General features: G+C 72.7%; 56 protein-coding genes and 1 pseudogene (2 of these 57 only partly in view). 43 read left to right on the forward strand and 14 right to left on the reverse strand.

All coding sequences use genetic code 11. The features are described 5' to 3' along the window. The 4 genes from ACFYPR_RS09340 to ACFYPR_RS09355 form a co-directional block, all read left to right on the forward strand. A protein-coding gene (locus tag ACFYPR_RS09340) for an NAD(P)H-dependent glycerol-3-phosphate dehydrogenase (protein ID WP_355066990.1) crosses the window boundary here: on the forward strand, positions 1-440 show its end. It extends 568 nt beyond the left edge of the window; 440 of the gene's 1,008 nt are visible here — the last part of the coding sequence; its start codon lies beyond the left edge, outside the window; its stop codon occupies positions 438-440. 7 nt (positions 441-447) lie between these two features. Further along, positions 448-1,566, forward strand: coding sequence for a cystathionine gamma-lyase (locus tag ACFYPR_RS09345; protein WP_355066989.1), 1,119 nt, complete (start codon positions 448-450; stop codon positions 1,564-1,566). A gap of 5 nt (positions 1,567-1,571) precedes the next feature. Further along, the gene (locus tag ACFYPR_RS09350) at positions 1,572-2,360 is read left to right on the forward strand and encodes a putative protein N(5)-glutamine methyltransferase (protein WP_387259306.1); all 789 of its coding nucleotides are present in this window, start codon (positions 1,572-1,574) and stop codon (positions 2,358-2,360) included. 288 nt (positions 2,361-2,648) lie between these two features. Next, on the forward strand, positions 2,649-3,698 hold the full coding sequence (locus ACFYPR_RS09355) for an ROK family protein (protein WP_354860082.1): 1,050 nt from the start codon (positions 2,649-2,651) through the stop codon (positions 3,696-3,698). Positions 3,699-3,821: 123 nt separating this feature from the next. Here the strand turns inward: ACFYPR_RS09355 and ACFYPR_RS09360 are convergent, their stop codons facing one another. Together ACFYPR_RS09360 and ACFYPR_RS09365 are read right to left on the reverse strand one after the other, a co-directional pair. Further along, a complete protein-coding gene (locus ACFYPR_RS09360) occupies positions 3,822-4,022 on the reverse strand; it encodes a DUF397 domain-containing protein (protein ID WP_355066986.1) in 201 nt (66 codons plus the stop codon). Positions 4,023-4,027: 5 nt separating this feature from the next. Next, a complete protein-coding gene (locus tag ACFYPR_RS09365) occupies positions 4,028-4,873 on the reverse strand; it encodes a helix-turn-helix transcriptional regulator (protein ID WP_354860077.1) in 846 nt (281 codons plus the stop codon). A 274-nt stretch (positions 4,874-5,147) separates the two neighbouring features. On the opposite strand from ACFYPR_RS09365, the gene ACFYPR_RS09370 reads away from it, so the two are divergent. Together ACFYPR_RS09370 and ACFYPR_RS09375 are read left to right on the forward strand one after the other, a co-directional pair. Further along, complete coding sequence (locus tag ACFYPR_RS09370) at positions 5,148-5,366, forward strand: hypothetical protein (protein WP_354860075.1); 219 nt, start codon at positions 5,148-5,150, stop codon at positions 5,364-5,366. Between the two features lie 172 nt (positions 5,367-5,538). Further along, complete coding sequence (locus ACFYPR_RS09375; RefSeq protein ID WP_354860072.1) at positions 5,539-6,639, forward strand: D-alanine--D-alanine ligase family protein; 1,101 nt, start codon at positions 5,539-5,541, stop codon at positions 6,637-6,639. Between the two features lie 49 nt (positions 6,640-6,688). Here the strand turns inward: ACFYPR_RS09375 and ACFYPR_RS09380 are convergent, their stop codons facing one another. Together ACFYPR_RS09380 and ACFYPR_RS09385 are read right to left on the reverse strand one after the other, a co-directional pair. Further along, a complete protein-coding gene (locus ACFYPR_RS09380) occupies positions 6,689-7,393 on the reverse strand; it encodes a DUF3515 family protein (protein ID WP_387259308.1) in 705 nt (234 codons plus the stop codon). Positions 7,394-7,402: 9 nt separating this feature from the next. After that, complete coding sequence (locus ACFYPR_RS09385) at positions 7,403-7,636, reverse strand: Lrp/AsnC ligand binding domain-containing protein (protein WP_007456453.1); 234 nt, start codon at positions 7,634-7,636, stop codon at positions 7,403-7,405. A gap of 207 nt (positions 7,637-7,843) precedes the next feature. Here ACFYPR_RS09385 and ACFYPR_RS09390 point away from each other — a divergent pair, with 207 nt between their 5' ends. Both ACFYPR_RS09390 and ACFYPR_RS09395 read left to right on the forward strand, forming a co-directional pair. After that, complete coding sequence (locus ACFYPR_RS09390; RefSeq protein ID WP_387259382.1) at positions 7,844-8,722, forward strand: thiamine-phosphate kinase; 879 nt, start codon at positions 7,844-7,846, stop codon at positions 8,720-8,722. 29 nt (positions 8,723-8,751) lie between these two features. After that, complete coding sequence (locus ACFYPR_RS09395; RefSeq protein WP_387259311.1) at positions 8,752-9,213, forward strand: GNAT family N-acetyltransferase; 462 nt, start codon at positions 8,752-8,754, stop codon at positions 9,211-9,213. Positions 9,214-9,307: 94 nt separating this feature from the next. Here ACFYPR_RS09395 and rpmB read toward each other — a convergent pair whose 3' ends face one another. Then, positions 9,308-9,499 carry a 50S ribosomal protein L28 gene (rpmB, locus tag ACFYPR_RS09400; protein WP_007456456.1) on the reverse strand — a complete coding sequence of 64 codons (192 nt, stop codon included), beginning with the start codon at positions 9,497-9,499 and terminating at the stop codon, positions 9,308-9,310. Between the two features lie 275 nt (positions 9,500-9,774). Between rpmB and ACFYPR_RS09405 the strand changes: the two genes are divergently transcribed. Next, on the forward strand, positions 9,775-11,388 hold the full coding sequence (locus ACFYPR_RS09405; protein ID WP_354860062.1) for a DAK2 domain-containing protein: 1,614 nt from the start codon (positions 9,775-9,777) through the stop codon (positions 11,386-11,388). Beyond that, complete coding sequence (gene recG / locus ACFYPR_RS09410; RefSeq protein WP_354860060.1) at positions 11,385-13,583, forward strand: ATP-dependent DNA helicase RecG; 2,199 nt, start codon at positions 11,385-11,387, stop codon at positions 13,581-13,583. Before ACFYPR_RS09405 ends, recG begins: the two co-directional genes overlap by 4 nt. Before the next feature lie 149 nt (positions 13,584-13,732). Here recG and ACFYPR_RS09415 read toward each other — a convergent pair whose 3' ends face one another. After that, positions 13,733-15,253: a cell wall anchor protein gene (locus tag ACFYPR_RS09415; RefSeq protein ID WP_354860058.1), complete on the reverse strand. Its 1,521-nt coding sequence runs from the start codon at positions 15,251-15,253 to the stop codon at positions 13,733-13,735. Between the two features lie 305 nt (positions 15,254-15,558). On the opposite strand from ACFYPR_RS09415, the gene rsmD reads away from it, so the two are divergent. The 9 genes and pseudogenes from rsmD (at position 15,559) to ACFYPR_RS09460 (ending at position 23,547) form a co-directional block, all read left to right on the forward strand. Then, a complete protein-coding gene (rsmD, locus tag ACFYPR_RS09420) occupies positions 15,559-16,122 on the forward strand; it encodes a 16S rRNA (guanine(966)-N(2))-methyltransferase RsmD (protein WP_387259314.1) in 564 nt (187 codons plus the stop codon). Further along, positions 16,119-16,607: a pantetheine-phosphate adenylyltransferase gene (gene coaD, locus ACFYPR_RS09425; protein WP_354860053.1), complete on the forward strand. Its 489-nt coding sequence runs from the start codon at positions 16,119-16,121 to the stop codon at positions 16,605-16,607. The genes rsmD and coaD overlap by 4 nt, the downstream gene beginning before the upstream one ends. A 243-nt stretch (positions 16,608-16,850) precedes the next feature. Then, positions 16,851-17,348, forward strand: coding sequence for a hypothetical protein (locus ACFYPR_RS09430; RefSeq protein WP_234590503.1), 498 nt, complete (start codon positions 16,851-16,853; stop codon positions 17,346-17,348). Between the two features lie 110 nt (positions 17,349-17,458). Further along, positions 17,459-18,022: a DUF177 domain-containing protein gene (locus tag ACFYPR_RS09435; protein WP_139587729.1), complete on the forward strand. Its 564-nt coding sequence runs from the start codon at positions 17,459-17,461 to the stop codon at positions 18,020-18,022. Positions 18,023-18,027: 5 nt separating this feature from the next. Continuing rightward, the gene (gene rpmF, locus ACFYPR_RS09440; protein WP_030335284.1) at positions 18,028-18,201 is read left to right on the forward strand and encodes a 50S ribosomal protein L32; all 174 of its coding nucleotides are present in this window, start codon (positions 18,028-18,030) and stop codon (positions 18,199-18,201) included. Positions 18,202-18,315: 114 nt separating this feature from the next. Next, complete coding sequence (locus ACFYPR_RS09445; protein WP_354863221.1) at positions 18,316-19,302, forward strand: phosphate acyltransferase PlsX; 987 nt, start codon at positions 18,316-18,318, stop codon at positions 19,300-19,302. Then, a pseudogene (gene rnc / locus ACFYPR_RS09450) lies at positions 19,299-20,015 on the forward strand (ribonuclease III); the annotation flags it as partial. The gene ACFYPR_RS09445 and the pseudogene rnc, both read left to right, overlap by 4 nt. 232 nt (positions 20,016-20,247) lie before the next feature. Continuing rightward, the gene (mutM, locus tag ACFYPR_RS09455) at positions 20,248-21,105 is read left to right on the forward strand and encodes a bifunctional DNA-formamidopyrimidine glycosylase/DNA-(apurinic or apyrimidinic site) lyase (RefSeq protein ID WP_354863220.1); all 858 of its coding nucleotides are present in this window, start codon (positions 20,248-20,250) and stop codon (positions 21,103-21,105) included. Between the two features lie 222 nt (positions 21,106-21,327). Then, positions 21,328-23,547 (forward strand): MMPL family transporter, encoded by a 2,220-nt coding sequence (locus ACFYPR_RS09460; protein WP_387259317.1) that lies wholly within the window; start codon positions 21,328-21,330, stop codon positions 23,545-23,547. 87 nt (positions 23,548-23,634) lie between these two features. Here the strand turns inward: ACFYPR_RS09460 and ACFYPR_RS09465 are convergent, their stop codons facing one another. Both ACFYPR_RS09465 and ACFYPR_RS09470 read right to left on the reverse strand, forming a co-directional pair. Further along, positions 23,635-24,477 (reverse strand): endo alpha-1,4 polygalactosaminidase, encoded by an 843-nt coding sequence (locus tag ACFYPR_RS09465; RefSeq protein WP_387179178.1) that lies wholly within the window; start codon positions 24,475-24,477, stop codon positions 23,635-23,637. 116 nt (positions 24,478-24,593) lie between these two features. Further along, positions 24,594-25,640: a CAP domain-containing protein gene (locus ACFYPR_RS09470; RefSeq protein WP_387179374.1), complete on the reverse strand. Its 1,047-nt coding sequence runs from the start codon at positions 25,638-25,640 to the stop codon at positions 24,594-24,596. Positions 25,641-26,034: 394 nt separating this feature from the next. On the opposite strand from ACFYPR_RS09470, the gene ACFYPR_RS09475 reads away from it, so the two are divergent. The 3 genes from ACFYPR_RS09475 to ACFYPR_RS09485 all read left to right on the forward strand — a co-directional run bounded on the left by ACFYPR_RS09475 (position 26,035) and on the right by ACFYPR_RS09485 (position 30,835). Continuing rightward, positions 26,035-26,229: a hypothetical protein gene (locus ACFYPR_RS09475; protein ID WP_007456482.1), complete on the forward strand. Its 195-nt coding sequence runs from the start codon at positions 26,035-26,037 to the stop codon at positions 26,227-26,229. A gap of 371 nt (positions 26,230-26,600) precedes the next feature. Then, positions 26,601-30,215 (forward strand): chromosome segregation protein SMC, encoded by a 3,615-nt coding sequence (smc, locus tag ACFYPR_RS09480; RefSeq protein ID WP_387259320.1) that lies wholly within the window; start codon positions 26,601-26,603, stop codon positions 30,213-30,215. Then, positions 30,215-30,835 (forward strand): HAD-IA family hydrolase, encoded by a 621-nt coding sequence (locus tag ACFYPR_RS09485; protein WP_354856425.1) that lies wholly within the window; start codon positions 30,215-30,217, stop codon positions 30,833-30,835. Before smc ends, ACFYPR_RS09485 begins: the two co-directional genes overlap by 1 nt. A 180-nt stretch (positions 30,836-31,015) precedes the next feature. Here the strand turns inward: ACFYPR_RS09485 and ACFYPR_RS09490 are convergent, their stop codons facing one another. The 5 genes from ACFYPR_RS09490 to ACFYPR_RS09510 all read right to left on the reverse strand — a co-directional run bounded on the left by ACFYPR_RS09490 (position 31,016) and on the right by ACFYPR_RS09510 (position 36,015). Next, positions 31,016-31,537, reverse strand: a complete 522-nt coding sequence (locus tag ACFYPR_RS09490) for a DinB family protein (RefSeq protein ID WP_354856423.1) — start codon at positions 31,535-31,537, stop codon at positions 31,016-31,018. Between the two features lie 44 nt (positions 31,538-31,581). Beyond that, entirely contained in the window at positions 31,582-32,076 is a 495-nt protein-coding gene (locus ACFYPR_RS09495) for a universal stress protein (protein WP_354856421.1), read from the reverse strand. 9 nt (positions 32,077-32,085) lie between these two features. Beyond that, complete coding sequence (locus ACFYPR_RS09500; RefSeq protein ID WP_355067835.1) at positions 32,086-33,690, reverse strand: MDR family MFS transporter; 1,605 nt, start codon at positions 33,688-33,690, stop codon at positions 32,086-32,088. Between the two features lie 145 nt (positions 33,691-33,835). Then, positions 33,836-34,276, reverse strand: coding sequence for a MarR family transcriptional regulator (locus ACFYPR_RS09505; protein WP_354856417.1), 441 nt, complete (start codon positions 34,274-34,276; stop codon positions 33,836-33,838). 26 nt (positions 34,277-34,302) lie between these two features. Beyond that, positions 34,303-36,015 carry an alkaline phosphatase D family protein gene (locus tag ACFYPR_RS09510; protein WP_387179187.1) on the reverse strand — a complete coding sequence of 571 codons (1,713 nt, stop codon included), beginning with the start codon at positions 36,013-36,015 and terminating at the stop codon, positions 34,303-34,305. An 82-nt stretch (positions 36,016-36,097) separates the two neighbouring features. Between ACFYPR_RS09510 and ftsY the strand changes: the two genes are divergently transcribed. The 10 genes from ftsY to ACFYPR_RS09560 all read left to right on the forward strand — a co-directional run bounded on the left by ftsY (position 36,098) and on the right by ACFYPR_RS09560 (position 47,820). Then, positions 36,098-37,288, forward strand: a complete 1,191-nt coding sequence (ftsY, locus tag ACFYPR_RS09515; protein WP_355067839.1) for a signal recognition particle-docking protein FtsY — start codon at positions 36,098-36,100, stop codon at positions 37,286-37,288. Positions 37,289-37,294: 6 nt separating this feature from the next. Further along, complete coding sequence (locus tag ACFYPR_RS09520) at positions 37,295-38,158, forward strand: aminoglycoside phosphotransferase family protein (RefSeq protein WP_234590129.1); 864 nt, start codon at positions 37,295-37,297, stop codon at positions 38,156-38,158. Between the two features lie 263 nt (positions 38,159-38,421). After that, positions 38,422-39,834: an ammonium transporter gene (locus ACFYPR_RS09525; RefSeq protein ID WP_354856412.1), complete on the forward strand. Its 1,413-nt coding sequence runs from the start codon at positions 38,422-38,424 to the stop codon at positions 39,832-39,834. Positions 39,835-39,859: 25 nt separating this feature from the next. Next, positions 39,860-40,198, forward strand: coding sequence for a P-II family nitrogen regulator (locus ACFYPR_RS09530; protein ID WP_007456507.1), 339 nt, complete (start codon positions 39,860-39,862; stop codon positions 40,196-40,198). Between the two features lie 16 nt (positions 40,199-40,214). Then, entirely contained in the window at positions 40,215-42,491 is a 2,277-nt protein-coding gene (locus ACFYPR_RS09535) for a [protein-PII] uridylyltransferase (protein ID WP_355133357.1), read from the forward strand. Positions 42,492-42,575: 84 nt separating this feature from the next. After that, positions 42,576-43,742: a sensor histidine kinase gene (locus ACFYPR_RS09540; protein WP_355067842.1), complete on the forward strand. Its 1,167-nt coding sequence runs from the start codon at positions 42,576-42,578 to the stop codon at positions 43,740-43,742. Continuing rightward, positions 43,739-44,395 (forward strand): response regulator transcription factor, encoded by a 657-nt coding sequence (locus ACFYPR_RS09545; RefSeq protein ID WP_234590136.1) that lies wholly within the window; start codon positions 43,739-43,741, stop codon positions 44,393-44,395. Before ACFYPR_RS09540 ends, ACFYPR_RS09545 begins: the two co-directional genes overlap by 4 nt. Before the next feature lie 126 nt (positions 44,396-44,521). Beyond that, positions 44,522-46,075, forward strand: coding sequence for a signal recognition particle protein (ffh, locus tag ACFYPR_RS09550; protein WP_354856405.1), 1,554 nt, complete (start codon positions 44,522-44,524; stop codon positions 46,073-46,075). Positions 46,076-46,143: 68 nt separating this feature from the next. Continuing rightward, on the forward strand, positions 46,144-46,722 hold the full coding sequence (locus ACFYPR_RS09555) for a Uma2 family endonuclease (protein WP_387259324.1): 579 nt from the start codon (positions 46,144-46,146) through the stop codon (positions 46,720-46,722). 18 nt (positions 46,723-46,740) lie between these two features. Further along, entirely contained in the window at positions 46,741-47,820 is a 1,080-nt protein-coding gene (locus ACFYPR_RS09560; protein ID WP_387259327.1) for an amidohydrolase family protein, read from the forward strand. Between the two features lie 439 nt (positions 47,821-48,259). Here ACFYPR_RS09560 and ACFYPR_RS09565 read toward each other — a convergent pair whose 3' ends face one another. Continuing rightward, positions 48,260-48,865: a TetR family transcriptional regulator gene (locus ACFYPR_RS09565; RefSeq protein WP_363941517.1), complete on the reverse strand. Its 606-nt coding sequence runs from the start codon at positions 48,863-48,865 to the stop codon at positions 48,260-48,262. A gap of 255 nt (positions 48,866-49,120) precedes the next feature. On the opposite strand from ACFYPR_RS09565, the gene proS reads away from it, so the two are divergent. The 11 genes from proS to ACFYPR_RS09620 all read left to right on the forward strand — a co-directional run. Then, positions 49,121-50,527, forward strand: a complete 1,407-nt coding sequence (gene proS, locus ACFYPR_RS09570; protein ID WP_387259329.1) for a proline--tRNA ligase — start codon at positions 49,121-49,123, stop codon at positions 50,525-50,527. A gap of 1 nt (position 50,528) precedes the next feature. Continuing rightward, complete coding sequence (locus ACFYPR_RS09575; RefSeq protein ID WP_354856397.1) at positions 50,529-51,185, forward strand: DUF402 domain-containing protein; 657 nt, start codon at positions 50,529-50,531, stop codon at positions 51,183-51,185. A 230-nt stretch (positions 51,186-51,415) separates the two neighbouring features. Further along, the gene (rpsP, locus tag ACFYPR_RS09580) at positions 51,416-51,931 is read left to right on the forward strand and encodes a 30S ribosomal protein S16 (RefSeq protein WP_354856395.1); all 516 of its coding nucleotides are present in this window, start codon (positions 51,416-51,418) and stop codon (positions 51,929-51,931) included. Position 51,932: 1 nt separating this feature from the next. Beyond that, positions 51,933-52,166: an RNA-binding protein gene (locus tag ACFYPR_RS09585; RefSeq protein WP_013284588.1), complete on the forward strand. Its 234-nt coding sequence runs from the start codon at positions 51,933-51,935 to the stop codon at positions 52,164-52,166. Then, positions 52,166-52,720, forward strand: coding sequence for a ribosome maturation factor RimM (gene rimM, locus ACFYPR_RS09590; RefSeq protein ID WP_354856392.1), 555 nt, complete (start codon positions 52,166-52,168; stop codon positions 52,718-52,720). The genes ACFYPR_RS09585 and rimM overlap by 1 nt, the downstream gene beginning before the upstream one ends. A 10-nt stretch (positions 52,721-52,730) precedes the next feature. Continuing rightward, positions 52,731-53,504 (forward strand): tRNA (guanosine(37)-N1)-methyltransferase TrmD, encoded by a 774-nt coding sequence (gene trmD / locus ACFYPR_RS09595; protein ID WP_355067856.1) that lies wholly within the window; start codon positions 52,731-52,733, stop codon positions 53,502-53,504. A 143-nt stretch (positions 53,505-53,647) separates the two neighbouring features. Beyond that, a complete protein-coding gene (gene rplS, locus ACFYPR_RS09600; protein WP_354856388.1) occupies positions 53,648-54,004 on the forward strand; it encodes a 50S ribosomal protein L19 in 357 nt (118 codons plus the stop codon). Between the two features lie 181 nt (positions 54,005-54,185). Further along, positions 54,186-55,055 (forward strand): signal peptidase I, encoded by an 870-nt coding sequence (lepB, locus tag ACFYPR_RS09605; RefSeq protein ID WP_354856386.1) that lies wholly within the window; start codon positions 54,186-54,188, stop codon positions 55,053-55,055. A gap of 10 nt (positions 55,056-55,065) precedes the next feature. Beyond that, a complete protein-coding gene (lepB, locus tag ACFYPR_RS09610) occupies positions 55,066-55,701 on the forward strand; it encodes a signal peptidase I (RefSeq protein WP_354856385.1) in 636 nt (211 codons plus the stop codon). Between the two features lie 13 nt (positions 55,702-55,714). Further along, positions 55,715-56,224, forward strand: a complete 510-nt coding sequence (locus ACFYPR_RS09615; RefSeq protein ID WP_387259331.1) for an NUDIX hydrolase — start codon at positions 55,715-55,717, stop codon at positions 56,222-56,224. Continuing rightward, positions 56,218-56,327 carry the 5' end (the start) of a ribonuclease HII gene (locus tag ACFYPR_RS09620; protein WP_354856383.1) on the forward strand. 703 nt of this gene lie beyond the right edge of the window, so 110 of the gene's 813 nt are visible here — the first part of the coding sequence; its start codon is at positions 56,218-56,220; the stop codon falls past the right edge of the window. The genes ACFYPR_RS09615 and ACFYPR_RS09620 overlap by 7 nt, the downstream gene beginning before the upstream one ends.

A 56,327-nucleotide genomic window follows, 5' to 3' on the forward strand; every position in this document is an offset into this window, starting at 1 on the left:
CGGTCAAGAACGTGATCGCGCTGTCGTACGGCATCGCCACCGCGATGGGCTTCGGCGACAACACCCGGGCCATGTTGATGACCCGAGGGCTGGCCGAGACGGCCCGCCTGGGTGTGGCCCTCGGGGCGGACCCGATCACCTTCGCCGGCCTGGCGGGCATGGGCGACCTCGTCGCGTCCTGCTCGTCCCCGCTGGCCCGCAACCGCACCTTCGGCGAGCACCTGGGCCGGGGCGAGACGCTGGAGCAGGCCCAGGCCGCGACCCGACAGACCGCCGAGGGCGTCAAGAGCTGCCTCGCGATCCGCGATCTGGCGCGGGCGCACGGGGTGGAGATGCCGATCACCGAGCAGGTCGAACGGATCTGTCACGAGGGGATGGACCCGCGGCTCGCCGTGGACACCCTGATGAGCCGGACCGCCAAGCCCGAGTCGTACGAGTGAGGAACCGATGAGCGAACTGGGAGACGGCACCCGCTGCGTGCGCGCCGGCCTGCCCGAGCCGGCGCCGGGTGATGCGTTCCTGCCGGGTCCGGTCTTCGCCGCGCCGTACCACCTCGACCCGTGGCAGGGGCCGGACGCGTCGCCGAACGGCTACGGCCGCCCCGACAACCCGACCCGGCGGCTGTTGGAGGCCGCCGTGGGCGAGTTAGAGGGCGGTGACTGCCGGGTCTTCGCCAGCGGTCAGGCCGCCATCACCGGGACGCTGCTCACCCTGCTGCGCCCGGGGGACACCGTGGTGCTGCCCTCCGACGGCTACTTCCCCGTCCGGGCGTTCGCCACCGCCGTGCTGGAGACGATCGGCGTACGGGTGCTCTTCGTGCCGACCGTGGGGCCGTACCCGTCCTTCGAGGGCGTCCGGCTGGTGCTGGTGGAGACCCCGGCCAACCCGGGTCTGGACGTGGTCGACGTGGCCGCCCTGGCGGAGCGGGCACATGCCGCCGGCGCCCTGCTCGCGGTCGACAACACCACCGCCACCCCGCTCGGGCAGCGCCCGCTGGACCTCGGCGCCGACCTGGTGGTGGCCTCCGGCACGAAGGCGCTCACCGGCCACTCCGACCTGCTGCTGGGCTACCTGGCCAGCCGGTCCGCCGAGGTGATCGAGGCGGTGACGCTCTGGCGTACCGGCACCGGTTCGATTCCGGGAGCGTTCGACGCCTGGTTGGCGCACCGGTCGCTGGCGACCCTCGACCTGCGGCTGGCCCGGCAGAGCGCGAACGCCGCAGCCGTCGCCGACCTGCTGGCGGGCCGGCCGGACGTGACCGGTCTGCGCTGGCCGGGGCTGCCGGACGATCCCGCCTACGCGGTGGCCTCGGCGCAGATGCGCCGGATGCCCGGGGTGCTCTCGTTCGACCTGGGCGACGCCGACCGGGTGGCCCGCTTCGTCGAGGCCGCCCGGCTGGTGGCGGCGGCCACCTCGTTCGGCGGTCTGCACACCACGGCGGACCGGCGGGCGCAGTGGGGGGACGACACCGCCCCCGGCTTCGTCCGGCTCTCCTGCGGTGTGGAGGACACTCCCGACCTGGTGGCCGACATCGCCGCCGCCCTGGACGCCGCCGGTCCGGTCTGAGCTTCGTGGCAGAGCCGTCCTTCACCGACCGCACCACCCTCGTCGGCCGGCTGCGCGCCGCCGGTTGCGTCTACGCCGAGGACGAGGCGGAGCTGCTGCTGGCCGCCGCAGACTCCCCGGCGACGCTGGCCGACCTGACCGCCCGGCGCGTCGCCGGCGAGCCGCTGGAGTACCTGCTCGGCTGGGCCGAGTTCTGCGGTCTGCGGATCGCCGTCGACGCGGGCGTCTTCGTGCCGCGCGGTCGGACGGCCCTGCTGGTCGAGGCCGCCGTCGAGCTGACCGGCCCGGCGCCGGCCGTGGTCGACCTCTGCTGCGGCTCCGGGGCCACCACTGTCGCGCTGGCCCGCCGGCTCGCGCCGCGCTGGCTGGCCGCCGCCGACATCGACCCGGCCGCCGTGGCCTGCGCCCGCCGCAACCTCGCCGGGCTACCCGCCGAGGTGTACGAGGGTGACCTGTTCGCTCCGCTGCCGGCGCACTGGCGGGGGCGGCTCGACCTGGTGGTGGCCAACGCCCCGTACGTGCCGACCGAGGCGGTGGCGCTGATGCCGCCGGAGGCGCGGCTGCACGAGGCGCCGGTTGCGCTCGACGGCGGGCCGGACGGGCTCACCGTGCTGCGCCGGGTGGGCGTCGACGCGGCGCACTGGCTGGTGCCCGGTGGGCACCTGGTGGTCGAGGCTGGCGAGACGCAGACCGACGCGCTGTGCGCGGCGTTCCACGCAGCCGGACTGTCGCCGACCGTACGACACGACGAGGACCTGGACGCCACTGCGGTAATCGTCCGCCGCCCAGGCTGATCCGCCCCCCCATCAGCGCTGCGGCGGAGATGCCTGGTCGACCGACCCACTTGTTCGCGTCCTTTGCTCTGCTTCAACCGGCGCAACACTCGCGGCCGATTGGTGTTGCGCGGAGTGAAGCAGAGCAAAGGACGCGCGACAGCAGTCCGGGGCACCGGGGACAGTAACTCCGGATGTCACCGGAGCTCGGCTGGTACCCCCAACCCCAGTTTCAGTGGGCGGGCGTGGCGGGGGAGCGGGGTTGGCACTAGCCTCGGCTCACACTCATGAGGGCGGGAGGCGGTTGCGGTGGGCAGCGCAGGTGTGCCGGTGGTCGTCGGCCTGGACAACGGCGGCACCAGCAACAACGCCACAGTCCTGACGGTGGACGGCCGGTTCCTGGTGGACGGGCTGCTGGAGATCCCGAGCGAGGTGCGCGCCGGCCCGGACGCGGCGATCGAAGCGCTGGCCCGGGCGCTGGACGGGGCTCTGGCGCAGACCGGCGTGCCTCGTGACCTGGTCCGGGCGGTCGGGTTGGACACGCCCGGCCCGGCCAGCGCCACCGGCGTCATTTCGTCGCGCGGCTCGACCAACTTCTCCCAGCCTGCCTGGCGTGGCTTCGACGTGCGGGGCGCGCTCCAGCGACGGCTCGGCCTGCCGGTGATCTACCACAACGACGGCAACGCCGCCGCGCTCTACGCCCACCACGTGTATTTCGGCGACGAGGCGATGGCGCGATCGTCGGTCTCGGCGATCGTCGGCACGGGCCTCGGTGGCGGGGTGGTGGAGAGCGGCAAGGTGATCGCCGGCGCCGCCGGCATGGCCGGCGAGCTGGGTCACGTGCACATCCCGCTGAACGGGCTGCTCGGCCCGGGGCAGCCGGAGCCCACCTGCGCCTGCGGCTTCACCGGCGACGTCGAGAGCGTCGCCTCGCTGACCGGCATCGAGCGCAACCTGCTGCCGTACTGGCTGACCCGCCACCCCGACCACCCGCTGGCCGCCGAGCCGGCGGCGCGGGCGGCGAAGCTCGTGCGGGGCTACGGCGAGCGGGGTGACGCGCTGGCCCGGGATCTCTTCACCCAGCAGGCGATGGCGCTGGGCCGCCTGTTCACCGTGGCGGCCAACTTCACCGATCCCCACGCGTACTTCGTGGGGGGCGGGGTGGTGGAGGCGGCGCCGGAGTTCCGCGACTGGTTCCTGGCGACGGTCCGCGAGCACACCGTCCTCCGGGAGGAGCAGGCCGCGGTGGCCACCTTCGCGCTGGTTCCGGACCGTGACATGGCCGGCGCCAGGGGTGTGGCGATCGCCGCCCTGGAGGCGCTGCGCGCCGTGCCGGAGCCCCGCCCGCTGGTCGCCTGAGTTCTCTCCCGCTCGTCGGCCGTGCCCGCCTTGCCGGAGCGTCCCCTTCCCCGCCCGCGCCCCGCTTGACCGGCGGTGACAGCCCGGTCAGCGGGGCGCGGGGGCGGGGTGGTCGCGCTCCGGTCAGCCGCGCGGCGGGGCCTGGGCGAAGGCGGTCCAGGCCGCCGGGGGGAACAGCAGGGCCGGACCGGCCGGGTCCTTGGAGTCGCGGACGGCCACCAGCTGGGGGATCGTGGCCACCTCCACGCAGGCGCCCTCATCGCCGCTGCGGCTGCTCTTGCGCCACGCCGCCGTGGCCAACGCCGCTGTGATCGTCGGTGTCATCGGTCCTACCGTCCCTTCAGGACTGACAGGAGCATCGCCCGGCTGTCCGCCGGGCTGAGCGCCACGCTGCGCAGATGCTCCATGATCTTGGTGCAGGTACGCGTCTCGCCCGCGCGGTCGAGGATCATCTGACCGGCGACCGTCTCCACCGACGCGATGATGGGGTCCTCCGGGTCGGCGAACTCCAGGATGTGCAGCGAGCCCCGGGTGCCCCGGTGGTAACCGGCGGAGAGCGGGATCACCTGGACGGTGATGTTCGGCAGTTCGGCCATCTTGACGAGGTGCCGTAGCTGGCCGTTCATCACCGACTGGTCACCGACCGGGCGCAGCAGCGCGCCCTCGTCGATGATCGCGTCGAGGATGGGTGGGGTGTCGGCGGTGAGCCGCACCTGGCGGTCGAGTCGGACCTTGACCCGCTGCTCCACCAGCTCGTCGCCGAGGGTGTGCGGGCCGCCGCGCATCACGCCGCGGATGTAGTCCGCGGTCTGCAGCAGGCCGGGCACCACCGAGGGCTCGAAGTTGGCGATGGCGGTGGCCTCCGCCTCCAGGGCGATGAAGTCGATGGTGCGTGGGTCGAGCAGGTACGAGTACGACACCCACCAGCCCGGCTTGCGGGCGTCCTTGGCGAGCTGCACCGCGGCGGCCACCTCCTCGGAACCCACTCCGTACGAGGTGAGCAGGGCGCGCACGGTGGCCGGGTTGATCAGCGTCTGGGCGTTCTCGTAGCGGGAGAGGGTGCTGCGGGTGCTGTTGATCTCATCCGCGGCGGTCTCCAGCGTCAGCCCGGCGGCTTCCCGGTATTGACGCAGGGCGATGCCGAGTCGGCGGGCGCGGGCGGTCTTCGGGGCCATGCATCGATGGTCGCACACATTTATGGGAACGGGTACATGAGAGAAGGTGGATGAGAGTTGCATTCATGGCTGTAGACGTGTCAATCTGTCATCGCGTCCTCACCGCCGGTTGTCGTGGCGACGGTGGTGGTGAGCGACCGGAGGGGATAGGGCGCGCGGCGATCGGGTTTCTCCCCCGTACCCGATCGTCGCGTGCCGTCCGTTGCAGCCCGCCGGAAGGAGACGACGTGCATACCGGTTCGAAGTCTCTCGCCCCGCAGCGCGAGGGTCGGCGATGACCCGCTTTCTGGTCGTTCTCACCGACGTGCGTCCCGTCGAGGGCATCGACCGCAACGAACGCGTCGCTCCCGAGCGCCGCCGCCAGGTGGTCGGCGCCAGCAGCAGGGAGGCCGCCGACCGGATCGCCGGAGCCTTCATGGCGCTGGGCATGGTGCGGGCCGGGCGGCAGCGGGTGAAGGTGATCGCGGTCGGCCGCCGGCACGCCGGGGACTGACCGGCCTCGAACATTCCGTCACGCACCGTATATGCTCTGTTGACCGATTGCCGTGTCGCTTCGGGGCTCGCCGGGTATCGCCGCGCCTGATCGCCACGCACAGTAAGGTCAACCGGGTGAGCGCCACCGGCGAGCACGACCAGCCGCAGTCGCGTACGAAGAGGTGACCGGAGTGACCACCCCAGGCAAGACCCGCGTGGCGATCGTCTTCGGCGGCCGCAGCCCGGAACACGGCATCTCCTGCGTCAGCGCCGGCAGCGTGTTCGCCGCACTCGACCCGGACGAGTACGAGGTGGTGCCGGTGGGCATCACCCGCGCCGGCCAGTGGGTGCTGACCAGCGGGGACCCCGCCCAGCTCGCCATCAACGCCCGCCAGCTCCCGGAGATCACCGCCGAGTCCGGCGAGGACATCGTGCTGCGCGCCGACCCGACCGGGAACGGGCTGATGGTGCTCGACCCGACCGAGGGCCCCCGGGCGCTGGCCGACGTGGACGTGGTCTTCCCGGTCCTGCACGGCACGTACGGCGAGGACGGCACCATCCAGGGCATGCTGGAGATGGCCGGCATCCCCTACGTGGGGGCGAACGTGTTCGCCTCCGCCGCCGCCATGGACAAGGAGTTCACCAAGAAGCTCTGCGCGGTCGAGGGCATCCCGGTCGGCGCGTACGCGGTGCTGCGCAACGGGATGACGCTGAGCGAGCAGGACAAGGAGCGGCTCGGCCTGCCGGTCTTCGTCAAGCCGTCCCGCGCCGGCTCGTCGTTCGGCATCACCCGCGTCACCGACTGGGCCGAGCTGGACACGGCGGTCGCCACCGCCCGGCAGTTCGACCCGAAGGTCATCATCGAGGCCGCGATCGTCGGCCGCGAGATCGAGTGCGGCGTGCTGGAGGGCGAGGCAGGCGGTGCCCCCGAGGCATCCGTGCTGGCCGAGGTGCGGGTCGTCGCCGACCACGACTTCTACGACTTCGAGGCCAAGTACCTCGACGACTCCTGCGAGTACGACATCCCGGCCGGCCTGCCGGACCGGGTGACCCGCCAGGTGCAGGAGTACGCCGTCCGCGCGTTCTCCGCGCTGGACTGCGCCGGCCTGGCCCGGGCCGACTTCTTCGTCACCCCCGAGCTGGACGTCTACCTCAACGAGATCAACACGATGCCCGGGTTCACCCCGACGTCGATGTTCCCCCGGATGTGGGCTGCCTCCGGCCTGGAGTATCCCAAGCTGGTCAACCGGCTGATCCGTACCGCCCAGCGGCGCGGTGTCGGCCTGCACTGAGCAGCCGGCCCCGACGCGCGGCCCGCCGTACGGGCCGCGCGTCAGCGGATCAGCGCTGGCAGCCGGCGGGGATGGCGCCGCCCGAGGGCACCGACGCCACGATCGCGCTGGAGATCGGCGAAACCCACTGCAGCGGCTGCTCGTACGAGCGTGGGATGCGAACGGTGACCGGCGTCTCCCGGTCGACAGTGGTGAGCACGGTCACGTCGGTCTCCTCGACGGGGTGCCAGCAGACCCGGTTGACCGTCCAGACCTCGTCGGTGGCCGGGACGGTCGGCTCGGCGCCCCCGCAGGCCACGGTGAGCGCGGGGTCGCCGTACGCGGCGTTCTGCTCCGGGCCCGCCGTGACCGGGCGCTGGGCCAGGTCACGGATGGTCTGCGGCAGCTGGGAGAGCAGCGCGCGGCAGACCGTGGCCGGACGCTCGGCCAGCGCCGGGGCGGCCATCTCGACCGGAGCGGTGGACTGCGCCCGTGCGGTGCTCGCCGAGGGGCTCGGCGCGGCGGCGGGCGTGTCCGGGGCGAGCTTGGCGAAGGCCAGCACGGCCACCAGCAGCGTGATCGGCAGCGCGATCAACGTGGCCAGCAGGGCGGCGCCCCGGATGGTCCGGTCCCGGCCGGCCGGCGCGTCGGCGCCCGGGTCGGCGCTGTCGCGGATACCGTCAGCCGGCTCGGGCGTCCCGTCGACCGGCTCACGCGTCCCGTCAGCCCGCTCGTGCTTCCCGTCGTCGTCCAGAGCAGCCGAGGAGGTCGTCATCTCGTCCACTTACAGCCGCACCACCGAACACGTGAGGGTGCGCGTGATGCCGGGCACCATCTGCACCTTGCTGACGATGAGTTTGCCGAGCTCGTCGACGGTGTTCGCCTCGGTGAGGACGACCACGTCGTACGGCCCGGTGACGGCGTCGACGCGTACCACGCCGGCGATGTCCGCGATGAGACCCGCCACGTCACGTGCGCGGCCGACCTCGGTCTGGATGAGGATGTACGCCTGTACCACGACTCGACCTCCGTCCGTCGCCGCCCGGGAGCGGCCCGAAGGGTGAAACTACCTTACGGACCAGGTCTGATCCCTATCGGTGGTCAAGGAGCAGCGGTGAGCGAGCGCGGCGGTGCCGGGCAGTACGGGCCGAACGCCGGCGGTGGCGCCAGCGTGGCCGGGATCGGCGAGTTCGGGCTGATCGGGCGGATCACCGCCCGGTTGGCGATGGGCCCGACGACCCTGCTCGGCCCGGGTGACGACGCGGCGGTGGTGGCCGCGCCGGACGGCCGGGTGGTCGCCTGCACGGACGTGCTGGTCGACGGGCGGCACTTCCGGCGGGACTGGTGCTCGGCGCGCGACGTCGGTCACCGGGCCGCGGCGGCCAACCTGGCTGACGTCGTGGCGATGGGCGCCACCCCGACCGCCCTGCTGGTCGCCCTCTGCATGCCCGCCGACCTGGAGACGAGCTGGGCGGAGGGCCTGGCCGACGGGTTGGCCGCGGAGGCCGCCACGGTCGGCGCGAGCGTGGTCGGCGGGGACATGTCGGCGAGCCCCACCCTGACCATCGCGGTCACCGCGCTGGGTGACCTCGGCGGCCGGGCGCCCGTGGTGCGCTCCGGCGCCCGCCCCGGGGACGTGCTGGCCCTGGCCGGCCGCATCGGGTACGCGGCGGCCGGGCTGACCGTGCTCACCCGGGGCTTTCGCACCCCCCGACTGCTGGTCGAGGCGTACCGGCGCCCGCAGGTCGCCTACCCGGCCGGGCCGCAGGCCGCCCAGCTCGGCGCGACCTCGATGATCGACGTCTCGGACGGGCTCCTCGCCGATCTCGGGCACGTGGCGCAGGCCAGCGGTGTGGCGATCGACGTGCGCCGCGACGCGTTCGAGGTGCCCCGGCAGATGGCCGACGCCGCGCGGGCGCTCGGCGTCGACCCGTACACCTGGATTCTGGCCGGTGGCGAGGACCACGCGCTGGCCGCGACCTTCCCCGCGACGGTGGCGCTGCCGCCGGAGTGGCGGCCCATCGGCCTGGTCACGGAGGGTGCCGGAGTGACTGTCGACGGCGGCGCCTACGACGGGCCCCGGGGCTGGGACCACTTCCGGTGACGGCGCGCGCCCGCCGTATCCTGAACACCGTGAGTGAGATCGAGATCCGAGTGGTGCGGTTCGACGCGCCGGTGGCGCAGCAGTTGATCCGGGCCGCGCTGGCCGACCTCGGTGCCCGCTACGGAGGCACCGGCGACGACACCCCGGTCGCCGCGAGCGAGTTCGAGCCGCCGGACGGCGCGTTCCTCGTCGCCTACCTGGCTGGTGAGCCGGTCGGCTGCGGTGGCTGGCGCAGCCACGGTGCGGACACCGCCGAGCTGAAGCGGATGTACACCGCCCCGGCGGCCCGCGGTCGCGGCGTGGCGCGGACGGTCCTCGCGGCCGTCGAGCGCTCGGCCCGCGAGCAGGGCCGCAAGCGGATGGTCCTGGAGTGCGGTGACAAACAGCCCGAGGCGATCGCCATGTACGTGTCCGCCGGTTATGACCGGATCCCGAACTTCGGCTTCTACAGGGACGCGGAGGGCTGCCTCTCCTTCGGCCGCACGCTCTGAGCGGTCGCCGCCCACCCGGGGGCGGACACGACAGAGCCGGCGGACCGCAGGGGGCCGCCGGCTGAGCCGAACGAGAAGAGTTGGTGCTGCCGCGTCAGGCGCGGGTGACCTTGCCGGCCTTGATGCACGAGGTGCAGACCTGCAACTTCTTGGTGTTGCCGCCACCGGCCGGGGTACGCACCGACTGGATGTTCGGGTTCCAGCGGCGGTTGGTCCGCCGGTGCGAGTGGGACACGTTGTGGCCGAAGCCCGGTCCCTTGCCACAGACGTCGCACACGCTAGCCACGGGATACTCCTGGGATTGAAACGTTCATGAGGTCGCCGGCAGGCGCTGCCCGGGCAACCTGGTCAGGTTACCCGATGACCCGCCGACCCGGCCAACCGACCCGGTCGGGCGGTCGTGCACGGCCCGGCCCGGGCCTGCTGGTGGGCCGGTGGGCCGGCCCGGCGGCAACCGTACCGGAGGCGTCGACCCGGCCCGGGAGCGCCGTCGGACCGGGCGCGGACGGACACGCCGGACGAGTCCGACGCGTGTCGGTGCGCAACAGTAGGCTTCTGGCCGTGCTGGACACCCTCGACGCCGCCGCGGTCCGCCGCTGGTGTGCGAGCGGGCTGGCCGCGCTCAAGCGCCACCAGGGCGAGATCGACGAGCTCAACGTCTTTCCGGTGCCCGACGGTGACACCGGCACCAACCTGGTGCTCACCCTCACCTCGGCCCAGCAGGCCCTGTCGATGGACCTGGACACCCTCCCCGACAGCGGCCCCACCGCCCACGGGCACGCGCTGCGGCTGATGGCACAGGGCGCGCTGCTCGGCGCCCGGGGCAACTCGGGGGTCATCCTCTCGCAGATCCTGCGCGGCTTCGCCGACGCCGTCGTGGCCGTGCCGGTGGTGCGCGGGCAGGCCCTGGCCGTCGCGCTGCGGGCCGCGACCGCCGCCGCGTACACGGCGGTCGGCCGTCCCGTGGAGGGCACCCTGCTCACCGTCGTCGCCGCGGCCGCCACCGGCGCCGAGCAGGTGGGCGGCGACGACCTGCCCGCGGTGGCCCGCGGCGCGGCGCGGGCGGCGGCCGAGGCCCTGGCCCGTACGCCCGAGCAGCTGCCGGCCCTGGCCCGCGCGGGGGTCGTCGACGCGGGCGGGCGAGGGCTCTGCGTCCTGCTCGACGCCCTGGTCGAGGTGCTCACCGGGGAGGGCGCCACAGGGCTCGCGCCGCCGCCGCGCACCGCCCGCCCGGCGGCCACCGTCGCGCGGGAGACCGGCTCCGAGGAGTACGCCTACGAGGTGCAGTTCCTGCTCGACGCCCACGCCGACGCGGTGGCCGTGCTGCGCCGGACCCTGGAGGCGCTGGGTGACTCGCTGGTCGTCGTCGGTGACGGGCGTGAGCCGGGCGGCACCTGGAACGTGCACGTGCACGTCAACGACGTGGGCGCGGCGGTCGAGGCGGGGGTCGCCGCCGGCCGCCCGTACCGGATCTCGGTGACCCGCTTCGCCGACCAGCCGGAGCCGTCCGCCGGCCCGACCGAGGACGGTCGGGCCGCCGTGGTGGTGGCCACCGGCCGCGGGATCGCGGAGCTGTTCGCCGCGGAGGGCGCGACTGTGGTGCCCGGCAACCCGTCCACGGGTGAGCTGCTGGACGCCGTGCGCAGCACCCGGGCGGCCCGGGTGGTGGTGCTGCCCAACGACCCCAACACGGAGGCGGTCGCGAGCGCGGCGGCCCGCGAGGCGCACCGGCACGGCATCAAGGTGAGCGTGGTGCCGACCCGTTCGCCGGTGCAGGCCCTCGCGGCCCTGGCGGTCCGCGACGGCACCCGTCGCTTCGAGGACGACGTGATCGCGATGGCCGAGGCGGCCGGCGCCTGCCGCTACGCCGAGGTCTGCCACGCCAGTCGGGAGGCGCTGACGGTCGCCGGCCCGTGCCGCCCCGGTGACGTGCTGGCGCTTGTCGAGGGGGAGGTGCACCTGATCGGCACCGACCTCACCGACACCTGCGCCGCAGTGGTCGACCGGATGCTCGGCGGCGGCGGGGAGCTGGTCACCCTGCTGGCCGGGGTGGACGCCCCCGCCGGGCTCACCGATGCCGTCCGCGCGCACGTCGCGCGGCGCTGGCCGTTCGTCGAGGTGCAGGCGTACCCGGGCGGCCAGCCGTTCTATCCGCTTTTGGTGGGGGTCGAATGAGCGAGCCGGCCACGGTGGACACCCCGTTGAAGAAGCTCGTCGGGGACAAGACGGCCAAGGCGTTGGCCGCCCACCTCGACCTGCACACCGCGGGGGACCTGATCTACCACTTCCCGCGTCGCTACGACGAGCGCGGCGAGCACACCGACATCCGGTCGCTGGACGTCGGTGAGCAGGTCACCGTGCTGGCCCAGGTGCAGCGCACCACCGTACGGCCGATGCGCCAGCGCCGGGGCAACCTGCTGGAGGTGACCGTCGGCGACGGCTCCGGCGGCCTGCTGACGCTGACGTTCTTCGGCAACCAGGCGTGGCGCGAACGGGAGCTGCGTCCGGGCCGGTGGGGGCTGTTCGCCGGCAAGGTCACCGAGTTCCGGAGCAAACGCCAGCTCAACGGCCCGGAGTACGTGCTGCTCGGCGAGGGCGGCGAGGGCGAGGCGGCGGTCAGCGACGAGATCGAGGAGTTCGCCGGCGCGCTGATTCCCGTGTACCCGGCGGCGGCGGCCGTCCCGACCTGGGTGATCGCCCGCTGCGTACGGGTCGTGCTGGACACGTTCACCCCGCCGGAGGATCCGCTGCCGTCCTCCGTCCGCGCCAGCCGCAACCTCGTCGACCTGGGCCCCGCGCTGCGGGAGATCCACCGGCCGTCCACCAAGGAGGCGCTGCACCGGGCGCGGCGACGACTCAAGTGGGACGAGGCGTTCGCCGTCCAGCTGACGCTGGTGCAGCGCAAGCACCGGGCCGCCGACTGGCCGGCCCGGCCCCGCCCACCACGCACGGGTGGGCTGCTGGACGCCTTCGACGCCCGACTGCCGTACGAGCTGACGGCCGGTCAGCGCGAGGTCGGCGTGGAGATCGCCACCGACCTGGCGGCCGCGCATCCGATGCACCGGCTCCTGCAGGGCGAGGTCGGCTCGGGCAAGACGGTGGTGGCGTTGCGGGCCATGCTCCAGGTGGTCGACGCGGGCGGGCAGGCCGCGTTGCTGGCCCCTACCGAGGTGCTGGCCGCGCAGCACCACCGGGGCATGCTCGACCTGCTCGGGCCCCTCGGGCGGGCCGGTGAGCTGGATTCCGCCGAGCACGCGACCCGGGTGGAGCTGGTCACCGGCTCGCTAAGCGCGGCAGCCCGCCGACGGGCGCTCGGCGAGGTGGCCAGCGGCAACGCCGGCATCGTGCTCGGCACCCACGCGCTGCTCTACGAGGGGGTGGACTTCGCCGACCTGGGCCTCGTGGTGGTCGACGAGCAGCACCGCTTCGGCGTGGAGCAGCGCGACGCGCTGCGCGCCAAGGCCGACCAGCCGCCGCACACGCTGGTGATGACTGCCACCCCGATCCCGCGCACGGTGGCGATGACCGTCTACGGCGACCTGGAGGTGTCCACTCTCTCCCAGCTGCCCCGGGGCCGGTCGCCGATCGCCTCGCACGTGGTGCCGGCCGCCGAGAAGCCGGCCTTCCTCGACCGGGCGTGGCGCCGGCTGCGCGAGGAGGCGGCCGCCGGCCACCAGGCGTACGTGGTGTGCCCGCGAATCGGTGACGGCCCGACGTCCGACGAGGAGCCGCCGCCCGAGGACGACAACGGCCGCCGGCCGCCCCTCGCCGTGACCGAGGTGGCCCCGCTGCTGGCCGAGGGGCCGTTGCACGGGCTGCGGATCGGGGTCCTGCACGGCCGGCTGCCCGCCGACGAGAAGGACGCGGTGATGCGCTCCTTCGCGGCCGGTGACCTGGACGTGCTGGTGGCGACCACGGTGATCGAGGTCGGTGTCGACGTGCCGAACGCCACCGTGATGATCGTGCTGGACGCCGACCGTTTCGGTGTCTCCCAACTGCACCAGCTGCGTGGTCGGGTCGGCCGGGGTGCCGCCGCCGGGCTCTGCCTGCTGGTCAGCGAGGCCGCCGAGGGCTCGTCGGCGCGCGAACGGCTGGACGCGGTGGCGTCCACCAGCGACGGCTTCAAGCTCGCCGAGCTGGATCTGGAGCAGCGCCGCGAGGGTGACGTGCTGGGCGCCACCCAGTCCGGGCACCGCTCGCACCTGCGGCTGCTGTCCCTGAAACGCGACGCCGACCTGATCCGCGACGCCCGTGCCGAGGCGATCACCCTGGTCGAGGAGGACCCGGAGCTGATCCGCAACCCGGCGCTGGCCGCGTCGGTCGCCGCGCTCGTCGACGAGGACCGCGCGGAGTACCTGGAGAAGGGCTGAGCGCTCCTCGCTGACCGGTTTCGCGGAAACCGGGGTGTCCCGACCACGGTGACACCCCGGTTTTCTGGTTTCCGAGCCGATCTCCTGCACAGACCGAGGGCGCGCCGACCGGGTGGTCGACGCGCCCTCGGGCTTCAGCGCAGGTCAGGTCAGGCGGTGAAGGTCACCCGACGCCGACGGGCGATGACGAACAGCACCGCGCCCGCGATCAGCAGGGCGATCGCGCCAGCGGCGATGCCGCCCGCCGCCGCACCGGTGACCGGGAGGCCCGGCTCGTCCTCGCCGCCGCCGCCCGAGCCACCGCAGTCGCCCTCCGGCGCGTAGGCCGCCTGCAGCTCGAGGTCCAGGTCAGGCAGGGCGACCAGAGCGGTCTCGGACTTGCCGACCTTGAAGGTCACCGTCTCCGACGAGTCCGCCGCGACCGTACGGGTCTCGGTCTTGTCGCCGTAGGTGAACGTCGCCTTGACCGGCATGCCGCCCTTGGGGTTGGTCACGGTGAGGGCGAACTCCTTGCAGTCGGCCTTGGTGGTGACGGCCGGCAGCGGGCAGTCCTCGGGGCGTGCCCACGAGTACGTCCCGTTCTCGATGACCTTGCCGTCGACCAGGACCTCGATCTTGCCGGCGTCGGCGGCGGGCACCACGATGCTGGTGTCGGCCTTGCCCGGGGCGACGGAGACCTTCTTGGTGAAGCCGTTCTCGCCCTTGACCTCGAACTCGACGGCGTACTTGCTGATCTTGCCGTCGTTGCTCAGCGACACGGCGACCGAACCGTCGCAGTTGGACGCGAAGGTCGAGGCCGGGGTGGCGCAGCTCTTGCTGCCGCCGTTGTACCAGCCCTGCGGGCCCTTGGAGCGGTTGCCCGGGGCGCCCGGCGAACCGAGCTTCTTGTTGTCGTAGCGCTTGCCGCCGTCGACGATCTCGTCGATGACCTGGTCCTCGCCGCCCCAGATGAGGTCGACCTGGGTGTGGCAGTCCGGGATCTCGACGTTCAGCGTGATCTCGGTCTGCTTGGCGCTGACGAAGTCGCTGTCCGGCGTGCCGTACACGTACTGCGGGGTAGCGAACTGCGGCCGGGGCGCGAAGTACGACACCAGCGTGAAGTACTGCTTGCCGTCGCCGCAGAGCGGCAGGTCACCGTCGAGCTTGACGGTGGCGGTGCCCTTCGGGCCGTCGAACGTGTGGCTGTACGTGGCCTTGTCGAGCTCGACGCACTTGGGCGCCGGCGTGCAGGCGTTGTCGGCGGCCAGGTTGATGCTGCCGTCGTTGATGTTTTTCTCGGTCTTCTTGCCCTCCTTGTACCACCGGGCGTCCACCGTCAGCTTGGCGCTGGTGGTGTTGCCGGGCACGCGCTGGGTGGCCAGCACGAAGGAGCCCTCGGGGGTGACCCAGCCCTGCAGCGGGACGGTCTTCCCGTCCTCCATGGTCACGGTCACCGGGGTGTTCGGCTCGGCGGTCACCTTGCGGAGCGTCGCGCCCTTGTTGACCTCGCTGTTCACCACCTTCCACGTGATCACGCGCTCACCGGTCTGCCGGTCGCAGCTGGCGGTGGCGGTGATCGTGTTGTGGTGTGCGCTGGCTGGGGTGGCTACCGCGGCGACCCCGGTGAGGCCGACGAGGGCGGCTCCCAGGATGGCCAGCGGTCGCCGGAGCGACAGCTTGGGACGGATCACGGGTACTCCTGGAGTGCTGAAGCGTTGGGGGTGTGGCACGAGAGTGACAGTGGACGGTCGCTGCACGTCCGATCGGAGAGGCGCCCTCCCGAGCCGTGGGCCGGCGGGTTGGCCGTCGGCACCCGGCAGACCCTAGCGATATCGCCGCGCGTCATACAGCGCTCAGGATTTGCTAAGACTGATGTTATGAACTTGAGATCATTGATATACGAGAAGTGATCACGTGATTCTCCTGGCGGTACCGACCGTGTCGAGAGCGGCCCCGAAGGGTCGCGTAGCGTCGGGGTCATGAGCAGGAGGAAACGGTGACCCGGATCGTGGCCGGGACGCTCGGTGGCCGGCGGATCGCCGCGCCGCCCGGCGCCGGCACCCGACCCACGTCCGACCGGGTCCGGGAGGCGCTGTTCAGCGCCGTCGAGTCCGAGGTCGACCTCGACGGCGCCCGCTTCGCCGACCTGTACGCCGGTTCCGGCGCGGTCGGGCTGGAGGCGCTGTCCCGGGGCGCCCGACACGTCCTGCTGGTCGAGTCCGATCCGCGGGCGGCCCGGGTGATCCGGGAGAACGTGGCGACCCTGCGGGCCGGCCCGGCCGTACGGCTGGTCACCGGCAAGGTGGCGACGGTGCTGACTGCCGGCCCGGACGGTGGCCCGTACGACGTGGTCTTCGCCGACCCGCCCTACGCCGTGCCGGACGCGGAGATCACCGCGCTGCTGACGACGCTTGTCGACGGCGGCTGGCTGGCGCCCGACGCGCTGGTGGTGGTGGAGCGGTCCCGTCGCACCAGGCAGTTCGAGTGGGTGGAGGGGATCACCCCCGAGCGCAGTCGCCGGTACGGCGAGACCACCCTTTGGTACGGTCGCCGATCATGAGACGTGCGGTGTGTCCCGGCTCGTTCGACCCGGTCACCAACGGACACCTCGACATCATCGGCCGCGCGAGCCGGCTGTTCGATGAGGTGATCGTCGGCGTGCTGATCAACCAGTCGAAGAGCGGCCTGTTCACCGTCGAAGAACGGATCGAGATGCTCCGCGAGGTGACCGCCTCGTACGGCAACGTGCGGGTCGAGTCCTTCCGGGGGCTGCTCGTCGACTTCTGCCGCGCCCAGCAGGCGAGCGTGCTGATCAAGGGGCTGCGGGCGGTCAGCGACTTCGACTACGAGTTGCAGATGGCCCAGATGAACATCGGGCTGGCCGGGGTCGAGACGCTCTTCATGCCGACCAACCCGCTCTACTCGTTCCTCTCCTCCAGCCTCGTCAAGGACGTGGCCAAGTGGGGCGGCGACATCTCCGCCCACGTCCCGGACCCGGTCCGCGAGGCCCTCCAGTCCCGCCTGGGCCCCCCGCCCCTGACCTGACCCGGCCGATCTCGCACGTACCGTTCCCGGTTCGCCCCCTTTCGCGCTGCTTTGCCGCCACCGAAAGCGCAAGGTCGGCGCGGGGGAGGGAGTGCGGGGGGCGGGGAGTGACCATGTCGCGACTCGCCGGGTTGGGGTGAGTGGGGCGGCGGTGGGGCGGGCACGACATGATTGGTCGAGCAGGAACCCGGCCGTGGCCCGCATCATGGAGGTCGGCCGACGAACGACAGGAGTGAGGTACCGGTGGACCCGCTCGATCGCATCGACGAACTGATCGCCATGGTGGAGCAGGCGCGCTCCGTCCCGATGTCGCGCAACAACTGCATGGTCGACCGGGGCGAGATGATCGCCGCCCTGGACGAGATGCGCGCCGACCTCCCCGCCGACCTGCGTCGAGCCGCCGCGCTCCTGGAGGAGCGCGACAAGATCATGGACGCCGGCAAGCGCGAGGCGGACCGGATCATCAGCGAGGGTGAGGCAGAACACGCCCGCCTCGTCTCCGTGAACGAGATCACCGTATCGGCCGAGCACGAGGGCGCCCGGATCATCGCCGAGGCCCGCGCCGAGGCGCAGCGCCTGCGCGAGGAGGTCGACGACTACGTCGACACCGCGCTGGCCAACTTCGAACAGTTCCTCACCCGGGCTCTCGCCTCGATAGAGCGGGGCCGCGACAAGATGCACGCGCTGCGGGAGATCGGCACCTTCGGTGGGGATGAGGCGGAACGCCCGCTACCCTTCTGAGCGGCACTTCACCAGCCGACATTCTCGCCACAGGCGTCCCCCCGGTTCGACGGTCCGGCGGTCGCCCAGGTAACCTTTTTTGTCGGCCTCTCACCGGCCGGAGTCTGACTATGCCCAAGCACTCGCCATCGACACTCGACCCCAGGTCGCCGCTGGTCCTCGACACGAGGGACCTGCCGCGTCGCCCTGGCGCGTTGCGTGAGGTCCAGCGGGTCGTGCCGGCACCGACGGACCTCGGTGTGGAGTTGATCGGCGTGCCGGAGGGCGCGGACCTTGACCTCGATCTGAGGTTGCAGTCGGTGTCCGAGGGTGTGCTCGTCTCCGGGACCATCACCGGTCCCATCCGGGGCGAGTGCGGGCGTTGCCTGCGCGAGATCAACGAATCGATGGCCGTGACGATCCAGGAGCTGTACGCGTACGAGAACAGCACCACGGACGCCACGACCGACGAGGACGAGGTGGGCCGGATGCAGGGCGATCTGATCGACCTGGAGCCGGCGCTGCGGGACGCGTTGGTGCTCACGCTGCCGACCAACCCGCTCTGCCGGGAGGACTGCCCTGGACTGTGCCCCGAATGCGGGGCGCACTGGGACGATCTGCCGGCCGACCACAGTCACCAGCAGATCGACCCGCGTTGGGCGGGCCTGTCGCAACTGACCCGTACAGAGGAGTAAGAACCGTGGCCGTCCCCAAGCGCAAGATGTCGCGCAGCAACACCCGGTCCCGCCGGGCGAACTGGAAGGCGACCGTGGTCGCGACCGTCGCGTGCCCGCAGTGCAAGTCCCCGAAGCTGCCGCACGCCGCCTGCTCCGTCTGCGGCACCTACAACGGCCGCCAGGTTCTCGAGGTCTGACCTGGACGCCGAGTGACGCCCCCGACCCCAGGTCGGGCGGCGCGCGCACCCTGGCAAACGCCCGGTGCCCCGGCTCCCTCCGACGCCGGCCGGCCCAATCCGGCCGGCGTACCGATGGAGCCGGGCACCGCGCGGATCGCCGTTGACCTCCTCGGCGGGGACGACGCTCCCGCCGTCGTGGTTGACGGCGCTCTGCGGGCCGTGCGCGCCGATCCCGATCTGCACCTGCTGCTCGTCGGCCCGACCGAGGTCGCCGACGCGCTGATCGCTGCCCTCGCCCCGCCCGAGCGGGCCCGGATCACGGTCCGACCGGTCCGAGCCGCCGTCGGCATGGCCGACCATCCCAGCGCGGCCCGCTCGGAGAGCACCGTCCGAGCCGCCGTCACCGCCGTCCGCGACGGCACCGCCGACGCCCTCGTCTCGGCCGGCGCGACCGGCGCCACGGTCACCGCCGCCGTGCTCGGGCTCGGACGCTGGCCGGAGATCCGCCAACCCGCCCTGGTCGCCACCCTGCCCGCGGTCGCCGGGCCGGTGGTGCTGCTCGACGTCGGCGGTTCGCTGGAGCCCCGCCCCGCCACCCTGGCCCGGCACGCCGTGCTCGGCGCCGCGTACGCCGCGGTGGCCCATTCGGTCGTCGCGCCGCGGGTCGGCCTGCTCTCAGTCGGCACCGAGGCCGGCAAGGGCGACCGGGTACGCCGTGCCACCGACCCCCTGCTCGCCGTCGAACCGCTGCCCTGCGGGGCACGCTACGTCGGCCTGGTCGAGGGGTACGACGTGACTCTCGGCGCGCGCGCCGATGTGGTGGTGACCGACGGCTTCACCGGTAACGTGCTGCTCAAGGCGATCGAGGGCGCGTACGCGATGGCCGGCGGCCCGCCCGTCGTCGGCGGCGCGCCCCGGGCCGCCGCCCTGCTGGGCGTCGCCGGGACGGTGGTCGTCTGCCACGGCTCCGCTCGCGCCGACGACGTCGCCTCCGGCATCGCTCTCGCCGCCCATTTGTGGCGACGGCGTGCCACCGAACTGGTCTCCGCGTTGCTCGACGGCGACGCCGCGACGGACCGCACCGACCGCTCCACCGACACCGAGGTACGCACATCATGAGCAACGACAAGCGGCGGCGGGCGTCCGTCGGTCACCTGGAAGCCGCGTTCGGCGTCAGCCTGGAGCCGGACCTGCTGGAACGCGCGCTGACCCACCGCTCGTACGCGTACGAGAACGGTGGCCTGCCGACGAACGAGCGGCTGGAGTTCCTCGGTGACTCGGTCCTCGGCGTCGTGATCACCACGGCGCTGTTCCACAACCACCCGGACCTGCCCGAGGGCCAGTTGGCGAAGCTGCGGGCGAGCGTGGTCAACATGCGGGCGCTCGCCGACGTGGCCCGCGGCCTGGGCCCGGACGGCCTCGGCGCATACCTGCTGCTCGGCAAGGGCGAGGAGACCACCGGTGGCCGGGACAAGGCGAGCATCCTCGCCGACACCCTGGAGGCGCTGCTCGGCGCCATCTACCTCCAGTACGGGCTGGACACCGCCGGGATCGTGATCCACCGGCTCTTCGACCCGCTGATGGCCGAGTCGGCCGGCCGGGGCGCCGCCCTGGACTGGAAGACCAGCCTCCAGGAGTTGACCGCCGCGCTCAGTCTCGGCGTGCCCGAGTACCGGATCGAGGGCACCGGACCGGACCACCTCAAGACGTTCACCGCCTGGGTCGTGGTGGCCGGCAACCGGTACGGCGGCGCGGAGGGGCGCAGCAAGAAGGAGGCCGAGCAGCGGGCCGCCGAGGCGGCCTGGCGGATGCTCACGGACCAGCACGAGCAGAACGCCCAGCAGGACCAGCAGAACAGGTCCGACCAGGACGAGTCGTTCGGGCCGCCCGACAGCGCCGAGCAGGCGGCCCGGGCCGAGGTGGCCGACCACCTGGCGCAGGCCATGCCGGCCGATGTGGCGGAGCAGCAGACCCCGCCCGAGCGGCAGACGTCCGCCAACGGCGGCGGCCCGACCGAGGCCCGCGACGCCGAGGCCCCGAGTGGCCACGAGACGGGTGTACGTCGTGCCTGAGCTGCCCGAGGTGGAGACCGTCCGGCAGGGGCTGGCCCAGTGGGTCACCGGCCGGCGGATCGCCTCGGTCGAGGTGCGACACCCGCGCGCCGTCCGGCGGCACGTCCCCGGCGGCGCGCACTTCGCCGACGTGCTGGCCGGCCGGACCATCGTGGACGTGCGCCGACGCGGCAAGTACCTGTGGCTCCCGCTGGACAGCGGCGACGCGGTGATCGGGCACCTCGGCATGTCGGGTCAGTTGCTGCTCCAGCCGCCCGGCACCCCCGACGAGACCCACCTGCGGGTCCGGTTCCGGTTCGCCGACGACGGGCCCGAGCTGCGCTTCGTCGATCAGCGCACGTTCGGCGGGCTCGCGGTCAGCGAGGGCGGCGCGGACCTCCCCGCGGAGATCGCGCACATCGCCCGCGACCCGATGGACCCGGAGTTCTCCGACGCGGCGTTCGTCGCCGCGCTGCGCCGGCGGCGGACCGAGGTGAAACGGGCCCTGCTCGACCAGACGCTGATCTCCGGCGTGGGCAACATCTACGCCGACGAGGCGCTCTGGCGCGCCGGGCTGCACGGCGCCCGCCCCACCGACGCGCTGACCGGCCCGGCCGCGCAGCGCCTGCTCGGTCACGTCCGCGATGTGCTCGCTGAGGCGATCAAGGAGGGCGGCACGAGCTTCGACGCCCTCTACGTCAACGTCAACGGCGAGAGTGGTTACTTCGACCGGGCGCTGAACGCCTACGGCCGGGAGGGCGAGCCGTGCCGGCGGTGCGGTGCGCCGATCCGCCGCGAGTCGTTCATGAACCGCTCCTCGTACAGCTGCCCGCGCTGCCAGCCCCGGCCTCGGGGTGCCCTTCGGGGATGACCCGGAGCTGGCTCCGGGTCGGCACCGGCGGGTCGCGGCCGGACGCTCCGGGCCACACCCCGGCGTACGCCCGAATCGCGGGTTGATGCCCGTCCGGCGGGCCCGCCGCCCTCGACGGACCGACTCCGGGGCGGACGGGGGCCGTTCCCCGATGTGACCGCCTCGTCACGCCCCTAACGTCAGCACCGTTGACAGGGGGTCGACGTGACAGGGGGACGCGAGATGGGCAACAGACCGGTGACCGTGCGGATGGCGCGGTGGAGCGCCGAGCATCCGTGGCGGGCGATCGCGTTGTGGGTCGTGTTCGTGGCGGTGTGTTTCGTCGGTGGCAACGCCGCCGGCCTCACCGAGGCCACCAGCGAGGACCAGGCGATCGGCGAGGCCGGACGGGCCAGCATCATCGTGGACGACGGGGCCTTCGACGACCCGGCCGTGGACAACGTCCTGATCACCTCCCGGGGTGGCGCCCTGGACCCGGCGGCGGCGAAGGCGGCCGCCGACGACGCGGCCGCCCGGCTGCGTACGGTCACCGGCGTCGCCGAGGTCGGCCCGCCGGTCACCGCGCGGGACGGGTCCGCGCTGCTGCTGCCGATCACCATGTCCGGTGACCCGGAGACCGCGTCGGACCGGGTGCAGCCGCTGCGCGACGTCACCGCCACCGTGCAGGGCGCGCACCCGCAGCTCCGCGTCGAGCAGGTCGGCGGGCCGTCGATCGGCCAGGCGCTCGACGACACCCTGGGCAAGGACTTCGAGCGCGCCGAGCTGCTGAGTCTGCCGGTCACCCTGGCCATCCTGATCATCGCGTTCGGCGCGTTGATCGCGGCCAGCGTGCCGGTGCTGCTGGCGCTCTCCTCGGTCGCCGCCGCGATGGGCCTGTCCACCCTCGCCTCGCACCTCGTGCCGGCCACCGACACCACGTCACCGGTGATCCTGCTGATCGGCATGGCGGTGGGGGTCGACTACTCGCTGTTCTACATCCGCCGGGAGCGGGAGGAACGGACCAAGGGCCGCTCCGGCCTGGACGCGGTGGAGATCGCCGCGGAGACCTCCGGGCACGCCGTGGTGGTCTCCGGCTTCGCCGTGATCATCGCGATGGCCGGACTGTTCCTCGCCGGCGACGTGGTCTTCTCGTCCCTGGCCGTCGGCTCGATCCTGGTGGTCGCCGTCGCGGTGACCGGCTCGCTGACCGTGCTGCCGGCCCTGCTGGCCAGGCTGGGCCGCTGGGTCGACCGGCCCCGGGTGCCGCTGCTCTGGCGGCTGACCGCGCCGCGCACCGGCCGGCACGGCGAGCCGCGTACGCCCCGGCTCTGGCCGGCGGTGCTCCGGCCCGCGCTGCGCGCCCCGGTGGCGACGCTCGTCATCTCGGTCGGCCTGCTGCTCGCGCTGGCCGCGCCGGCGCTCGGCATGAAGCTGAAGTTCCCCGGAATGGAGGACCTGCCGCGCACCACGCCCGCCATGCAGGCGTACGACCGGCTCACCGCCGCCTTCCCGAGCACCGGCACCAACCACGTGGTGGCCGTCCGTGCGCCGGCCGAGCAGGCCGACCGGGTCAACGCGGCGCTCACCGACCTTGCTGCCCGGGCCGGAGGCGACCCGCTGTTCGCCCCCGCCGAGGCGGACGGCCCGAAGATCAAGGTGTCGGCCGACCGGCGGGTGTCGGTGCTGGACGTCGCCACCCCGTACGCCAGCCGGGACGACCGGTCGGTGCGGTCGCTGGAGAAGTTGCGGGCCGACCTGGTCCCGGCCGAGCTGCGGGGGATCCCCGGGATCGAGTACGCGGTCGGCGGGAGCGTGGCCGACAGTGAGGACTACGCGTCGCACGTCCGCGACAAGCTGCCGCTGGTGATGGGCTTTGTGCTGGTGCTCACGTTCCTGGTCATGGCCTTCACCTTCCGTTCGGTGGTGGTGGCGGCCAGCTCCATCGCGTTGAACCTGCTCTCCGCCGGCGCCGCGTACGGGTTGCTGGTCCTGGTCTTCCAGGGGGAGTGGGCCGAGGGGCTGCTCGGCTTCACCTCGATGGGCGCGATCGTCTCCTGGCTGCCGCTGTTCCTGTTCGTGGTGCTCTTCGGCCTCTCGATGGACTACCACGTCTTCGTGGTGAGCCGGATCCGCGAGGGGGTCCGGGCCGGCATGTCCAACCGCGACGCCGTGTCATACGGCATCACGTCGTCGGCCGGGGTGGTGACCAGCGCGGCGATCGTCATGGTCGGGGTGTTCTCGATCTTCGCCACGCTGAGCACGATCGACATGAAGCAGCTCGGCATCGGCCTGGCGGCGGCGATCCTGCTGGACGCCACGATCATCCGGGGAGTGGTGCTGCCCGCCCTGATGACCATGCTCGGCGACGCGAACTGGTGGGCCCCGCGGTTCCTGCGGCGACGCCCGGCGCCCGCGCCCACCGACCCGCCGGCCCCCGCGCCGGAGCTGGTGCCCGTCTCCTGAGTAGCCGGTCGTCTCTCGTGCCGGGCCGCGACTCGCGGCCCGGCACGTGCCGTCCGGGCGACTGTGCACCCCCAGCGCGATCGGGCGTCACGGCAGCGCGCAGGGTTCCCGCCAGGCGTTCAACGTCCGGTCCTTGCGTATCGACGCGAAGCCGTAGCCGACCGTGGTGACGCAGAAGTCGTCGGTCGAGCCGGTGTACTCCACATGGAAGACCGGCTTGCCCGCGTCCACGAACGGCAGCAGCTTGGCGCACTGGTCCAGCCGGACGCACTCCTCGTTGACCACGAAGTCGAAGTCCGGCGCCAGCGCCGCGAGCTGCGGCACGTCGTTGACCAGCCCGGGGGAGAGGTCCAGTGTGCGGGCCAGCTGGGCCAGCCGGCGGTTGAACAGCAGTTGGTCGTCGAAGCCGAGGGGGAAGCCGCTGCGGTGGACGTACCCGTCGGCGTCGGAGAGGGCGACCGCGCCGAAGCCCTTGCCCCGGCACAGCCGGAACCGGTCGGCCAGCACCGGCTCCAACGCGTCCCACCCCCGTACGTCCAGCCACCGGCTGCCGGGCTGTGGGCCGGCCGCACCCTGCACGGCGGCGGGCACCCGGCTGGCGTCCGGGTCGGTCGAGCGCAGCGAGCCGACGGGCACCTGGCAGATCAGCCGTCGGTCACGGGCGCGTAGTTCGGCCGTCTGCGCGGCGGTGGTGGCCACCGGGTCGAGCAGGAAGACGTCGGCGTCCACCGTCGGGTCGAGCGGGCCGTCGAGTTGCCACTGCCACTGCCAGTGACGGGCCTGGGTGGCCGGCCACGGGGTGGGCGCGCCCGGCGGGATCAGCTCGCGGCGGCACCCGTACGCCGGCACCACCAGGATGAGCGCGACACCGGCCGACACGATCCTGCGCAGCGGGCGTGCGACGGCACGTCGCCGCAGCCGGATCCGCATCGGCAGCTCCCGGGTCCTGGGCGGCTGGTCGCCGCCCACACCGGCACGCCGCCCCCACGTCCGGTCCGGCGTGCCTCACCGGGTCCAACGAGCGCGGGGGCGTGGGCGACGCGCCCTCAGCGCGGCGCCGCGAAGACCTGCGTCCAGTACGGCCCGTTGCTGCTGGCGATGCCGACGCCGATCTCGGTGAACGCGCAGTTGAGGATGTTGGCCCGGTGCCCCGAGCTGTTCATCCAGGCGTCCATCACGGCGGCCGGCGTCTTCTGGTTCCACGCCACGTTCTCGCCGTAGGTGCGCCAGGCGTAGCCGACGCGGTCCAGCCGGACGCCGGTGTTGCTGCCGTCGCTGCCGGTGTGCGACATGTTCTGGTGGTCGGCCTGGTCCTGGCTGTGCCGCTGCGCGGCGGTCATCAGCTTGTCGTCGACGCTCAGCGCCTTGCAGCGGGCCTTGGCCCGCTCGGCGTTGACCAGGTCCACCACCTCCTGGGCCTGGGCGCTGACGGTGCCGCTGCCGCCTCCGGAGCCGCTGGTGCTGCTCGGGGCCTTGCTGCGCTCGGCGCTGCGCCGGGACGTGGCGGTGGTCCGCGACGCGGCCGGGGTGGGCTTGACCACCTTGCTCGGCGACGGGCTCGGCCGTGCCGGGCTGGGCGAGCTGGTCGGGGAGGGGGCGACCAGGGCGTCACGCGCCGGCTCGTCGGTCGGGCCGTTCCCGCCGGGCATCGCGAGCGCGCCGACGCCGACGCTCACCACGAGGGTGGCTGCCGCGGCGGCGCCGCCGATCATCAGCGGACGACGCCAGCGCCGGGGTGAGCGGTGCCGTCCGCTGCCGGTCCGTCCGTTGCCGGCGGCCTCCGTGCTCCAGCCGCCGGTGGTCTCCGCGTCGGACTCGGTACGCCAGCCGCCGCTGACCTCGGTGGGCCGGGCGTCGTCGTGCCAGCCGCCGGTCGCTTCCTCACCTCGTCCGAGGCCCGGCCATTCGGTGGTCGGTGCCTCCACGGGCGCGGGCTGCCAGCGGGCGGTGGGCTCCGCGCGGTGCCACTCGTCGCCGGGCTGGTCGGGGTCGTCGCCGAACAGGTAGGTCGAGCGGGGCTCCGGACGGTCGCGCAGCCAGTCCGGCTCGTCGGTTGGCCGCTCGGCGCGCCGGGGGGCGCCGTTCGGGTCCATCGGGTCGGTCCAGCCGTACACGGCTCTGCCTCCACGGGGTCGGTTGCGGGCCGGGGTGACGCTACGACTCGCCCGCGACCTGCGGCAACGTGGCTAAGGAAGAGTTAAGAGGAAGTCGGACGTCCAGGCGCTGACTTCCCCGAATCCCGGCGTACAGTAAAGGAGTCCGGACAGAGCGTGTCCGTGCCTTGCGGCAGCCCCCCGACAAGTGGACAGGTCGACGTGGAGATGATCTACGGCCTGCGAGAACTTGACGAAGGAGGGGTTTGCGGCTCAATATATAGGTGTCGCCAGTCGCGCCCGGTCATGCCCAGATACACCTGGAATGACAGCCGCGTACAGAATTGGGCGCGCGTTGGCCGGCCTTTCCGGCAGCGCATATCAAGGAGTCAGCATGGCGAAGGCCCTCTACGGCCACGTAGGTGCAGCGCCCGACCGGCGTCTGCTCGACGAGGTCACCCGACTGCGTGCCAGGGTTCAGGCACTGGAGTTCGAGATCACGCGTCTGCGTGCCGACAATGATCGGCTCGCGGCGGCTGCGGCGGAAGCGGACGACCTGCTCCGTCTCGCCGAGCCGGCGCTGACCTGATCTTCGGGGCGGAAAACTGAATCGCAGCACCACCGCAAAAATGCGCGCCGACACCTCTGTGCCGGCGCGCAACGCTGTCCGGCACCTTTCGTGCCCGACCATTTGTGATCTTGTAACCGGCTCCGTGATAACCGCAGCACAGTTTCACCGAAACAAGCCGGGCGGCGGGCCGATCGTGAGCGTTGTTTGTCTTTCTCGGCCCTGCCGTTACACCAGCGCGGTCGGCCCGCGGTCACCGTCCGCGCCGCCCGCCGGGACCACCCGGGGCGGGTCGCGTGCCGGGTCGGTCCCGCCATCGGGTTAGTCTGCGGGTTCACCCAGGTCCGCGCAGCCGGCGACGGTACGGCGGCCACCGGACGAGGATCGAGTAGGTGTATCTCAAGAGCCTGACGGTGAAGGGCTTCAAATCCTTCGCCTCCGCCACGACGTTGAAGCTGGAGCCCGGGATCACCTGCGTGGTGGGCCCGAACGGCTCCGGCAAGTCCAACGTCGTCGACGCCATCGCCTGGGTGCTCGGCGAGCAGGGCGCCAAGGCGCTGCGCGGCGGCAAGATGGAGGACGTCATCTTCGCCGGCACCGCCGGCCGTGCGCCGCTGGGCCGCGCCGAGGTCACCCTCACCATCGACAACACCGACGGCGCGCTGCCCATCGAGTACACCGAGGTCTCCATCACCCGCCGGATGTTCCGCTCCGGCGAGAGCGAGTACGAGATCAACGGCAACTCCTGCCGCCTGCTCGACATCCAAGAGCTGCTGTCCGACTCCGGCATCGGCCGGGAGATGCACATCATCGTCGGTCAGGGCCGGCTCGACGGCATGCTGCACGCCAAGCCCGAGGACCGCCGGTCGTTCATCGAGGAGGCGGCCGGCGTCCTCAAGCACCGCAAGCGCAAGGAAAAGGCGCTGCGCAAGCTCGACGCGATGCAGGTGAACCTCAACCGGCTCACCGACCTCACGGCCGAGTTGCGCCGCCAGCTCAAGCCGCTGGGCCGGCAGGCGGAGGTGGCCCGGCGTGCCGCCACCATCCAGGCCAACCTGCGCGACGCCCGGTTGCGACTGCTCGCTGACGACCTGGCCACGCTGCGGACCACCCTCGACCGGGAGATCGCCGACGAGACCGCGTTGCGGGAGCGACGCGAGCAGATCGAGGGCGAGCACACCGAGGTGCAGGGCCGGCTCGGCGAGTTGGAGGGCGCCCTCGCCGAGGACGCGCCGCTGCTCGCCGCCGCGCAGGACACCTGGTACAAGCTCTCCGCCCTGCAGGAACGCTTCCGCTCGATCGAGCAACTGGCCCGCGAGCGGCTGCGGCACCTCAGCGCCACCGGCGACGACGAGCGGCCCGGCCGCGACCCCGACCAGCTGGAGGCCGAGGCGGAACGCGTCCGCGAGCAGGAGGAGGAGCTGCGCGCGGCGCTCACCGACGACCAGATCCGGCTGGCCGAGGCGGTCGAGCACCGCCAGGAGCTGGAACGGCAGCTCGCCGCCGCCGAGCGGGAGCTGGTGGCCGCCGCCAAGGCCATCGCCGACCGGCGCGAGGGCATGGCCCGGCTCACCGGCCAGGTCAACTCGGCGCGAGCCCGGACCACGAGCGCCGGTGAGGAGATCGAACGCCTCGCCGTCGCGCACGCCGACGCGCTGGGCCGCGCCGAGCAGGCGCAGGCCGACCTGGACGCGGTGGCCGCGCAGTCCACCGAGGCGGACCGGGACAACGCCGACCTGGACGCCCGGCACGCCGAGGCGGTCGCCGTCCAGGATCGGGCGCAGGCAACCGTCCGGTCGCTTACCGACGCCGAGCGGGCCGCCGAGAAGGACGCCGCCACCTGGAAGGCCCGCGAGGAGGCGCTCGCCCTGGGGCTGCGGCGCAAGGATGGCGCGGGAGCGCTGCTCGCCCGCGCCAGCGACGTGCCCGGCCTGCTCGGTAGTCTCGCCGGGCTGCTCACCGTCGCGCCGGGGCACGAGGCCGCGCTGGCCGCCGCGCTCGGGGGACTCGCCGACGCGGTCGCCGTCAGCGGGGTGGACGAGGCCGTCGAGGCGATGCGGCTGTTGAAGATCTCCGACGCCGGTCGCGCGGGCCTGCTGGTCGGCAGCCCGGCGGGGCCCGGCATGACGGGCTCGGCCGACGCGCTGCGCCCGAAGCTGCCCGACGGCGCCCGCTGGGCCCCCGACCTGGTGGAGTGCACGCCCGACATTCGTCCGGCGGTGCACCGGGCGCTGCGCGACGTGGCGCTCGTCGACGACCTCGCCGCCGCGGCCGAGCTGGTCGCCGGCAACCCCGAGCTGCGGGCCGTCACCCCGGAGGGGGACGTGGTCGGGGCGTACGCGGCGGCCGGCGGGTCGGCCAAGGCGCCCAGCTACATCGAGGTGCAGGCGGCCGTCGAGGAGGCCCGCACCAATCGGCTCGCCGCCGAACGGGCCGGCGCCGAGCTGCGCGACCAGCTCGTCGAGGCGCGTGCCGAGGTGGCCGCCGCCAAGGAGGCCGTGCAGCACGCCGCCGCCGAGAAGCGCGAAGCGGAGAGCCACCGCAACGCCGCCGCCCGCCGGCTCGCCGAGCTGGGCGCGGCCGCCCGCTCGGCCAAGGCGGAGACCGACCGGCTGGGTGAGTCCCGGGCCCGCGCCGAGGCGGCCCGGCAGCGGGACCTCGACACGCTCGACGAGCTGGAGGAGCGGCTGCGGCTGGCCGAGGAGACCCCGGTCGACGCCGAGCCCTCCACCGAGGAGCGGGATCAGCTCGCCGCCATGGTGCCGCAGGCCCGGCAGAACGAGATGGAGGTCCGGCTCGCCGTGCGTACCGCCGAGGAGCGGGTCTCCTCGATCGCCGGCCGGGCCGACTCCCTCGCCCGGCAGGCCACCGCGGAGCGGGCCGCCCGCGAACGCGCCGCGGCCCGGCGGGCCGCGCGCACCCGGGGCGCGGGCATCGCCCGGGCCGTCGCCGGCGGCGCCCGGGAGGCGCTCACCCGACTCACCACGTCGATCGCGGCGGCCGAGGAGCACCGCGACGCCGTCGCGCGGGAGCGCGCCGCCCGCGAGGCCGAGCTCCAGGAGGTACGCGGGGCAGCCAAGCGGCTCGGCGCGGAGCTGGAGCGGCTGACCAGCCAGGTGCACCGCGACGAGGTGGCCCGCGCGGAGCAGCGCCTGCGCATCGAGCAGCTGGAGGCGAAGGCCGCCGAGGACTTCGGGCTGGACGTGGAGACGCTGGTCGCCGAGTACGGCCCCACCCAGCCCGTTCCGCCCACCCAGGCGGACGTGGCGGCGGCCGAGCGCGACGGTCTGCCGGTGCCCGAGCCGGTCCGCTACGAGCGGCCGGTGCAGGAGAAGCGGGCCGCCAAGGCGGAACGCGAACTGGCCCTGCTCGGCAAGGTCAATCCGCTCGCGTTGGAGGAGTTCGCCGCGCTGGAGGAGCGCTTCAAGTTCCTCTCCGAGCAGTTGGAGGACCTCAAGGCGACCCGGCGGGACCTGCTCACCGTCGTGAAGGACGTGGACGAGCGGATCCTGGAGGTCTTCGCCAGCGCGTTCGAGGACACGGCCCGGGAGTTCGAGCAGGTGTTCACGGTGCTCTTCCCCGGCGGCGAGGGTCGGCTGATCCTCACCGACCCCGAGGACCTGCTGACCACCGGCGTCGAGGTCGAGGCCCGACCGCCGGGCAAGAAGATCAAGCGGCTGTCGCTGCTCTCCGGTGGCGAGCGGTCGCTGACCGCGGTGGCCATGCTGGTGGCGATCTTCCGCGCCCGGCCGAGCCCGTTCTACATCATGGACGAGGTGGAAGCGGCCCTGGACGACGTGAACCTGGGTCGGCTGATCACATTGCTGGCACAGTTGCGGGAGAAGAGCCAGCTGATCGTCATCACGCACCAGAAGCGGACGATGGAGATCGCCGACGCGCTCTACGGGGTGACCATGCGCAGCGGGGTCACCCAGGTGATCAGTCAACGGCTCAACCGGGCCGACGAGGACGACCAGCGGCCCGGCCGCGGCGAGGAGAACGGGTAGTGGCTCGGGAACGCGCGACGGCGCTCCTGCTGGACTTCGACGGCGTACTGCGCCGGTGGGACCCGGCGGTGGCCGCCGATGTCGAGCGGGAGTACGGCCTCGCCGAGGGGGTGCTCGGCGACATCGCCATGCAGTGGGGGCGGCTCCAGCCGGTGCTCACCGGCCAGGTCAGTCACGCCGAGTGGGTGAGCAGCGTGGCGGACGCCCTGACCGAGTCGGTGGGCAGCCCCCAACGGGCCCGCGCCGCCGTCGAGCAGTGGCAGAGCTACCGGGGAGAGGTCGACCAGGAGGTGCTGGCGTTCGTCCGGGAGGTCCGCGCGGCGGGCGTCCGGGTGGGGCTGGGCACCAACGCCACCGACCTGCTCGACACCGACCTGGCCGCGCTCGGCCTGGTCGGCGAGCTGGACGTGGTGGTCAACTCCTCCACGCTCGGGGTGCACAAGCCGACGCCGGAGTACTTCCAGGCCGCCTGCCAGGCGCTGGCCACCCCGCCGGCCCGGGTGCTCTTCGTCGACGACGAGGACTGGGCCGTGCGGGGCGCCCGGGCCGCCGGGCTGTCGGCGCACCGCTGGGGCGGCCACGCCGACCTGCGCTACCTGCGGGCGGCCCTGGACTGCTGAGCGGCGCGGTAGGAGGGGCGCCTTGGCTGACCCGCGAGGCCGACATGCTGACAAGCGGTATACCTCAGAGACATAAATATGTCTCTGAGGTATACCGCTCACCACCGCATCCGCCCCGGCGGAGGTGACCGAGGGTGACCGTTCTACCGTACGGCGCCGGAACCGGTTGACCGGGCCTGTTCACTCGCCGGTGACGCCGTCGATGCGTTCCCGGATCAGGTCGGCGTGGCCGTTGTGCCGGGCGTACTCCTCGATCATGTGCACGTACACCCAGCGCAGGTTGAACGTGCGCTTCTTCGCGCCGACCTCGGTGAACGTCTCGTCGAGCGAGTGCCCGGCGGCGGCCGCGCGGGCCAGGGCCACCTCGCGGTAGAAAATGGCGAAGTCCGCCTCGGCGTCGGCGGCGCTCACGTCGTGGTCGGCGTCCGGGTTCTCCGGCGTGAAGTACGGGTAGTCGACGCGCTCGCCGGCGAAGTTCTCCCGGAACCACCACGCCTCCACCTCGGCGAGGTGCCGGACGAGGCCGAGCAGGGTCAGCCCGGACGGCTCGACGCTCGGAGTGCGCAACTGCTCCTCGGTGAGACCTGCGCACTTGAGCAGCAGTGTCTGCCGGTGGTAGTCGAGCCAGCCGTCGAGCATGGTGCGCTCGTCGCCGACGTACGGTTCCGGGTTCCGGGTGATCTCCGGTGCGATCCACGTCATGGCGCGCATCCTGCCCGGCACACTGACCTGACGCGACGGGTTATTCAGGGCACCACGACGACGGGCCAGTGACCCTTGCGGACCAGCCGGGTGGCGACCGAGCCGACCAGCCGGTGACCGGCCTGCTCGGACGCGCCCACCACCACCATGTCGGCCTGGAACTCGTCGGCCGCCGCGCACAGCTCGGCGTACGCGTCGCCGCGCCGGCACAGGAAGGTCACCGGGATGCCCAACTGCTCGGCCCCACGCCGGCACTCCCGGCGCAGCTCGTCGGCCAACTCGTCGTACGTGCGCTGGACCGCGCCGGCGTCCATGCCGGGCACCAGGGCGGTGAGCCCGCTCGCCGAGCTGACGAAGACCACCACCAGGGCGGCGCCCTGCCGGCGGGCCAGCCCGGCGGCGTAGGCGCCGGCCCGCCCGGAGGTACGGGTGCCGTCCACCCCCACCATGACCACCCGCGGGCCGTCCGTGCCCCGCTCGAAGGGCAGCGGGCTGATCCGAGGGCCGTACTCCTCGCGGTCCGGCGCTCCCACGCTCATGGCTCTACCTCACCTCTGCTCGCCGGTCTGGACCGCGCCGGAGACGAGGTTCGATTCCCCGTCGACCGCATCGGAAACCGGGCTGCCGTTGTGCTGCCGCAGCGGCACCTCCTTGATGAAGCTCACCGCGATCAGCGCGATCAGCGCGAAGGGAGCGGCGGCCAGGAAGATGTCGCCGGCGCCGTGGCCGTACGCGCTCTCCACCACCGCTCGCAGCGGACCGGGCAGGGTGTGCACGTCAGGCAGGGTGCCGCCGCTGCCGGAGCTGGACGCCCGGATGCCGAGCTGGGACAGCCCGTCGGCGGTGTAGTCCTTGACCTTGTGGGCGAGCACCGCGCCGAGGGCCGAGACGCCGATCGCGCCGCCCAGACTGCGGAAGAACGCCACCACGGAGCTGGCGGCACCCAGCTCGTGCGGGCCGACGGTGTTCTGCACGGCGAGCACGAGGTTCTGCATGGTCAGGCCCAGGCCGACGCCGATCAGCACCATGTAGACGCTGAGCAGGGTGAAACTGGTGTCCGCGCGCAGCGTGCCCATGAGCGCGAAGCCGACGGTGAGCAGCGCCGAGCCGAGCACCAGGAACCGCTTCCAGCGGCCGGTCCTCGTGATGATCCGTCCACCCACCGTCGAGGCGACCAGCAGGCCGAGGATCATCGGCAGGGTCATCAGGCCGGACATGGTCGGGGTCTCGCCCCGGCTGATCTGGAAGTACTGGCCGAGGAAGATCGACGCGCCGAACATGCCCACGCCCACCGCGATGCTGGCGACGACGGCGAGGCTGATCGTGCGGTTGCGGAACAGCCGCGGCGGAATCATCGGCTCGGCGGCCCGGGTCTCCACCCGGATGGCGAGCGCGCCGAGGAGCAGAGCGCCGAGGACCATGGCGACCGACTGCCAGGAGGCCCAGGCGAACTTGTCGCCGGCGAGGGAGACCCAGATCAGCAGCACCGACACGGCCGCGGTGATCAGGGTGGCGCCCCACCAGTCGATCTGCGCCTTGCGCTTGACCACCGGCAGTTTCAGGGTCTTCTGGAGCACGACCAGCGCGGCGATGGCGAACGGCACGCCGACGTAGAAGCACCAGCGCCAGCCGAGCCACGAGGTGTCGACGATCACGCCGCCGATCAGCGGTCCGCCGATGGTGCCGACGGCCATCACGGCGCCGAGGTAGCCGCTGTAGCGGCCCCGCTCGCGCGGCGCGATCATCGTCGCCATGATCACCTGGGCCAGGGCGGTGAGGCCGCCGGCGCCGACGCCCTGGAGCACCCGACACGCGATCAGCTCGCCGGTGCCCTGGGCGGCGCCGGCCAGCACCGACCCGAGGACGTAGATCCCCAGGGCGAGCTGGACCAGCGTCTTCTTGCTGGTCAGGTCGGCGAGTTTGCCCCAGATGGGGGTGGTCGCGGTGGTCGCGAGCAGAGCCGAGGTGACCACCCAGGTGTACGCGGACTGGCCGCCGTGCAGCTCGGTGATGATGCGCGGCAGCGCGTTCGAGACGACCGTGGAGGAGAGGATCGCGACGAACATGCCCAGCAGCAGGCCGGAGAGAGCCTCCAGGATCTGCCGGTGGGTCATGTCGACGGCGGGCGCCCGGGACGCTGTCGCCTGGCTCATCGTTTACTGCCTCCGAGCGGAGTAGAGGTGGTGGGCGGCGGGCCGCACGGCGGGTCCCGCCTGGGAGTTGCCTGAAGCAACCGTACGGTTCGGTTGCCTCAAGCAACAACTGGGCGGACGGTGGCCGCATTCCCACCGTCGGAGGTCATCTCCAGGAATCGTTGAACCGGCCGAGCAGCCGGGCGAACTCCTCGACGTCCCGGGCCGGCCAGTCGTCCAGGGCACGCAGGAACTCGCCCAGGCGGGCGGACCGGGCGACGTCGAACCGGCGCTGGCCCTCCTCGGTGAGGCTGATCTGCGCCGCCCGCCGGTCACTCGGGTCGGGGTCGCGGTGCACCAGACCGAGCGCTTCCAGCCCGTTGATCTGCCGGCTCAGCGTGCCCTTGCCCACGCCGAGCCGCGCCGCCAGCTCGGTCAACCGGATCGATCCACTGCGCCGCAACCAGAGCAGCAGCCCGTACGTGTTCGGTTCGAGGGTCGGGTGCACCTCCCGGGCGATTTCCCACGAAACCGCCCGACCCCGGCGCAGCAACGCCGTCAGCTCGTGCTCGACAGCCCGGATCGGCTCCGGCAGGTGCTCGTCCACGGGCTAGAGAGTACGGCGAGGCCCGGTCAGTCGTCGCCGGACAGGCGGCGGCTCATCACCGGACGTAGTTGCCCGTCGCTCGTGGTGCCCTCGATGGTCACCTCGGCCCGCCGGCCCCGGTGGGTCAGGGTGGCGACGGCATTGCCGAAGTAGGGACCGGCCAGCTTGCGCCAGCGCACCCCCGGGCGTCGGACACCCGCCGAGCGGGCCAGCGCCCGCGTGGCACCCGCCGGCCCGGACGACCAGCCCAGCCGCATCAGCGGACGGATGCCGGCCGGCACCTGGTTGTGGATCGGCGAGCAGGTGAGCTGGTGCACCGGGGTGACCACCGCCGGGTCGGCGAACCGGGCCCGGGCCACGTACGAGTGGTGCACGTCCCCGGAGAGCACGCTGATCGACGCCGGTGGGGCGTACGCCGGCCCGGCGCCGACCCGGGCGCCGGACTGCCCCGGGGTGCCGGTGCCGATCCGGGCGAAGGTCTCGCCGAGCGCCTCGAAGGAGCGCCGGAACGCCGCCCAGTGCTCCAGGTCGAGTGCCCGGCGCAGCTTCTCGGCCCCCCGGGCCACCCACGGCCGGCGCGAGTCGGCCAGCTTCTCGTTCCACGCCTCGATGTGATGGATGCCCTGCGGCAGCAGCCAGGGCAGCGACGCGCCCACCACCAGGTGGTCGTAGACCCCGTGCGCCTGGTCGAGGAACCACGACCACTCACCCGGCGGCAGCATCGCCCGGCTGCCCGGCTCGAGCACCCGGCTGCACCGGTTGTCCAGCATGACCAGCCGGGTGCGCCCCAGGTCGATCGCGTAGCTCCACTGGTACTGCACCGCGCGCCAGCGCTCCGTGTCGTGCGCCAGGTCGGACTCCTGGTCGACCCGGTGCCCGAAATCACGCAGCACGCCGGTGGCGTCCTCCGCGGCGGCGACCTTGGCGAAGACCGGGTCGGCGGCGATCTCGTCCGGGGAGAGGTTGCCCAGGTGCTGGTAGACCCAGTACGAGGCCAGCCCGCTGCCGATCCGTTCGGCCCACCACGGCTGCTCGCGCATCTCGGCACGCCACGCCGCCGAGGTGTTCCAGTCGTCGATGATCTCGTGGTCGTCGAAGATCATCACGCTCGGCACGGTGGAGAGCAGCCAGCGGATCTCCGGATCGCGCCACGACTCCAGATAGAGCTTGGTGTACTCGTCGAAGCTCACCACCTGGTCGGCCGGGGCGCCCTTGGGCCGCCGCCGGCGCCGGCGCAGCAGCCGCCGCACGGTCGGGGAGGTGACGTCGGCGTAGACCTGGTCACCGAGCAGCACCAGCAGGTCGGGCAGCGCGTTCGACTCGGGGTCGGCCATCAACCGGCGGGCGTACGCGTCCAGGGCGTCCGGCGGCAGCTTGCGGGTGGTGGCGTGCTGAGTGGTCTCCCGACAGGAGCCGAAGATCAGGCTGACCGGCTGGTCCCGGTCGTCGGCCGCCCGGGTGCGAATCACGCTGGGCGGAAAGCCGCTGCTCTCCACCGGCCAGACCAGCTCGTCGTCGACAAGCACCTCGTAGGTCGTCGTGCTGTCCGGGGTGAGCCCCTCCACCACGACGAGGGCGTAGTGGTGGTCGTACGCCGAGAAGGTGGGTGCGGTGCCGCGGGCGCCGTCGGCCGTGCGGACGGTGACCACGGCGGGCGCGGCGGTCTCCACCCAGATCGTCGCCCGGGTGTCGACCACTCGCCGCAGAAGTGGGCCGATCAGGAGGTGTGCGGCGGGCATGCGGCGAGCCTACCGCCGGTTCGTGAGGCCGGCCGGGTGCGGTGGCTGGGACGCCGTCGCCGGCATCTGACAGGATTCCGGCATGGCCGAATATCTCGTCCTCGCTCTGGTCCTGCTCGGTGTGCTGATCGCCGGCACAGTCGGGCTGGTCGTGCCGCGTCTGCGGCGGCGGCCCGAGCCCCCGCTTCCGCGCACCGAGGTCGACACCCGCGCCGAGGAGGATCTCGCCGGCCCGCCCGTCGAGGCACCGGAGTCTGATCTGTCCACCGGTGTCCTGGTCGAGCCGCCACCGGTCATCGAGGCGCCCGCCCCGACCGTGGAGGTGCCCGAGCCGACCGCCGGCCGCCTGGTCCGGCTCCGCTCACGGCTGTCGCGTTCGCAGAACGTCTTCGGCAAGGGCCTGCTCGGCCTGCTCGCCCGCGACCACCTCGACGAGGACGTCTGGGAGGAGATCGAGGACAGCCTGATCACCGCCGACGTGGGCGTCGACGCGACCCGCGAGATCGTCGACCGGCTGCGCGAGCGGACCCGGGTGCTGGGCACCCGCTCGCCTGGTGAACTGCGCGCGCTGCTCGCCGCCGAGCTGGTCAACGCCCTCGACCCGAGCATGGACCGCTCGCTGCGGACCGCCCCGAAGGACGGCGTACCGGCGGTGGTGCTGGTCGTCGGCGTCAACGGCGCCGGCAAGACCACCACCTGCGGCAAGATCGCCCGGGTGCTGGTCGCCGACGGCCGTACCGTGCTGCTCGGCGCCGCCGACACCTTCCGGGCCGCCGCCGCCGACCAGTTGCAGACCTGGGGCGAACGGGTCGGTGCGGAGACCGTCCGCGGCCCGGAGGCGGCCGACCCGGCCAGCGTCGCGTTCGACGCGGTCCGCCGGGGTATCGACACCGGCGTGGACACCGTGCTCATCGACACCGCCGGCCGCCTGCAGAACAAGGTCGGTCTGATGGACGAGCTGGGCAAGGTCAAGCGCGTGGTGGAGAAGCAGGGGCCGATCGACGAGACACTGCTCATCCTCGACGCCACGACCGGCCAGAACGGTCTGGAGCAGGCCCGGGTGTTCACCGAGGTCGTCAACGTGACAGGTCTGGTGCTGACCAAGCTCGACGGCACCGCGAAGGGCGGCATCGTGATCGCCGTGCAGCGCAAGCTCGGCATCCCGGTGAAGCTCGTCGGCCTCGGTGAGGGCAAGGACGATCTCGCCCCGTTCGACCCGGCGCAGTTCGTCGACGCGCTGCTGGGCACCGAGCCCGCCGGACGGGACGCGTAGTCTCGGGTGACCACTGACGATCGCGCGTACGCGGGCTGGCGCGACCCCGGCCACCCTTCGCAGCGCCTCGGGAGACCGTACGTGACTTCGCAGGAGATCCCGCTGCACGGCGGCAACGTGAGCACCGTGGTCCGGGTCGGTGACACGGTCCGTCGTAACGCCGGGCCGTGGACCCCTTCCGTGCACGCCCTGCTGCGCCACCTGGAGTACGTCGGGTTCACCGGCGCGCCCCGGGCGCTCGGGATGGACGAGCGCAACCGGGAGGTGCTGTCGTACCTGGAGGGGGAGTGCGGGGAGTACCCGCTCGCCCCGCACTGGGTGACCGACGAGGCGCTGGTCACCGTCGCCACCATGCTGCGGATGTTCCACGACGCGCAGTACGGCTTCGCCCCGCCGCCGGGGGCGGTCTGGCGCTCGTTCGGGCCCCCGCCACCGGACACCGAGGTGATCTGCCACCACGACGCCGCGCCGCACAACGTGATCTGGCGGCCGGACGGCACGCTCGGGCTGATCGACTTCGACCTCGCCTCGCCCGGCGCCCGGATCTACGACGTGGCGTACGCCGCGTGGACGTGGGTGCCGATCTTCGCCGACCGGGACTCGATCACGCTGGGCTGGAAGCATCCGGACCGGCCGCGGCGGCTGCGCCTCTTCGCCGACGCGTACGGGCTGATCCCGCGGGACCGGCACCGGCTGATCCGCACCATCCGCAAGCGGATCGTGGACCACGTCGAGGGCATCCGCCGGATGGCCGCCGCCGGTGAGCCGGCGTTCGTCCGGATCGTGCACAAGGGGCACCTGCGGCGGCCGATGCGCGACCTGCGGCTGCTCGACTACGAGCGGCACGCCCTGGAGAACGCCCTCCGCTGAGCGCCGACCGGTCGGTTCCGGAAGGCGGTCGGTCGATGGCTCCACCCGGTCAGCCATCGACGTCCGCCGTCCGGGCGATCAACCCCTGTCCATGCCGCCTGGTGTGCGGACTTCGTGACACGTACGAAACAACCCGTCACGAAACGGAAACCCGCACGGGACCCTGGGTGAAACAGCCGGCCGCGAGGCTTCCGCGCAACCGGCCTACGGGCGACGCTGCCCCGGAAAGCCGCGAAGGAGGACTTCACCTTTAGGAGGCCAGCGTGCCTGAAGCACCGACGATCGACGGCGCCAATACCACGTGGCTGCTGGTTTCGACCGCGCTCGTGCTGCTCATGACCCCCGGACTGGCGCTGTTCTACGGCGGCCTCAACCGGGCCAAGGGCGTACTCAACATGATGATGATGAGCTTCTCGGCCATCGGGCTCATCTCTGTTCTGTGGTGGTTCTACGGCTTCAGCGTCGCCTTCGGGACCGACGTGAACGGCTTCTGGGGTGACCCGGGCGCGTACCTCGGCACCAAGACGTTCCTCGCCGAGACCGACCTGTGGGGCGCCACGGCGGAGAACCCCAGCGGCATCGGGATTCCGCTCTACGTGTTCATGGCGTTCCAGATGGTCTTCGCGGTGATCACCGTCGCGCTGATCAGCGGCGCCATCGCCGACCGGGCCAAGTTCGCCGGCTGGCTGCTGTTCGCCTTCGGCTGGGCCACCCTGGTCTACTTCCCGGTCGCCCACATGGTGTGGGGCGGCGGCATCATCGGCGCTGACATCCACGCACTGGACTTCGCCGGTGGCACCGCGGTGCACATCAACGCCGGTGCGGCGGCCCTGGCCGTGGCGCTGGTGCTCGGCAAGCGGCTCGGCTGGCCCCGCGAGGGCATGAAGCCGCACAACATCCCGCTGGTCGCGCTCGGCGCCGGTCTGCTGTGGTTCGGGTGGTTCGGGTTCAACGCCGGCTCGGAACTGACCGTCGACTCGGTCGCCGGTCTCGCTTTCATCAACACCCAGCTCGCCACCGCGGCCGCGGTGCTCGGCTGGATCGCGGTCGAGTGGGTCAAGGACCGCAAGCCGACCATGGTCGGCGCGTCGTCCGGCGCGGTCGCCGGCCTGGTCGCGATCACCCCGGCCTGTGGTTTCATCGCACCCTGGGCGTCCGTCCTGCTCGGCATCGTCGCCGGGGTCGTGTGCGCGCTCGCGGTAAGCCTCAAGTACCGGCTCGGCTACGACGACTCCCTCGACGTGGTCGGCGTGCACTTCGTCGGTGGCTGGATCGGCTCGCTCTGGCTCGGCCTGTTCGCCACCAACTCGGTCAACGCCGCGATCAGCGACGTGGTGGGCGCCTCCGACGGCCTGTTCTACGGCGGCGGCGCGACCCAGCTCGGTCGGCAGGCCCTCGCCGGCCTGATCGTCACCGCCTGGTCGTTCGGCATCGCCTGGGTGCTCGCCTTCGTCATCGAGAAGACGATCGGCTTCCGCGTCCAGGGTGAGGCCGAGGTCGAGGGCATCGACATCGCCGAGCACGCCGAGAGCAGCTACGACCTGTCCCCGGCCGGCGGCGGCACGGGCAGCGCGTTCGCGATGGCCGGCATCGGCACCCCTGGTGGCGGAGCGCCGAGCGGTGCCACGCCGGAGGCGGAGTCCACCGAGCCGGTCAGCGCCAAGGTCGCCGGTTAACGTTCCTGGGATGGAGGGGTTGGACATGAAGCTGGTGACCGCGGTCATCAAGCCGTACCAGCTGGACGCGGTGAAGGAGGCTCTGCACGCCCTGGGCGTGGCCGGGCTGACCGTCAGCGAGGTTCAGGGGTACGGACGGCAGAAGGGGCACACCGAGGTCTACCGGGGTGCCGAGTACACGGTCGAGTTCCTGCCCAAGATCCGGGTCGAGGTGCTCACCGACGAGATCGACGTGGAAAAGATCGTGGACGCCATCGTCGGCGCCGCCCGCACGGGCAAGATCGGCGACGGCAAGGTGTGGGTCACCGGTGTCGAGGAGGTCGTCCGGGTGCGTACCGGCGAGCGCGGCCTCGACGCCCTCTGATCCGGGCCACGACGACATGACCTCGTTGATCAAGAAGAACGCGTCAGGGCACGCCGGTGACGGCGACGCGAACCTCTTGATCAACGAGGTCGTCGGCGTACCTGGGGGGATCGGGGAGGCCGCCCGCCGGGCCCGGGCGGCCGCGTACGACGAGTTTCTGCGCGGGTTGCTGCCGGCGCGCGACGGGGTCGCCCTGATAGCCGTCGGGGGGTTGGGGCGGCGGCAGTGTGCCCCCTACGGCGACCTCGACCTGGTGCTGCTGCACGCCGGGGTGCCCGGCACGGACGAGTTGGCGGCCTCGGTCTGGTACCCGATCTGGGACGCCGGCCTGCGCCTGGACCACTCGGTGCGGACCGTCTCCGAGGCCCTCTCGGTGGCCCAGGACGACGTCAAGGTCGCCCTCGGGCTGCTCGACGCGCGCCTGGTGGTCGGCGACCAGGCGCTCGCCGACGCCCTGATCCGCACCGCCGCCGATCACTGGCGGCGTACCGCCGTCCGCCATCTGCCGGGCCTGCGGGAGGTCACCGTCGCCCGCTGGCAGGCGCACGGCGAGCTGGCCTTCCTCCTCGAAGGCGACCTGAAGGAGGCCGCCGGCGGGCTACGCGACGTCGGGCTGCTGCGCGCCATCTCCGCAGCCGGGATCACCGACGCGCTGCGCCCCGCCGTCCGCGCCGCCCACCTGCGCCTGCTGGACACCCGCGACGCCCTGCACCAGCAGGTCGGTCGCCGGGTCGACCGGCTGGTCGCTCAGGAACGCGAGGGCGTCGCCGCGCTGCTCGGGGTGGAGGACGGCGACGCCCTCCTGCGTCGGGTGGCCGGGGACGCACGCACGGTCAGCCACGCCCTCGACGACGCCTTCCGCGCCGCCGACCGGCTGCGCTCCGGCCGCTCCCGGAGCGGGAACGGCGGTCCCGTCCGCCGGCCCGTGGCCCGGGACGTGGTCGAGCACGACGGGGAGCTGGTGCTGGCCCGGACGGCGATCGGCGCGCGCCCCGACCCGAGCCTGTCGCTGCGGGTGGCCGCCGCCGCGGCCACGACCCGGCTGCCGATCGCGCGGGCCACCTGCGAGTGGCTGGCGGCGTACTGCCCCCCGCTGCCCGCGCCCTGGCCGGCCGAGGCCCGGGCCGCGCTGACCACGCTGCTGGGCGCCGGTCCCGGCCTGGTGCCGGCCTGGGAGACCTGCGACCGGTACGGGCTGGTGGACGGCTGGCTGCCCGAGTGGACCAGACTGCGCAGCCTGCCCCAGCACAACCCGGTGCACCGCTACACCCTGGACCGGCACCTCGTGCAGGCCGCCCACGAGGCCAGCCGGCACGCCCGCGAGGTGGACCGCCCCGACCTGCTGCTGCTCGGCGCCCTGCTGCACGACATCGGCAAGGGCCTGCCCGGTGACCACAGCACCGTCGGCGTGCCGCTCGCCGAGACGGTGGCGACCCGGGTCGGGCTGCCCGGCCCGGAGGTCGAGCTGATCGGCACGCTGGTCCGGCTGCACCTGCTCCTGCCCGACGTGGCCACCCGCCGGGACCTCGCCGACCCGGTCACCATCGCGTCGGTCGCCGAGGCGGTGGGGGACACCGGCACACTCGACCTGCTGCACGCGCTGGTCCGTGCGGACGCCGCGGCCACCGGCCCGGCCGCCTGGTCGGACTGGAAGGGACGACTGGTCGCCGAGCTGGTCGCCCGCGTCCGTACCGCCCTGGACACCGGCGTGCTGCCCGAGCCACCCGCGCCCGATCCGGCGCTGCTGGCCGGGCCGCTGCCGGTCGTCCATCTCACCGGGGACCGGGTGGCGGTGGCCGCCGCCGACCGGCGGGGACTGCTCGCCACGGTGGCCGGCTGCCTGGCCCTGCACCGCCTGGAGGTGCTCTCCGCGGACGCCTCCGTGGTCGATGGCCGGGCCCTTGTCGAGTGCCGGGTGCAACCCCGCTACGGCCTGCCGGCCGACCCGGTCCCGCTGCGCGCCGACCTCCGTCGCGCGGTCGCCGGCGACGTGTCCGTCACCCAACGGCTGCGCGGCCGTGCGCTCGCCGCCCGGGGCAGCGGTGCCGCTCCCCGGGTCGTCTGGCACCGCGAGGCCGCCACCGACGCCGTGCTGCTCGAACTTCGCGCCGCCGACGCCGCCGGGCTGCTCTACCGGGTCGCCTGCGCGCTCGACGAGGCGGGAGCCCTGGTCCGCGCCGCGCGCATCTCCACCCTCGGCGCCGACGTGGTCGACGCCTTCTACCTGGTGGGTGGCTGGCCGGACGACGCCACCCGGGCCCGCCTGGAGGCCGCCGTCCTCGCCGCCGTCTGAGTGGGTGGGTACGTCCCGGGGCGTAGCGGCGGTGCCGCTCGTGGACGCACGTCAGGGGGCGTCGGCGCGGGCAGAATGACGGCCATGCGATGGAACGGGCGGCGGGCGTGGCCGGGCGCGGTGGGTGACGCCGTGCTCGCCCTGGCGCTGCTCGGGTTCGGGCAGCTCGCCACCGGGCTCGCGGGGGTCAACCAGCCGGGGTCGACGCCGGTGGACGGGTTCTGCCGGGTGCTCATGGCGGTCGCCGCGCTGGCCCTGGTCGGCCGCCGCTACGCCCCGGTGAGCACCCTCGTCGTGGTCACCGTGGCCACCACGACGTACCTGGTGCTCGGCTATCCGTACGGGCCGATTCTGCTCACCTTCCTGATCGCGGTGTACACCGTGGCCGTGCGGCTGCCGGTGCGCCCGGCGGCACTCGCCACCGCCGGCGCGTTCGTGGTGCTGCTGGCGCACGTCTTCTGGTCCCGGGGGCCGGCGCCGGGCTGGGCCGGAGTGCTCCCCGCGTCGGCCTGGGCGGTCGTACCCTTCGCTGCGGGCGTGGTCGTGCGGGTCAACCGCGAGGCCGCCGCCCGCAGCCGCGCCGAGCAGGCCCGCGATCGTGTCGAGCAGGCCCGGCGGCAGGCCGACGAGGAGCGGCTGCGCATCGCTCAGGAGGTGCACGACGTGGTGGGGCACGGGCTGGCCGCGATCAGCATGCAGGCGGAGATCGCCCTCCATCTGCTGCCGAAACGGCCGGAGCAGGCGGAGGTCGCGCTGACCGCGATCGGTCGCACCAGTCGGGAGGCGCTGGACGAACTCCGGGTCACGCTGGGCGCGGTGCGCCGGGGCGCGGAGCGCGAACCGGTGCCGGGACTGGCCCGGCTCCCGGCGCTGTGCGAACGGTTGGCCGGTGCCGGTCTCGCCGTCGACCTGCGCCGTGACGGCGACCCTCGGGAGTTGCCGGCGGCGGTGGACCTGGCCGCGTACCGGGTGGTGCAGGAGGCGCTGACCAACGTGCTGCGGCACGCCGGGGTGACCAGCGCGGAGGTGACCGTCGGCTACCGGGCCGACGAGGTGACCGTCGAGGTCACCGACCGGGGCGTCGGCGCCGCCGCCGGCCCGTTCGACGCGGCCGACGGCCAGACCGGAGGGCACGGTCTGGCCGGTATGCGGGAGCGGGTGGCCGCGCTGGGCGGGCGGCTGACCATCGGACCGCGCCCGGACGGCGGATTCCGCGTCTGGGCCCGGCTGCCCGTGGAGCCGCCCGCGTGATCCGGGTGCTGATCGCCGACGACCAGGATCTGGTCCGCCTCGGGCTGCGCGCGCTGGTGGAGAGCGAGGACGACCTGGCGCTCGCCGGCGAGGCGGCCGACGGGCTGCGGGCGGTGGAGCTGGCCCGCCAGGTTCGGCCGGACGTGGTGCTGATGGACATCCGGATGCCCGGCATCGACGGGATCGAGGCGACCCGCCGGATCGTCGCCGACCCCGAGCTGACCGGCACGCGGGTGGTGGTGCTCACCACCTTCGAGCTGGACGAGTACGTCTTCGACGCGCTGCGGCACGGCGCGAGCGGGTTCCTCACCAAGGACACCCGGCCGCCGGAGCTGCTGCGCGCCATCCGGCTGGTCGCCGAGGGAGAGGCGCTGCTGTCCCCGTCGGTGACCCGGCGGGTGGTGCGGGAGTTCGCCACCCGGCCGTCGAGGGCACCCCGTCCGCACCCGCGGCTGGACACCCTCACCGACCGGGAGCGCCAGGTCGTCGGCCTGGTCGGTGAGGGCCTGAACAACGAGGAGATCGCCGCCCGGTTGGTGGTCAGCCCGGCGACCGCTCGGACCCACGTCAGCCGGGCGATGGGCAAGCTGGGAGCCCGGGATCGGGCCCAGCTCGTCGTCTTCGCGTACCAGTCGGGTCTGGTGTCGGGGTGAGGCCCGGGAAGCGGGCCGGGCCGGGCGGAAGCAACCCCGCGGCTGGGCGGTTACCCTAGCGGTGGCCGGACTCCGCAGTGCCGGCCGCGTTGTGCCCGCCGGAACACTGACAAACGGGATGTTCGTGTGTTTGACACCTTGAGTGACCGCCTGTCCGGGATCTTCACCAAGCTCCGCGGCAAGGGGCGGCTCACCGACGCCGACATCGACGCCACCGCGCGCGAGATCCGCCTCGCGCTGCTGGAGGCGGACGTCGCGCTGCCGGTGGTCAAGGGCTTCATCGCGGCCGTCAAGGAGCGCGCCCGCAGCGCCGAGGTCTCCCAGGCGCTCAACCCGGCCCAGCAGATCATCAAGATCGTCAACGAAGAGCTGATCAAGGTGCTCGGCGGCGAGGGCCGACGGCTCCAGTTCGCCAAGCAGCCGCCCACGGTGATCATGCTGGCCGGCCTCCAGGGCTCCGGTAAGACCACCCTCGCCGGCAAGCTGGCCCGCTGGCTCAAGGCCCAGGGGCACCAGCCGCTGCTGGTCGCCGCCGACCTCCAGCGCCCCAACGCCGTCGGGCAGCTCCAGGTGCTCGGTGGCCGGGCCGGCGTCGAGGTGTACGCCCCGGAGCCCGGCAACGGCACCGGTGACCCGGTGCAGGTGGCCCGCGCCTCGATCGAGCACGCGAAGCGCGCGGCCCGCGACATCGTCATCGTCGACACCGCCGGCCGCCTCGGCATCGACGCCGAGATGATGCAGCAGGCCGCCGACATCCGCGACGCCGTCTCGCCGGACGAGGTCATCTTCGTCATCGACGCGATGGTCGGTCAGGACGCCGTCCGCACCGCCGAGGCGTTCCGCGACGGCGTCGGCATCACCGGCGTGGTGCTCTCCAAGCTCGACGGCGACGCCCGTGGTGGCGCCGCGCTCTCCGTGCGCGAGGTGACCGGGCAGCCGATCCTGTTCGCGTCCACCGGCGAGAAGCTGGAGGACTTCGACGTCTTCCACCCCGACCGGATGGCCAGCCGGATCCTCGGCATGGGCGACGTCCTCACTCTGATCGAGCAGGCCGAGCAGGCCTTCGACTCGGATCAGAAGGAGAAGATGACCGCCAAGCTGATGGGCGGCGAGCAGTTCACCCTGGACGACTTCCTCGACCAGCTCATCGCGGTGCGGCGGATGGGCCCGATCGCCAACGTGCTGGCCATGATGCCGGGCATGGGGCAGATGAAGGACCAGCTCGCCGAGCTGGACGACAGTCACTTCGACCGGGTCACCGCGATCATCCGGTCGATGACCCCGGGCGAGCGCACCAACCCGAAGATCATCAACGGTTCCCGCCGGGCGCGCATCGCCAACGGCTCCGGGGTCACCGTGATGGACGTCAACCAGCTGCTCAACCGCTTCGCCGACGCGCAGAAGATGATGAAGCAGATGGGCGGCATGATGGGCCTGCCCGGCGGTGGCCGGCGCAAGGCGACGAAGTCCCCGAAGAACAAGCGCAAGGGCACCAAGGGTGGCGGTCGTCCGCGTACGGGCGCCGGCATGCCGGCCGGCTTCCCGGGTGGCATGCCGCAGCTCCCGCCGGGGATGGACCCGAACGACCTCGCGGGTGGCCAGGGCCTGCCGCCCGGCTTCAAGCTCCCGAAGATCGACTTCAACAAGCTCGGCAAGGGTGGCGACAAGGGCCCGCGCTGACGCGTGTCGGTGACGGCGGGCGACGTTTCCGGCGCTTAGGGTGACGTCGCCCCTTGGAAGGAGATGTCATGACCGCTGCCCCGATCCTGCCCGAACGGCACGAGTGGACGGTCGACGACCTCGGTGATCTGCCGAAGGACCTTCCGTACGAACTGATCAACGGAAGGTTGATCGTGCCGTCCCCCACGCCGCTGCACCAGTTCATCTGCGGTCGAGTCATGTTCGCCCTGGAACTCGCCTGCCCGGACGACTTCTTCGTCAGCATGGACCAGTCGCTCTCGATCGACCGCCGCAACGAGCCACGGCCGGACGTGGTGGTCATCCGCGTCGAGCAGGCCAACAGGTCACCCGTGCCGGTGCAGGACGCTCTCCTCGCGGTCGAGGTGATCTCGCCCGATTCCACTATTCGTGATCGGCACGAGAAGGTGTGCATCTACGCCAATGCAGGCGTCGCCGCATACTGGGTGATCGACCCGTTGCGGGAGAAGGTCACCTTCACCGAACTGCTGCTCAGCCCCAAGGGCGGCTACGAGCCCAGCGTGGAGACCGATGGCCTCGTCACGATCGACCGCCCGTGGAAGGTGACACTGGACCTGCCGGCGTGGACGCGCCGCCGACAGGAGGTCCTCGAACGGGCAAAGAGGTGATCGGGTAGGACTGTGCGCATGGCTCTTCATGTGCGCGGCGTGCTGCTCCCCGACGACGAGGTCCGGGATCTCTGGCTGGTCGGCGACCGGGTGACCTTCACCCCGGTGCCCGGGGCGGAGACGGTCGTCGACGGCGGGTTCGTCCTTCCGGGGCTGGTCGACGCGCACTGCCACATCGGCATCGCCCGCGGTGGCGCCCCGATCACCTCCCTCGACCAGGCCCGCGAGTTGGCCCGCGTGGACCGGGACGCCGGTGTGCTGGCGATCCGTGACGCGGGTTCGCCGTACCCGTACCCCGAACTCGACGACGAACCGGACCTGCCGCGACTGGCCCGCGCCGGCCGGCACGTCGCGCCTCCGAAGCGCTACCTGCGTGACATCGGCGTCGAGGTCGGCGCGGCCGAGGTGGCGGCGACGGTGGCCGCGCAGGCCCGAGCCGGCAACGGCTGGGTGAAGCTGGTCGGTGACTGGATCGACCGGGGCGTGGGCGATCTCGCGCCAGCCTGGGACGCCGACACCCTCACCGCCGCCGTCCGGGCCGCGCACGACGCCGGGGTACGCGCCGCGGTGCACACCTTCTCTGAGTCGGCCGTCGAGATCATGGTGCGGGCCGGGGTGGACTCGGTGGAGCACGGCACCGGGCTGAGCCTCGACCTGATCGACGAGATGGCCCGCCAGGGCACCGCGCTGGTCCCCACAATGATCAACATCGCCACCTTCGGGGGCATCGCCGAGCAGGCGCGGGGCAAATTCCCCGGCTACGCCGAGCACATGCTCGCGCTGCGCGACCGTTTCCCGGAGGTGGTGCGGGCCGCGCACGAGGCGGGCGTGCCGATCTACGTGGGCACCGACGCCGGTGGTGGCATCGACCACGGGCTGGCCGCCGAGGAGATGCTGCTGCTGCACGAGCGCGCCGGCCTGGCGCCGATCGACGTGCTCGCCGCCGCGTCCTGGGGCGCCCGCGAATGGCTCGGCTTCCCCGGCCTGGTCGAGGGCGGCCTCGCCGACCTGACCGTCTACCCCGAGGACCCCCGCCACGACCTACGCGTCGTTCGTGCTCCGTCCCGCACGATCCTGCGCGGCCGAGTTCTCCGCTGACCCCACGCCGCGCCGCGCCGGGCCGCGTCACGCTGGGCCGCGTCGGGCGGTGCCGGGCCGCGTCACGCCGTGCCGGGCGGCGTCACGCCGTGCCGGGCCGTGTGCCCCGCCCACCGCAAGATCGTGCTGGATCCAGGAAGTAGGGGCCTCGGCGTCGTGGGGATGCCACTACAACCAGGATCGAGCACGATCTTGCCGGGCGGAGAGGTCGACGAGGGAAGATCCGCGCAACTTCCCTGATATTGCTGCCTCACGTTCGCCGGAGGCAGCAACATCACCGATGTTGTGCGGATCTTGGCGCGTGGCGCGGGGGCGTCGGGGGCGTCGGGGGTGCGTGGGCGCGACGACGCGTCGACGCGACGGTGCGGCACGTGGAGGGGCCAGATGCGGCGCGCGACGGACGGCGCGGCGCGGGGCGCTGGGACGCGGGGTGGGAGGGTCAGCGGGGCGGGCGGGTGGCGGCGGCGGTGAAGAGGTGCACGGCCAGGTCGGCCAGGGCCGTGGCGGTCTGGTCGATCGGGGAGCGGGGGAGCACGATGTGGCTCACCACCAGGCGGACGATCGTGTCGGCGGCGAAGGCCAACGCTTCCTGGTCCGCTCCCGGCAGGTGGTCGCCGGCCCACTCGATCAGCGCGCCGGACGCCTCGGTGAGGACCACCTCGGCCCGGGTGGTGAGGTACGGGAGCAGCTCGTCCGAGCCGCCCCGGGCGCTGGTGAGGATGGCCTTGACCAGCGGGTTGTCGGCCGCCGTGGCGAGGGTGTGGGCGATCGCGGCGTACGCGCCGGCCCGTACGTCGGCGCCGTGCGCGAGCAACGCCTCTCGGACGTCGCCGACGAACCGGTCCACCTCGCGCCGGGCGAGCGCCTCGGCGAGGCCCGCCTTGCTGCCGAACTCGTTGTAGACGGTCTGCCGACTGACCCCCGCCGTGGTGGCCACGCCACCCATGCGGACCGCGTCCCAGCCGGCGGCGATGGTCCGTGCGCGCGCGGCGTCCACGATCGTGTCCCGCAGTCGCTGGCGTGGTGAGTCGGTCGTCGCAGTCATGGTGGTCGAATTCTACGGTCCCCCCGCCGACCCGCCCAGCACCCGCCGCGGGCCCCGCCCAGCGCGCGCCGCCGACCTGTCCGGCGCGCGCCGTCGACCCGACCGGCATCCGCCGTGGGCTCCGCTCAGCGCCTGCCCAGCGCATGTCGCCGGACCGGCCGGTGCCGGGCCCTGCCGCCGCGCGGAGGGCACGTCGCGCGGCGCGGCGCCTCCCGGGCGCGGCGGGGCCCCGCGTGGCGCATAGGATGTGCGGTCATGGCACGCGTGCTCACTCCCCGTGCGGAGGACTTCCCCCGCTGGTACCAGGACCTGATCGCCAAGGCGAAGCTGGCCGACAACGGCCCGGTCCGCGGCACCATGGTCATCCGCCCGGCCGGCTACGCCATCTGGGAGCGGATGCAGGCCGAGATGGACGCCCGGATCAAGGCGGCCGGCGCGGAGAACGCGTACTTCCCGCTGTTCATCCCGGAGAGCTACCTGAAGCGCGAGGCCCAGCACGTCGAGGGCTTCTCGCCGGAGCTGGCGGTCGTCACCCACGGTGGCGGCAAGCAGCTCGCCGAGCCGGTGGTGGTGCGCCCCACCAGCGAGACGGTGATCGGCGAGTTCATGGCCAAGTGGATCGACTCGTACCGGGACCTGCCGCTGCTGCTCAACCAGTGGGCCAACGTGGTCCGGTGGGAGCTGCGCCCGCGGATCTTCCTGCGGACCAGCGAGTTCCTCTGGCAGGAGGGGCACACCGCGCACGCCACCCGCGAGGATGCCCGCGCCTACGCGCGGCGGATCCTGCACGAGGCGTACGAGGATCTGATGGTCAACGTGCTCGGCATTCCGGTGGTGGTGGGCCTGAAGACGGCCCGTGAGCGCTTCGCCGGGGCCACCGCCACGTACACCTGCGAAGGCATGATGGGTGACGGCAAGGCGTTGCAGTTGGGCACCAGCCACGAGCTGGGCCAGAACTTCGCCAAGGCGTTCGACATCAGCTACTCCGCCAAGGAGGGCGGTCGCGAGCACGCCTGGACGACCTCCTGGGGCACGTCGACCCGGATGCTCGGCGGGCTGATCATGGCGCACGGCGACGACAACGGCCTGCGGGTGCCGCCGAGGCTGGCGCCCATCCAGGCGTACATCATGATCGTCAAGGCCGGCGAGGGCGTCGCCGAGGCGGCGGCCAAGCTGCGCGACGGCCTGCGCGACGCCGGTGTCCGGGTCGCGCTCGACGACCGGACCGACACCGCGTTCGGCCGCCGGGCCGTCGACGCCGAGCTGCGTGGCTATCCGGTACGCGTCGAGGTCGGCCCTCGCGACCTGGCCGTCGGCAACGCGACGGTGGTCCGCCGTACCGACGGGTCGAAGTCCCCGACGCCGGTGGCCGACGTGGTCGGCGCGGTGCTGGCGGCGCTGGAGGCCGATCAGCAGGCGCTGCACGACCAGGCCTTCGCGCACCGCGAGTCGCGCACCGTCGAGGTGTCGACGCTTGCCGAGGCGATCGAGGCGGCGGCCACCGGCTGGGCCAAGGTGCCGTGGTCGGCGGTCGGCGTGGCCGGCGAGGCCGAGGCGAACGGCCAGGGCGTGACGGTGCGTTGTCTGCTGCGCGCCGACGGCTCGGTGCCGGACTCGGAGGACGAGCCCGACCTGGTCGCCATCCTCGCTCGCGCCTACTGAGGTGACTGTCGACCGCTTCGAGCCGGGTCGGCTGATCCTGCACCGAAACGTGCGGCGGGGGCGGATCGGGTGGGTCCGGCCGGCGCGGGTCGTCCTCGACGACGAGCGAGGGCTGCTGCTCTGGATCGCGAAGGGCTCGCCGGTGGCCCACGAGGTGAACGCGGTCGGCCTGACCATGCGAGGGCTGCCGTTCGCCGACTGGATCACGCCGACCTACCAGCTCGCACAGGTGCGCTGGAACGGACCACCGCTGCTGAAGTTCCTGCCCACCGGCGCGGCGCACTCCGTCTGGTGGTTCCGCGACGCGGCGGGCCGGTTCAGCCACTGGTACGTCAATCTGGAGGAGCCCGGCGTGCGCTGGGACGACGGGGCGGTGGCCGGCGTCGACGTGATCGACCAGGATCTCGACGTGCTGGTGGCCGCGGACCGCACCTGGCAGTGGAAGGACGAGGACGAGTTCGTCGAGCGTCTCGCCTTCGGTGAGGACTACTGGGTGACCGACGAGAAGGCGGTCCGCGCCGAGGGGGAGCGGGTGATCGCGCTCGCCGAGGCGGGTGAGTTCCCGTTCGACGGCACCTGGTGCGACTTCGCACCGCCGCCAGACTGGGACGTACCGGACGAACTTCCGCCCGGGTGGGACCGCCCACCGGTGCGGTGAGAGGTGTTCCGGGTCACCGGTGACGCGGTGTCCGGGTCCGATGCGTGCGATCGGCATCGGATCTGGCAGAATGGGTCGCTGGTATCCGGCGCGCGTTCGGCGCCCTCTAACCCGGGCGCGTTGCCAGTCCACCGAGTAGTCTCCGGCCCAACCCCACGGGTCCGGTCGGCGCTCACCCATGCACACCGCCCCGTACGGGCCGGTGAGATCGCAACAGGAGCGAAACAACTGTGGCCGTAAAGATCCGGCTCCTGCGGATGGGCAAGATCCGCAACCCGCAGTACCGCATCGTCATCGCCGACTCGCGCACCAAGCGTGACGGTCGGGCGATCGAGTTCGTCGGGGTTTACCAGCCCAAGGAAGACCCCTCGATCATCGAGGTCAAGTCGGAGCGGGTCCAGTACTGGCTGTCCGTCGGCGCCCAGCCGAGCGAGGCGGTGCAGCGGCTGCTGGAGCTGACCGGTGACTGGCAGAAGTACAAGGGCCTGCCGGCCCCGCCGCCGCTGAAGGTCAAGGCCGAACAGGTCGACCGCAGGGCCGCGTACGAGGCTGAGGCGAAGGCCGCCGCCGGGCTGGCCCCGGAGACCCCGGCCAAGCCGGCCAAGAAGGCCGCGAAGGCCGCCGAGGCTCCGAAGGCTGAGGCGCCCGCCGAGGCCCCGCAGGCTGAGGCTCCGGCCGAGGCGCCGAAGACCGAGGCTCCGGCCGAGGCTCCGGCTGCCACCGCCGACGCCGGTGAGCAGGCCTGACATGCCTCTGCGTCCGGCGTTGGAGCACCTGGTCAAGGGCATCGTCGATCACCCGGATGACGTCCGGGTGCGGATGGTCGATTCCCGTCGGGGCAAGCGGCTGGAAGTCCGCGTGCACCCCGAGGACCTCGGCACGGTGATCGGGCGGTCCGGCCGGACCGCCAAGGCGCTGCGCCAGGTGATCGGCTCCATCGGCGGGCGCGGCGTACGCGTCGACATCGTCGACTCGTACTGATGCAGCTCGTCGTCGGAAGGATCGGCAAGCCGCACGGCGTCCGCGGTGAGGTCACCGTGGAAGTGCGGACCGACGAGCCCGAAGCACGGTTCGCCCCCGGTGCAGTGCTGCGCACTGAGCCGGGGGCGACGCCCCCTTCAGCCGCCGATGAGCCGGGCGTGCCGTTCCGGGTTCCCGCGAAGCTGACCATCGAGGAAGCCCGCTTCCACCAGGGCCGGGTGCTGATCGCGTTCGAGGGCATCCTGGACCGCAACACCGCCGAGGCGCTGCGCGGGACGCTGCTCGTGGTGGACAGCGCCGACGTGGAGCCTCCGGAGGATCCGGAGGAGTTCCACGATCACCAGCTGGTCGGGCTGGCCGTGGTCACCCCGACCGGTGAGCAGCTGGGTGAGGTGGCCCGCATCGACCACGCGCCGTCGTCCGACCTGCTGGTGCTGCGGCGCCCCGAGGGACGTACCGCGCTGATCCCGTTCGTCCGGGCGATCGTTCCGGAGGTCGACCTGGCCGGTGGGCGTGTGATCGTCGACCCGCCGGCCGGACTGCTCGATCTTTAGGACCACCCCCATGCGTGTCGACGTCGTGTCGATCTTTCCGGAGTACTTCGCCCCGCTGGACCTGTCGCTGATCGGACGGGCGCGGGCCAACGGCGTACTCCAGCTCGCCGTGCACGACCTGCGGACCTGGACCCACGACGTGCACCGCACGGTCGACGACACCCCCTACGGCGGCGGCCCGGGCATGGTGATGAAGCCCGAGCCGTGGGGTGCGGCGCTGGACGCGCTCGCCCCGGCCGAGGCCCCGCCGCCCCGGCTGCTCGTGCCGTCGCCGGCCGGCGTGCCGTTCACCCAGGCCATGGCGCACGAGCTGGCCGCCGAGCCGCACCTGCTCTTCGCGTGCGGCCGGTACGAGGGGATCGACCAGCGGGTCCTGGCGCACGCCGCCACCCGGATGCCGGTCACCGAGGTGTCGCTCGGCGACTACGTCCTCTTCGGCGGCGAGGTCGCGGTGCTGGTGATCCTGGAGGCGGTCACCCGACTGCTGCCCGGGGTGCTGGGCAACGCCGGCTCGCTGGACGAGGAGTCGCACGCGCATGGGCTGCTGGAGGCCCCGATCTACACGAAGCCTCCGAGCTGGCGCGGGCACGACGTTCCGGAGGTGCTCCGCTCCGGCGACCACGGCAAGATCGCGCGCTGGCGGCGCGAGGAGGGGCTGCTGCGGACCGCGTCCCAGCGCCCGGACCTGCTGGCCGCGCTGCCGCCCGAGCGGCTCGACAAACGGGACATCGCGGCGCTGGAGCGGGCCGGATTTCGGCCACCGCCGGGGGATGTGGCAAAGTAGGGGGGTTGCCGCATCCGTCCGCGCCCGCGGGCGGCTGCGAGGATCCCCGACCGGGGTCGGCCCGCCGACCACCACCCGGGAATCAGAATCACCCACCCGCGCACCGAGTGACGGTGCGCCGTGAGCCTTACGAGGACGCAGCGATGAACATCCTGGACGCCCTTGACGCCCAGTCGAAGCGGACCGACCTTCCCGACTTCCGTGCCGGTGACACCGTCAAGGTGCACGCGCGGGTCGTCGAGGGCAACCGGTCCCGTGTCCAGATCTTCCAGGGCGTCGTGATCCGCCGCCAGGGTGACGGTCTGCGCGAGACCTTCTCGGTCCGCAAGGTCAGCTTCGGTGTCGGCGTCGAGCGGACCTACCCGCTCAACGGTCCGGGCATCGACCGGATCGAGATCGTGACCCGCGGTGACGTGCGTCGCGCCAAGCTCTACTTCCTGCGCGAGCTGCGCGGCAAGAAGGCCAAGATCAAGGAGAAGCGGGAGAAGCAGCCCAGCTGACTTCCCGCTCGCCACGCCGCCTGAGCTGCGCGTATGCCGTACCGACCAGACCGCACTACCCTGGTCGTACGGGCGCAGCCAGGCGGCGGCCCCGCCTTCGTGGCGGGCAGCTGTCCACTACCGCCCGTGGAGCCTCGACGAGGCTCCCGGGCGGTGGTGTTTCTGCGGACCGGGGAGTGGCGTGGTGCAGACGCTTGACGAGGACGGCACCGTCGATCCGTGGCGCCGGCGGGTGCGCCGCGGCCGCCGGCAGATGCCCCTCTGGCAGGAGCTTCCACTGCTGCTGGTGGTCGCGTTCTGCCTCGCGGTGCTGATCCGCACATTCCTGCTCCAGGCGTTCTTCATCCCGTCCGGTTCGATGGAGGACACCCTTCTGATCGGCGACCGGGTGCTGGTCAACAAGGTCGTCTACGACGTCCGTGACCCGGTGCGCGGCGAGGTGGTGGTGTTCCGGGGCACCGACCGTTGGGCGCCGCAGGTCGACGAACAGCCGCAGCCCGGGTTCGCCGGCAAGGTCGCCCGCACCGTCGGGGACCTGGTCGGGGTGAGCCGCCCCGGCGAGAAGGACTTCATCAAACGGGTGATCGGCCTGCCCGGTGACCGGGTCAAGTGCTGCGACTCCCAGGGTCGGGTCACCGTGAACGGAACCCCGCTCGACGAACCGTACGTGCTGCGCGACTCCCCGCTGGATCTGCCACCGAATCCGCAGGAGTGCCGCTCCCGACGCTTCGACGAGGTGGTCGTACCCCCGGGTCAGATCTTCGTGATGGGCGACCACCGGGAGGTCTCCCAGGACGCGCGCTGCCAGGGGCCGGTGCCGATCGACAACGTGGTCGGCCGGGCGTTCATGGTGGTCTGGCCGTCGTCGCGCTGGGCCGCGCTGTCGGTGCCCTCGACCTTCGACGACGTGGCCGCGCCGGCTGCCGCCTCCTCCGGGGCGCCCCCGGTCCGTCCGTCCCCGCAGGGCGGTGTGCTGCTGATTTTCCCGTTGATGGCCGCGCTGAGGGGTTCCCGCGCGTTCCGGACGGTGCCGTCCGGCCCGGCAACGTAGGCTCCTTGGCGTGATTGACGAGCAGACCGACAAGCCCCGCAGCTCCTTCTGGAAGGAGCTGCCGATCCTGCTGGGTGTGGCGATCCTGGTCGCGGTGCTGGTCCGCGCCTTCGTGCTGCAGACCTTCTTCATCCCCTCTCCGTCCATGGAGAACACTCTCAAGATCGATGACCGGGTGTTGGTCAACAAGCTGGTCTACGACTTCCGATCGCCGCACCGCGGCGAGGTGATCGTCTTCAAGGCGCCCACCGAGTGGAGCGGCAACCCCGACGGTGAGGACTTCATCAAGCGGGTGATCGGCGTCGGCGGCGACCACGTGGTCTGCTGCGACGCACAGGAACGGCTGATGATCAACGGCAAGTCGCTCGACGAGCCGTACATCTTCTCGATCGACGGGGTCCGCGACAAGCCGGCCGACCAGGAGTTCGACATCACCGTGCCGAAGGGGCGGCTGTGGGTGATGGGCGACCACCGGTCGGCCTCGGGTGACTCGCTGGAGCACTGGCAGCAGTCCAACCAGAACATCACCGAGGCCACGATTCCCGAGGGCGAGGTGGTCGGGCGGGCGTTCACCGTCTTCTGGCCCGTCAACCGGGCCACCTGGCTGACAGTGCCCGATCAGTTCGACGGTATCGGAAAGCCGTAGAACCGGCGGGGGCATGGGCGATCGGCCGCACGTCTGGCAGGCTGGTGCGGTGACCGTCTACACCCCTCGACGCGCGGCGCGGGTGCTGCTCGTCGACGCGGCCGGCCGGGTCCTGCTGTTTCAGGGCTTCGACCCGGCCCGCCCGGAGCACCGCTACTGGTTCACTCCCGGCGGCGGGCTCGACGAGGCGGAGTCCCCGTCGACCGGCGCGGCACGGGAGTTGGCCGAGGAGACCGGGCTGCGGGTCGATCCCGCCGAGCTGGGCGAGCCCGTCTGGTCCGACACGACCGAGTTTCCGTTCGACGGCGACTGGTACCGCCAGGAGCAGGACTTCTTCCTGCTCCGGGTGCCGTCGTGGCAGGTCGACACCGTTGGCTTCAACGACGTCGAGCAGCGCAGCATCGCCGGTCACCGCTGGTGGCTGCCGGCCGAGCTGGCCGCCAGCGGCGACCGGTACTACCCGCCCGAGCTGCCCGACCTGCTGGCCCGGCTCCTGCCGCCGGCCGTCGAGGCGTCGTGCTGACCCCGCCGCGCACCGTCGTGCGCCGGGAGGCCGGCCTCTACGCGCTGGAACGGGCGCTGCAACGGCGCGGGTTCCGGCACGTGGCCGGCGCCGACGAAGCCGG

The organism is Micromonospora sp. NPDC005254 (genome assembly GCF_042872525.1).
Lineage (GTDB): Bacteria > Actinomycetota > Actinomycetes > Mycobacteriales > Micromonosporaceae > Micromonospora.

Bases quoted from the DNA above. Each gene is read 5' to 3' on its own strand.
- ACFYPR_RS09445 (WP_354863221.1), top strand. From the start codon at position 18,316: ATGGAGCCGGGCACCGCGCGGATCGCCGTTGACCTCCTCGGCGGGGAC.
- ACFYPR_RS09585 (WP_013284588.1), top strand. From the start codon at position 51,933: ATGCCTCTGCGTCCGGCGTTGGAGCACCTGGTCAAGGGCATCGTCGAT.
- ACFYPR_RS09435 (WP_139587729.1), top strand. From the start codon at position 17,459: ATGCCCAAGCACTCGCCATCGACACTCGACCCCAGGTCGCCGCTGGTC.
- ACFYPR_RS09535 (WP_355133357.1), top strand. From the start codon at position 40,215: ATGACCTCGTTGATCAAGAAGAACGCGTCAGGGCACGCCGGTGACGGC.
- ftsY (WP_355067839.1), top strand. From the start codon at position 36,098: ATGGCCGAATATCTCGTCCTCGCTCTGGTCCTGCTCGGTGTGCTGATC.
- ACFYPR_RS09500 (WP_355067835.1), bottom strand. From the start codon at position 33,690: ATGAGCCAGGCGACAGCGTCCCGGGCGCCCGCCGTCGACATGACCCAC.
- ACFYPR_RS09465 (WP_387179178.1), bottom strand. From the start codon at position 24,477: ATGCGGATCCGGCTGCGGCGACGTGCCGTCGCACGCCCGCTGCGCAGG.
- ACFYPR_RS09540 (WP_355067842.1), top strand. From the start codon at position 42,576: ATGCGATGGAACGGGCGGCGGGCGTGGCCGGGCGCGGTGGGTGACGCC.
- ACFYPR_RS09380 (WP_387259308.1), bottom strand. From the start codon at position 7,393: ATGACGACCTCCTCGGCTGCTCTGGACGACGACGGGAAGCACGAGCGG.
- ACFYPR_RS09510 (WP_387179187.1), bottom strand. From the start codon at position 36,015: ATGCCCGCCGCACACCTCCTGATCGGCCCACTTCTGCGGCGAGTGGTC.
- proS (WP_387259329.1), top strand. From the start codon at position 49,121: ATGGCACGCGTGCTCACTCCCCGTGCGGAGGACTTCCCCCGCTGGTAC.
- trmD (WP_355067856.1), top strand. From the start codon at position 52,731: ATGCGTGTCGACGTCGTGTCGATCTTTCCGGAGTACTTCGCCCCGCTG.
- rplS (WP_354856388.1), top strand. From the start codon at position 53,648: ATGAACATCCTGGACGCCCTTGACGCCCAGTCGAAGCGGACCGACCTT.
- ACFYPR_RS09530 (WP_007456507.1), top strand. From the start codon at position 39,860: ATGAAGCTGGTGACCGCGGTCATCAAGCCGTACCAGCTGGACGCGGTG.
- recG (WP_354860060.1), top strand. From the start codon at position 11,385: ATGAGCGAGCCGGCCACGGTGGACACCCCGTTGAAGAAGCTCGTCGGG.
- ACFYPR_RS09360 (WP_355066986.1), bottom strand. From the start codon at position 4,022: ATGACACCGACGATCACAGCGGCGTTGGCCACGGCGGCGTGGCGCAAG.
- rimM (WP_354856392.1), top strand. From the start codon at position 52,166: ATGCAGCTCGTCGTCGGAAGGATCGGCAAGCCGCACGGCGTCCGCGGT.
- ACFYPR_RS09555 (WP_387259324.1), top strand. From the start codon at position 46,144: ATGACCGCTGCCCCGATCCTGCCCGAACGGCACGAGTGGACGGTCGAC.
- ACFYPR_RS09495 (WP_354856421.1), bottom strand. From the start codon at position 32,076: ATGAGCGTGGGAGCGCCGGACCGCGAGGAGTACGGCCCTCGGATCAGC.
- ACFYPR_RS09560 (WP_387259327.1), top strand. From the start codon at position 46,741: ATGGCTCTTCATGTGCGCGGCGTGCTGCTCCCCGACGACGAGGTCCGG.
- ACFYPR_RS09615 (WP_387259331.1), top strand. From the start codon at position 55,715: ATGGGCGATCGGCCGCACGTCTGGCAGGCTGGTGCGGTGACCGTCTAC.
- ACFYPR_RS09345 (WP_355066989.1), top strand. From the start codon at position 448: ATGAGCGAACTGGGAGACGGCACCCGCTGCGTGCGCGCCGGCCTGCCC.
- ACFYPR_RS09565 (WP_363941517.1), bottom strand. From the start codon at position 48,865: ATGACTGCGACGACCGACTCACCACGCCAGCGACTGCGGGACACGATC.
- ACFYPR_RS09470 (WP_387179374.1), bottom strand. From the start codon at position 25,640: ATGGACCCGAACGGCGCCCCCCGGCGCGCCGAGCGGCCAACCGACGAG.
- coaD (WP_354860053.1), top strand. From the start codon at position 16,119: ATGAGACGTGCGGTGTGTCCCGGCTCGTTCGACCCGGTCACCAACGGA.
- ACFYPR_RS09390 (WP_387259382.1), top strand. From the start codon at position 7,844: ATGGGCCCGACGACCCTGCTCGGCCCGGGTGACGACGCGGCGGTGGTG.
- ACFYPR_RS09475 (WP_007456482.1), top strand. From the start codon at position 26,035: ATGGCGAAGGCCCTCTACGGCCACGTAGGTGCAGCGCCCGACCGGCGT.
- ACFYPR_RS09365 (WP_354860077.1), bottom strand. From the start codon at position 4,873: ATGGCCCCGAAGACCGCCCGCGCCCGCCGACTCGGCATCGCCCTGCGT.
- ACFYPR_RS09370 (WP_354860075.1), top strand. From the start codon at position 5,148: ATGACCCGCTTTCTGGTCGTTCTCACCGACGTGCGTCCCGTCGAGGGC.
- ACFYPR_RS09460 (WP_387259317.1), top strand. From the start codon at position 21,328: ATGGGCAACAGACCGGTGACCGTGCGGATGGCGCGGTGGAGCGCCGAG.
- ACFYPR_RS09490 (WP_354856423.1), bottom strand. From the start codon at position 31,537: ATGACGTGGATCGCACCGGAGATCACCCGGAACCCGGAACCGTACGTC.